Here is a 55,977-nt window from a genome sequence, read left to right as displayed (position 1 = left end):
CAGCCGCGTGGCATCGTGAAGACGGCAACGACGCGGACGAAGCGCGGGAACTGAAGATCGCTTCCGCGCTCAGGCACCTGCGCCAGACGGTTTATCCTTCATAGGCACCTTTGGTTGCACGCCAGTGCGCAACCGCGAAGGCCAGCACGATCAGCGCAAAGAACTGGTGCGTCAGGCCCAGATGCAGTGGAACGCTCATCAGAAGCGTGGCAATGCCGATGACAGCCTGTATGAGAACCAGTCCGACGAGAACGATAGTGCGGCGCGCATGGGTCGTACCCGGAACCTGCTTCCAAACCTGCAAGGAATGCAGGACCGTCAGAACCAGAACCGTATAGGCGAACATGCGGTGCACGAACTGCACCGTCTTCGGGCTTTCGAACAGGTTGCGCCACCATGGCGACTGGATGAACAGGTCGGACGGGATGACAGCGCCATCCATCAGCGGCCAGGTATTGTAGGTCAGACCGGCATGAAGCCCCGCCACGAGACCGCCCAGATAAATCTGCACTAGTACGGCGAACACGATCCATCCGGCAAAGCGCTGGATCGACCTTTCTGCCGGTCGTTCACTGTAGGTGACAAGCCCGCGCGCAATATAGAACACCGCTGTGATGATGATACAGGCTGTCGTCAGATGGATCGCCAGACGGTACTGGCTGACGCTTGTCAGCTCACTGAGACCGGAAGCGACCATCCACCAGCCGATAGCGCCTTGCAGGCCGCCGAGTGCAAGCAGGCCCAGCATGCGGTATTTGAGTCCGCCCTTGAGACGCCCTGTCACCCAGAAGAAAGCCAGCGGAACAGCAACCAGAAAACCGACAAAGCGCGCCAGCATACGGTGCGCCCACTCCCACCAGAAGATCGATTGAAAGGCTTCAAGGGACATGCCCTTGTTGATCTGCTGGTATTGCGGAATCTGGCGATACTTGTCGAACTCCTCCAGCCATTCGGCATGGTTGAGTGGCGGAATGACACCATGAATGGGCTTCCATTCGGTGATCGACAGACCTGATCCCGTCATGCGGGTAGCCCCGCCGACCATCACGATGGCAATCAGCACGACGAACACCGCATAAAGCCAATAACGCACAAGGCGACGGTCGTGGTCCTCTTTCGATGACCTGGAACCCTGCCCTACACGCTGCACCGTTGCTGCCGTCATGCCATTCACCCTTCGATATTGAGCCGAGGTGTCTGGATCAAAAAGCGTCAGGCTGTGGCGAAAATGGTGATTTTCAAGTACCGGAGCGGAGCGTACTTAAAGTACGTGAGCACCGGAACGCAGAAAATAGCCATTTGCAGACCGGCATGACGACTTTTGGAACAGACACGAAGGATACATGCCGCATAGGCGAAGCTGTTACAAGTTGCCACCACGCGACATGCCGCCGCGTTTTTGCCCTTTCGCTACCCCTTCTCACGCGCTAGTGATGTGCCGGGAAAAGGAGAACTGCACCATGCCCGTTCGGCTGAAGAAACTGATCGGCACTTTTTTGCTGGTTTCGCTGGTCATCATCTATGCGGTGTTCGCGACCATCATCGCCGTGGCGCATCTCGCTGAATCGAGCGCCTGGGTGCATCTCCTCTATTTCTTCGTGACCGGTATTCTGTGGGTTCTGCCAGCCATGGGCATCATCTGGTGGATGGCGCAACCGCCACGCAAGAAGCAACATTAATCCCATTTGAGGATGCTGCAGACGATGGCGGGTGAAGTTGCAGCGTACATTCTTACAGATTTCAGCGATATTAGCCGGCTCTGGAGCGATCCCGCGGCTATTCACGGTGCGCCACAATCGTTCGCATGGATCGATAGTTGGCGCGCAATCGTCAATGCCGACAATTTCGTCATCGGGCTCTTTGACGGCGATGGTCCAATCCTGCTCGTGCCGCTGGAAGTCGTAAGCCAGAGCGGCGCGAAAATTGCGCGCTATCCCGGCGGGAGCCACGCCAATTGCAATTTCCCGTGGCTGCGAAAGGAATATGACGGCCTCCTCGGACCCGAGATGGTCCGGCAACTGATCGAGAAAATCCGCAAAGCACGGCCCGACATCGACGCACTGTCACTGACACGCCAGCTATCGGAACTGCAAGGCGTGACCAACCCGCTGCTCACTCTTAGAAAAGCGCCCAACCCAAATCCGGTTCTCGCCGCCTCGCTTGGTGGTGGCTTCGATGCCGTGCTTGATCGCGCCAATCGCAAGCGAAAGCTGAAAAAGCATCGCCAGCACAGTCGTCGCTACGAAGAAAGCGGTGGCTGGAGAATTGCTGAGCCTCAGAACCAAGCGGAAGCAAACACGGTTCTCGATCTTTATTTTGCGATGAAGGCCCAGCGCTTCCGGAAGATGGGAATCCGTGATCCTTTCGCCGATGAGAATGTGCGCAATTTCTTCAAAGCTTTCTTCGGCGAAGGATTGGCGAAGGGGCGGAATCTGCATGAGCTGCGCTTTCTTGAAGTTGGCGGAACCCTGCGTTCGATCATCGGAAAGCTGTTTGGCGATGCAGGCCCTACCGTCGAGTTCGCCGCGATCGCAGAAGACGAACTGACTTCCGCCAGTCCGGGTGAATTTCTCTTCTTCGAGGATATCAGCCGCAGTTGCGACGAAGGCCGTTCGATCTACAGTTTCGGTATCGGTGATGAGCCGTACAAGCGCGAATGGTGCGACATCGAGCTCACGATCTATGACACGCTGGTACCGCTTTCCGCCAAAGGAAAGCTTTTCACGGCGCTGCAATCAGTCCGCAATGCCATTGCCGGAAGTCTCAAGCGCAATCCGCGTCTTTGGGGCCTTGCCAAGACACTGCGCAGCAGGTTCGCAAGAAGGTAGAGGTGCTTAGCAATCTGATTCAGAAACAAGGTCTAAGACGCTGTTCCAGAATCGTATTTGGCAATCAGACGGTTTCGTCCATCAGAATGACGACGTCTTCATAACCACCCTGATCGAGATCGAGAGCAGCCAGCGCAACGCCCTTGTCATCCGGATCGACGATACTCATCACGACGGACGCAGGTCCATCGGCAATGCGTCGAATCTGCTCCGAAGATGACGGACCGCATTCCACCACAACGAAATCATAGACCGTTTCCAGCGCATCCAGAATGAGCGGCAGGCGATCAGCAGAACGCATGGCGGTTTCAGGATCGGCCTCGCCCAGCGGAACGACATGAGCCTGCGAGAACCGGTCACTGTGGATGACCTCATTGAAGCGGCGCTCGCCGGACAGAAGCTCGGTAATGCCGGGCAGATGCGTACCGTCCAGCATGGCAAGCCCGACAGTTCCCTGCGCGGTCATATCCACAAGAATTGCACGTTTACCACGGTCGGCGAATTCACGCAGCAGACGCACCGCTCCTGCCGATGCCTTATCGCCCTCGGGAGAAACGACCACAATACGTTTCAGCTTTCCGCCGGACAGCAGATCGGCAACAGCTTCCACACCATTTGGATTGCGTGGTTTCGTCTCGCGCTGCCCGATTTCACTTTGCTTGGTCTCACCTTGCTTTATCATGGGAAACTCCTCCACGGATTTCCTTGTTTCGGAAACCGGCGGCTTCGCTGCAAACGGCATAGTCCATGAACGGCGTCGCGCCACAATTGTTTCCTCGGAAACGCCATCACGGCGTTCAGCTCTGGACGGCGGCACGGCAGCCGCTTCAGCGGCAGCAGCAATAACCGGCATTTCGATTTCCTCGACGGCCGCGACCCTTTGACCATCCGTCGTCATGAACGCACGTCCGCTGAACAATTCACGCAAGAGAACGAAAATCGACAGCAAAAGCAGGCCAGCCGCAAAGGTTGAACCGACAATCGGCAATATCATTGGATAATAGGGAACTGCCGGTGCTTCGGCGGAAGAGAAAACCCGAGCATCAACCGGCACATAATTGCGGTCGGTGCGCGACGCAGCTTCGCGATAGCGCGTCAGATAGGTTTCCAGAAGCTGGCGCTGTGCCGTCGCCTCGCGTTCCAATGCGCGCAACTCAACTTCCTGATCGCCCGCTTGCGCCGCCTGTGCCTTCACGCGGTTGAGTTCACGATTGAGTTCTTCTTCACGCAGCTTTGCCGTTGAGACTTCATTATCAAGACTCGCAACGAGCTTGCGGCCTTCAATCCTGATCTGCTGGTCGAGATCGGCAAGCTGCGAGCGTAGTGCCTTGATGCGGGGATGACCGTCCAGAAGTGTCGTCGAAAGGTCGGCGATCTGGGCGTTGAGCTGAATGCGTCTTTCCGCAAGGCGCTGCATCATGCCGGAAGCAACCACATCCGGCAGCGTATCGATGGGAGCACCGGAGGCCAGCGATTTACGAATGCTTTCCGCCTTTGCTTCTGCCGAAGCGCGGCTGGTGCGGACCCGTGTCAGTTCGGTCGAAACTTCCGAGAGCTGTTGTGTCGCAATCGTACTGTTGCTCTGCCCGGTCAAAAGCCCGCGCGAAGCACGATAATCCGCAACCTTCTTTTCCGCATCGCGGACGCGGTTGCGCAGGTCGTCAATTTCGGGTGCGAGCCAGCCGGTGGCATCGTCATTCGACTCCAGCTTCGCGGCCTGCTGAAACAGGATGTATTGATTGGCAAGCGCATTGGCGATGGTCTTCGCCGTCTCAGGACTTGCCGAATTATATTGCACCACAATGACGCGCGAGGCGGTCACGGCAAAAACCTGCATGTTCTTGCGAAGTTTCAGTAGAACGCGCTCTTCCGGAGTCAGCCGTGCGGGATCGGTCCGCATGCCGAGCATGATGAGAATGCGGGTCCACGGCTTCACTTCCGTTGTCGTGAAGGCTTCGTTGCTGGTCAGCTTGAGTTCGTCGGAAACTTTTTTTAGAAGATCGCCGGAAGAGAACACTTCAACCTGGCTCTTCACGCCTTCGGCGTCGAAGACAGGTCGCTCAGCTGCTGTTTCGCCATTGGGGCGGGTATAGATGGATTCGCGGGCCTCGATCATGATGCGCGCTTCAGCGCGGTAGTCCGGCGTCAGAAGAAGGCAGATGGCCCATGCTGCTGCTGCCATGAGAAGCGCACCAACGACAATGAACAGCCAGTGACGGCGCAAGCTGGAGAACAGCGCGCCGATATCAATATCTGCGTCCCTTGATAACGGATCGACTTCTGCCATTCCCCATTCTCCATGGACTTCGCGAGTGCGCTTGCGCGCGTGATCGCTCTCGCCCGCGTGGGGTAATGCACCCCCGAATCTGGCCGGAAGGTAAAGGAACAAGGTAACCATAGGGTTAAACAGAAGAGGCTTCCAGCTATTGTCAGACACAAAGTTTTTGCGCCAAGCCCTGTCTTCTTTACCAGCCATTAACCCTAATCAATCGATAACGCTTGCAACCGATATTCGTAATCGCGCTGTCAGTACCGCGTCGATTGCGTTCGTAAGAAATATTGCTTTTCGGAAGAACCGAGGCGGAAGATGACGGCGAAGACAATCCATAACAAGCGCAAAGGCCACGCTCTGCTCGTGGCGCTAGGCCTTGCCGCCATGACGCTTTCCGCATGCTCCAGCTATCGCCCTGCCCCGCCTGCGTTCCACGAGGCGCTGAACCAGCCTTACATGCTGGATGCTGGTGATCGCGTACGTATTACGGTGTTCGAGCAGCCGAGCCTCACGAATACCTATAGCGTCGATCAGGCTGGCTATATCGCCTTCCCGCTCGTCGGCAGCATTCCGGCACGCGGCAAGACGTCCAAGCAGCTCGAAGGCATCATCGCATCGAAGTTGCGTGGCGGTTATCTGCGCGACCCCGACGTCAGCGCGGAAATCGACCGCTATCGCCCGATATTTGTGATGGGTGAAGTCGGCGCCGCTGGCCAGTATTCCTATGTTCCGGGCATGACCGCGCAAAAGGCAATTGCCGCTGCGGGTGGTTTCAGCCCACGCGCCAATCAGGAGAATGTCGACATCACGCGCCAGTTCAACGGCAAGGTTCTGACTGGTCGCGTGCTGATTTCCGATCCAATCCTGCCGGGCGACACGATCTATGTGCGCGAACGTCTGTTTTGATGGCGATTGATGGCTGATGACACCAATGCCTCCCCACTGCGTATCATCCACTGTTTCCGCGAACCGACCGGCGGGCTCTTCCGTCATGTTCGCGATCTCGTGGGCCTGCAGGCGGAAAAAGGCCACGCGGTCGGCATCGTCTGCGATGCCACGACAGGCGGCCCGCGCGAAGACGCGCTTCTGGAAGAATTACGGCCAAAGCTCACGCTCGGCCTTCATCGCATTGCCATGCAGCGCCATGTCGGACTGGGCGACGCAGCGGCAGCGTACAAAGCATATCGCATCATCAAGAAATTGCAGCCGGACATATTGCACGGACATGGCGCCAAAGGTGGCGTCTATGCACGTTTGTTCGGCTCAGTCTTACGGGTTTTTAGGTCTCGCGTAGCCCGTATCTATTCACCGCATGGCGGTAGTCTGCATTTCGACCGGAAGACGCGCCGCGGCGGCGCTGTCTTTCTGGTTGAGAGAATGCTGGCTCCCATGACCGATGCAGTGATGTTCGTTTCCAACTTCGAAAAGCGTATCTACGAAGAAAAGGTAGGGCGGCCCTATGGCCTCCACGCCGTCGTTTATAACGGCCTGGCCGAGGACGAGTTCATCCCGGTTGCCGATGCGCCCGATGCCAGCGATTTTCTCTTTGTCGGCACGATGCGTGAACTGAAGGGACCAGACCTCCTGATCCGTGCCCTTGCGCGCCTGCGCGACCAGCATCAGCGCATTTTCACTGCAACGATGGTAGGAGATGGTGCGGAAAAGCCCGATTTCATCAACCTGACCGACGAACTGGGAGTTTCCGGACAAATTCGCTTTCTGCCTGGAATGGCTGCGCGAGAAGCTTTTGCTTTGGGGCGAATAATGGTGGTTCCATCGCGTGCCGAAGCATTTCCCTATATCGTGCTGGAAACGCTCGCCGCCGGAAAGCCTGTCATCGCCAGCAATATTGGCGGCATTCCCGAGGTGTTCGGACCTCGCTCCTCGGCGCTGGTGGAGCCCGAGGAGGAGGCACTTGCGAACAGGATGCTGGACGCTGCAGATGATCTCACAACGTTTCGAGCCGCAATGCCGGATGTGACCCGGCTGCACGAGCGCTTCAGCCAGCAATCCATGGCACACTCGATAGAGACAATTTATTACGAGGCACATCCGGATCGAGCCATCCCGGAAGACTGACGGATACTTCCCTCAGCCCACCATCGCAGCGAAGGGTTCGGACGCAGATACCGACCGCTCGAACTGTGACCGAAACCCACCACGCGCCGCAAAATAGATATAGTGGAATGCGTCGGCACGCCCGCCGATGAGCGAAATATCCTCGCGTTGCCATTCCCAGGACAGCATGTCGAGCTTGTCTTCGAATGGGTCTGATATGGTTGCCGACCAGAAAGCAGCAATGCCATTAGGCTTCAGTGCCCTTTTCACCAGCCTCAGACCGTCATCTTCATAGATTGCGCCATTGGCATCGCGGACGGTAAAATCCGGTCCATTATCCGTGTCCATCAATATGGCATCATATCGACCAGGCTCTGCGCGAAGAACATCCATCACGTCGGCGACCCGAACATCGACACGCGGATCGTTCAATGGATGGTTGGCCAGATGACCGATATGGGTCCGGTTCCACTCCACGATCTCGGGGACGAGCTCGCATACCGTGGCTCTGGCATCGGGTCCAAGCAGATCGAGTGCTGCCCGAAGTGTGAAGCCCATGCCAAGTCCGCCAATAAGCATATGCGACACTTTCCGTCCGTGCAGGCGAAGCGACCTTTCAGCCAGCACGGTCTCGGACTGGAAATTGACGTTGGACATCAATTCCAGGCCGTTATAGCGGATTTCATAGATGTGATCGCGTTTTCGCAACAAAATTTCATCGCCGGCATGATTGCCCGCTCTAGCCAGTTCGGCCCAGATAGTCATGATCAACCCTAGAGCGCCCTCCAAAACACTAGAACGGTTTAGATAAAGCGCCTTAAAACAAACAGTTAATGCGACCTTGAAAGATCGCAGCGTGAATTGCTGTCATCAGGATTTTTTGGGTCGCTGTGCGGTCAGGCGCGCAGCAACCCCATGACATCGTCTGATCTGGTGCCGATCAGGAGCGGAAACAAAGCTGGTCTGTTGGCGGCAACATGTGCCGAACAGTTTGACGGCAAAATGCCGCCCGCAGCTTTATCTTCCAACGGTTTCATATCACCGTCCTAGGCAATATAATGAGATAAGGCAAGCCTTGTACTGGCTTGGCTTGCGACAACTGGGCGTATCGGTTCCTGCGGCCAATGCTGTATCAATACGGACGGAGATCATGCTATTTTAGCCGTTACTAACAGTAACAGCTTTCAACCGAGTATTTAATTGAGTGTTTACCTAAGTCAAAAGCTTGTCACGCGACATTTATATTCTGCTTAGGATTCTCGGTCTAATTACTACGCTGTCATTTTACGATCAGGGGCAATGTTGTGCGAGATAATGATGCGCTTTCTCCTTTTGGCCGCAAAGCCATAGAAGCCAGCAGCAAGCAGGAGACCGGACAAGATTCCAAGCCGAAAGGCCCGGTGAAGCTTAGCCCACTGGCGCGCCAGATGGCTGAACAATATCAGCACGATACGTTTTCGCCGCTGATGCTGAGCGGCGTCATGCGCATGGTAGAGTTCGGGCTTGTGTTTTGCTCCGGCATTCTGAGTTTTCTGCTTTATGTCGGCATCCGCACACATCTGGTTTTCTACTATCCCCTTATCATGGTTGTGGGCGGTGCGCTTTTTGTCCTGCTGATGGAAATCAACGACGGTTACCAGATCAATATATTGCGTAGTCCTGGTCGCTATCTGCGGCGGCTTTTCATTAGTTGGGCAGCCGTGCTTGGCACCCTTGCCATTGCCGGTTTTCTGCTGAAAGCTTCGTCCGATTTCTCGCGCGGCTGGTTCCTTTATTGGGCGCTCAGCGCCTGCGTCCTGCTTTTAATTGCCCGTATCTTCGTCGCCTGGAAAATCAAGCGCTGGGCACGCAATGGCACAATGGAGCGCCGCGCTGTCATCGTCGGCGGCGGCCCCAATGCAGAAGCGCTTATCCGCTCGCTCGAACAGCAGCCTGACAACGATATCCGTATCTGCGGCATCTTCGATGACCGCGACGACAAGCGCTCTCCCCCCATCGTTGCTGGCTATCCCAAGCTCGGCAATATCAACGAACTGATCGAATTTGCCCGTATCGCCCACATCGACATGCTGATCGTATCGCTGCCGATCAGCGCCGAAGCCCGCGTGCTGGCACTACTCAAGAAGCTATGGGTTCTCCCGGTCGATATCCGGCTGTCAGCGCTCAACAACCACCTGCGCTTCCGCCCGCGCTCCTATTCCTATGTCGGCGCGGTGCCGATGCTGGATATTTTCGACAAGCCCATCAACGATTGGGATTCTGTTGCCAAGCGCATCTTCGACGTTGCCTTCAGCATTGTTGGCATCGTTCTTCTGTCGCCGATCATGATCGGCACGGCGATTGCCATTAAGCTGGACAGCAAGGGCCCTGTGATCTTCAAACAGAAGCGGCATGGCTTCAATAATGAAGTTATCAATGTCTGGAAGTTCCGGTCCATGTACACAGAGATGTGTGACCCTACCGCCAAGCAGGCAGTTACCAAAAACGACCCTCGCGTCACCCGCGTCGGACGCTTCATTCGCAAAGCCTCGATCGATGAGCTGCCGCAGTTCTTCAATGTTCTCGCCGGTTCCCTGTCGCTCGTCGGCCCGCGCCCGCATGCAGTCGCCGCCCATTCGCACAATGTGCTCTATAATGAGGTGGTCGATGGCTATTTCGCGCGTCACCGCGTGAAGCCGGGCGTTACCGGCTGGGCGCAGATCAACGGCTGGCGCGGCGAAATCGACAATGAGAACAAGATCCGCATGCGCACAGAGTTCGACCTTTACTATATCGAAAACTGGTCGCTCTGGCTCGATCTGAAAATCCTGTTCCTGACACCGATGCGACTTCTCAATACGGAAAACGCCTATTGACCAGCGTGGCGCAACGGTTTGACGGCAGTTCGCGTCCAGCCCTGATGCTGCCGGCAGATGTGGCGCGCAAACGCGCGCTCAACCGCCTCATCGCCAATATCGCAATCGGCTTCGGCGTTTTTCTGCTCGGCTTCGTGATGAGCGAGCCTGCGCCTTATGAACTCTATATGGTCGGCCTGATTGCGCTGGCACTATTGTTCGGACTGCGGTTGACCCGCACAAGCCTTGTGCTGCTCGCCCTGCTTGCTGTCTTCAATTTCGGCGGCATGATTTCGGTCATGCAGATGGCTGACGTCAAGAAAGCACCGCTTTATATCGCCGTCTCGCTGTTTCTGGCTTTCACATCGGTATTCTTCGCCGCTGTCATCGAAGGTGACCAACGGCGTCTGAAGACCATCTTCAACGCCTATCTTCTTGTCGGCGTGCTTTCTTCCGTCCTTGGCATTGCCGGTTATCTGAGCCTCTTTCCAGGCGCAGAAATCTTCACGCGCTACGGACGTGCGCAGGGCGCATTTCAGGACCCCAATGTCTACGGACCTTTCCTTATATTGCCGCTGACCTGGACGCTTTACCGCATCATGCGCGGGGGCTTTCGCGATATGGCCGTCTATCTGCCTTTCTGCTGCCTGCTGACGCTCGGCGTTCTGGTATCCTTTTCGCGCGCGGCCTGGGCGATGGTTCCCCTCTCCTTTGCCGTTCTGTTTGGCGTGCTCTTCCTGCAAAGCAACAGCAATCGTTTTCGGTTACGCCTGATAGTGATTGGTCTGCTTGCAGTTGTAACAATTACTCTCGCGATCCTGATTATCCTGCAAATCCCCGGCGTCGGCGATTTCTTCCGTGAGCGCGCGCGTCTCGAACAGAGCTATGACAGTGCAAGGCTTGGGCGTTTTGCGCGGCACTGGCTTGGAATGATCCTTGCGACACAGCATCCGCTTGGCATCGGACCGCTCGAGTTCGGGCCGATGTTCGGTGAGGATACACACAATGTCTGGCTCAAGGCCGTCCTTGACTATGGCTGGATCGGCTTCATCGCCTTTCTGACGCTGACATTCCTGACACTCGGGATCGGTTTCAAGCTTCTGTTTCGCAATCGCCCCTGGCAGCCTTATCTTCTGGTTGCTTACGCAACCTATCTCGGGCATGTCCTGATCGGCAATGTCATCGACACCGATCACTGGCGCCACTTTTATCTGCTCTTCGGGATCATCTGGGGTTGCGCAGGGCTGGAATACAAGTATCAGCTTTCGCTGAAGCTCAGAGAACGCTCAGGAGAGCAGAAACTTGCAATTCGCGATATACGCCGCAGCAGCCCTCTTTGAAATCGCCGGATGCTTCGCCTTCTGGGCATGGCTGAAGCTCGACAAGTCACCGCTTTGGCTGGCACCCGGCATGGTGTGCCTCGCATTGTTCGCCTATCTGCTCACCCTGATTGAAAGCAACGTGGCCGGTCGCGCTTATGCAGCCTATGGTGGCATCTATATCATCGCGTCGATTTTGTGGATCTGGTTTGCCGAAGGAGCGCGCCCCGATCGCTGGGATGTGGTCGGCGCATGCACGGCTTTCGCAGGCACATGCATCATCCTTTTCGCACCGCGATCCTGATGCTCAGAACCATGCGCGAATGTTATGTGCAATTTGCCAGTTTCGAGAAATTATCCCTTGCGTGCCAAGTCGTTATAATCTACGGCTTTCCCCGGCTCGGAGCGTAGCGCAGCCCGGTAGCGCACTTGACTGGGGGTCAAGGGGTCGTGGGTTCGAATCCCGCCGCTCCGACCATTTTTCTTCCCCAAACCTTTATTTTCATACGATCTTTCCTTTGCACACAACGTGCAAATCGGATTAGCTCTGCCATGATTGCATGGAGGAGAGCATGAAGAACGCCCTGATCACTGGTGGCAGTCGCGGCATTGGTCGCGCTACCGTTCTGCGCAGCGCAGCGCAAGGCTGGTCTGTGGCTCTGAACTATGCGGGGAACGAACAGGCTGCGCAGCAAACGGTGACTGAGGCAGCGAAGCTTGGTGCGAAGACGCTTGCGATCCAGGGCGACATATCCAGAGAACAAGACGTGATCGCCATGTTCGACAAGGCGGAGGCCGATCTTGGTCCGCTGAAAGGCGTCGTCCTGAATGCCGGTATCGTTGCTCAGACCATGCCGCTTGCGGATATGAGTGCTGATCGTCTGAAAATGATGTTCGACGTGAATGTTTACGGCACCTATCTATGCGCCCGCGAAGCAGCCCGGCGCTTGCAGCCAGACAGTGCCATAGTCATCGTGTCATCGATGGCATCGCGACTTGGATCGCCGTTTGAATATGTGGATTATGCCGGAGCGAAAGGTGCACTTGATACGCTGACCACTGGCCTGTCGAAAGAGCTCGCACCGAAAGGCATTCGCGTCAATGCCGTGCGTCCAGGCCTGATCGATACCGACATCCATGCCAGTGGCGGCAATCCGGATCGCGCGGCGAGGTTGGGCGCCGGTACACCTGTCGGACGCGCCGGCAAGGCAGAGGAAGTCGCGGAAGCCATTTTCTGGCTGCTCAACGACGCCCCCGCCTATGTAACCGGAACATTCATCGACGTTGCCGGTGGGCGTTAGTACTAAACTGCCTCGATCTATTTCTCACGCAGCTGATAGGTTTCCGCAACGTAGCGATAGCCCTCACCTTCCCGCTTGAGATAGGCCAGTGCCGGAAACGGCATATGATAACCGATGAAAGGGAGCCTGTCGGTGGCGATCATGTCAAACATGCGTTTGCGGGTCTGGACGGCAGCATCCTTATCGATATCGAAGGAAACGTGCCATTCGGGCCGCTGCAACGTAATGACGAAATGGTTCGCCGTATCCGAGACCAACATCAACGATTTGCCGCCCGTTTCGACCCTGAAAGCCAGATGACCCGGCGTGTGGCCATAAGCTGCCACCGAATGAATACCGGAAATGACTTCGCTATCATCGCCCAGGAACGTCATCTTCTCGGCCAGTGGCTTGACATTTTTGGCCACCATTTCGGCAACTGTCTTGGCGGGGCTGTCGAGCCGCGCGGGATTGGTCCAGAAGTCGAATTCCTTCTGTCCGGTGGCGTAGCGCGCATTGGCGAAGGCTGGCTTGCCGTCTTCCATCAGTCCACCAATATGATCAGGGTGGAAATGGCTCAATACGACCAGAGACACATCGTCCGTCTTGTAGCCCGAAGCTTCAAGCGCACTGGCCAGCTTGCCCAATCCCGCTCCGCGGGCACCTGCTCCCATGCCGGTGTCAAACAGAACAAGCTCCTTGCCTGTATTGATGAGCACTGGCGTGAAGCTGTTGACGAAGCGGTCGGCGGGCAGAAGATTTTCCTCAAGAAGTGCGGCAACCACTTTCGGGTCCTGATCGACCGCATATGTCTTTTCGGGCGCTTCGCCGGCTCGGCGCCCATCGGAAAGCGTGGTGATCTCAAAATCACCAAACTGAAAGCGATGGAAGCCCGGATTTTCTACCTGTGAAGGGGTTAGCACTTTAGGACTGCCTGTTTCGGCTGCCGCCTTGTTGAGCTCCAAAGGCGTTAAAGCCAATCCGGCCCCGGCAGCAGATGCTGTAACAATGAAATTACGTCTTGAGATGGTCATCAATCGATCTCCCGGCATAATCTATGGATAAGAACGACAGGATACCCGAAAAAGCTCCCTGATCCATGGGATACGCGATCAAGTTTCTGTTGGCGCGATATGGACGACGCCCTCTTGCCTCTCCGTTCAAGAATCACTATTTACAGGGCCGCGCGGGACGACCCGCGCCAGTGTTCGCATCGGGGACGGCCCCATAGGAGGGTGTCCTATGGCAGGGCCGATCGAACAATTCGCAATCAAGCCCATCGTTGAACTTGGCGAAATCGGCGGTCAGCCGGTTGCTTTCACCAATTCGGCACTCTTCATGGTGCTGACGGTGCTGGGCGCGGCTGCGTTCATGTTTCTGTCGTCCCGCAGGGGTACCGTTGTGCCAGGGCGCTGGCAGTCCTCTGCCGAGATCCTCTACGAATTCGTGTCGAAGACATTGCGCGAGAACGCCGGGGAAAAGGGTATGGCTTTCTTCCCCCTCGTCTTCTCGTTGTTTCTGTTCATCCTGTTTGCCAATCTGATCGGCATGTTCCCCTATGCCTTCACCGTGACAAGCCACATCATCGTAACGTTCGCGCTTGCGATGCTGGTCTTCCTGACGGTCACGATCTACGGTCTCGTTCGACACGGGTTCAGGTTCTTCCGACTGTTCATGCCTGCGGGCGTACCGGCTGTGCTGGCGCCGATCATCGTGCCGATCGAGATCATGTCCTATATCTCGCGTCCGGTCAGTCACTCGGTTCGTCTGTTCGCCGTCATGCTTGCAGGGCACATCACGCTGAAAGTCTTTGCGGGGTTTGTTATCGGGCTTGGCAGTCTCGGAACGCTCGGCATGTTAACCGCTGTGCTGCCGCTTGCAATGACCGTCGCGCTGACCGCACTCGAATTGCTGATGGCAGTTATTCAGGCTTACGTATTTACTATGCTGACCTGCATGTATCTCAATGATGCACTGCATCCATCACACTGATTAGAGCGCCGTGCGCAGTGACTTCGCGGGAAGGACGGCCTTCCCGCTTCTTCAACGAACGGGACGGCCCGTTCAGAACCCTTGTGAGGGAGCATTAGAATGGCATGGATTTATCTGGGACTGGCCGGAATTCTTGAGGTCATCTGGGCCTATTTCATGAAAAAGTCGGAAGGCTTTTCCCTTCTGACACCGAGCGCCATCACCATCGTGACGATGATCGGCAGTTTCATTCTGCTTTCCATCGCCATGCGCAGCCTGCCGCTTGGAACAGCCTATGCGATCTGGACCGGCATCGGTGCGGTGGGTGCGTTTCTGGTGGGCATTTTCATTCTCGGCGAAGCTGCAACCTTCTTCCGCGTTGCAAGCGTGACACTGATCCTCGCCGGCATCATCGGATTGAAACTCTCGTCCAGCTGATTCAATCCGCGTACAAAAGCAAAGGGAGGCGAAAGCCTCCCTTTTTCATGCGGTCCGAAATCGATCAGCGCACCTGATCGAGAAGACGCTTGCATTCGAGAAGATCGAACAAAGCCTCCTGCAGAAGCGAGCGGTTGTCCTTTGAAGGCCGCTTTCCATCAGCTCCGATGGGGCCATCCTCCTCGCCCTTCAAGAGACCGAAGAGTTTGCGCGCCGGTTGCGGTGCCTTGATGCCGCTCGGCAGAGCCATTTCATTGTCAGCCGCCTCTTCGGCAGCGCGCTTATCAGCGGCAGCCTGCTTCTGGCGCGTAATCGCCTCAATCGCCTGAACGTCGCCATTGCCGAGTGCAATGATGAACTGCGCATTGTTTTCGCGAAGCAGACGCTGCACGCCCTTGATCGTATAGCCCTGATCATAGAGCAGATGGCGAATGCCCTTGAGCAATTCGACATCGAGCGGCCGGTAATATCGACGACCGCCGCCCCGCTTCATAGGCTTGATCTGGGTAAAGCGCGTTTCCCAGAAACGCAGCACATGCTGCGGAAGATCAAGATCATCCGCGACTTCACTGATCGTCCTGAATGCATCAGGGCTCTTGTCCATCCACTTGCCCTTTCCAGTGGTTCAGGTTTCGCCGTTGCGGCACAACCTCGCCGATCCAGATAGTTCAACTCGCTGCCAACGCGAACGCGTCTGTAACACGAAAGGCGCTTGTTACCATCGGATTTTAGAAGACGGGAGTTAACAAACTCCAGCGTGCGGAAAGACACGGCGCAAACGTCATTCAAAACCGGACAGTGTGCAACACGAACTCTCTCTGAAAAGCCAGCCGCCTTCCAGATTTCAATATCAGCGAAGCGATTCGCTCCACTGAATCCATTATATAATATCAGAGCTTTATAAGCATCCCTTCATGCGAAGCCGAAAGCAGCATGGCCAGTTCGTGGCAAAGGACTATTATGACGGTTGCAACCAACACAAAAAACAGCCTTCCTGCACGCGACCATAAATCAGGCGCAAAAGCGATGCCAGTTTTACAAGGATGGTGCCAAAACAAAATGCTGCCCGATGGGCAGCATGCTAGTGGTCTGATTCCGACATTTGCATCCCTCGGATATGAGCGCCGAGCAAATGTCGAGATCAAGAAGACCACTGGTAACTTTATGAATCTAGTATATTTTTCGAGTTTGACGTTTGAAACGTGATTTATATCGGACGGGTATCAAACGTCAAACTCAATCCACTAGCAATTACTTCTGGCTTTTGGTTTCACGCTTCTGATGTTCCTGCAGAATACGCTGCTTGAGAACGTTGGAAGCTTTGAAAGTCATCACACGACGGGGAAGAATTGGAACCTCCTCGCCTGTTTTCGGATTACGGCCAATGCGCTCGTTCTTGTCGCGAACCTGAAATGTCGCAAAAGACGACAACTTCACGGTTTCACCGTTGACGATAGCGTCACAGACTTCATCGAGAATCATCTCGACAAGAGCCGCCGACTCCGTTCTGGAAAGGCCTACCTTCCGGTAAACAGCCTCTGCCAGATCAGCTCGCGTGACCGTCTTACCTCCCATGACCGAACCTGCCTGGTTAGCGTTTGAACAGATAATATCCTTACGTGACAGGACGTTACACAAATAAAAGCGCAACGGTCAAGCCGCGAGTTTCCTCACGGCAGATCAAATTTGTCGCTTACCAGCGCAACAGAACCGCGCCCCACGTGAATCCGCCACCCATTGCCTCCAGAAGAACGAGGTCGCCCTTCTTGATGCGGCCGTCCGCAACGGCGGTCGCGAGCGCCAGTGGAACCGACGCCGCAGACGTGTTGCCGTGGCGATCCACTGTGATGACAACCTTGCCTTCAGCGATATTCAGCTTCTTGGCGGAAGCATCGATAATGCGCTTGTTGGCCTGATGCGGGACGAACCAGTCGATATCCTCGGCTGTAAGGCCGGTTTCCTCGAAAGAGGCCTCGATAACGTCCGTAATCATGCCGACTGCATGTTTGAAGACTTCGCGGCCTTCCATGCGGAGGTGACCAACAGTCTGGGTCGTTGACGGGCCGCCATCCACAAAAAGTTTTTCCTTGTGGTTGCCGTCCGAACGCAGATTGGCGGCGAGAACGCCACGATCCGAGGTCAACCCGTTACCTTCGGCAGCTTCGAGAACCAATGCGCCGGCACCATCGCCAAACAGAACGCAGGTCGTGCGGTCATTCCAGTCGAGGATGCGCGAGAAGGTTTCCGCGCCGATGACCAGAACGCGCTTCGCCATGCCGCCGCGAATATAGAGATCAGCCGTCGTGATGGCATAGATGAAGCCGCTGCACACGGCCTGCATATCGAAAGCAAAACCCTTGGTGATTCCCAGTTCGCGCTGGATTTCCACGGCACTTGCCGGAAAGGTATGGTTAGGCGTCGAGGTTGCCAGCAGAACAAGATCGATATCAGTCGGCTGCAAGCCGGCATTCTCGATTGCTGCGCGGGCCGCAGCCGTGCCAAGCGAAACCGTGGTTTCGTCATCGCCTGCAATGTGGCGCTCACGGATACCCGTGCGCTGCACGATCCACTCGTCGGAGGTTTCGATAATACCTTCGAAATCGGTATTCTTCATGACCCGCTTCGGCAAAGCCGAACCGATACCCCGCACGACAGATCTTATCATCTCTTATTTCCTGTCCTTACATGCGACCGGCGCGACGAACATTCACGCGCGCAGTCGAAAATTCTGGCCCTACACATATTCGGTAAAAGTTACTTCACCGCTTCGGCGCCTAAAAATAATCGGCAACCGCAAATCTTATTCAATTCCGTCTTCCGGATGGCTTTGCCGGAATTATGCCTTTGCGGCCTCGCCACCATCATTCGATACATGCGGATGACTGTGGTGGAAATGCGCCAGATCAGCCTCGATCTTTTCCAGAAGACGATTTCTCACCATGTCATAGCCGACTTCCACTGCCGAGCAGAAGCCTTCTGCATTGGCGCTGCCATGGCTTTTGATGACGATTCCACTGAGACCGAGGAAGACGCCACCATTGACCTTGTTCGGATCCATCTTTTCGCGCAGGCGATCAAACGCACCCTTGGCGAAAACATAACCGATTTTGGCAAGCAGCGTCCGGCGCATGGCCTGACGCAGCAGTTCACCCATCTGGCGGGCCGTACCTTCCGCAGCCTTGAGCGCGATATTGCCGGTAAAGCCTTCGGTCACGACCACGTCCACCGTGCCCTTGCCGATATCATTGCCTTCAACAAAACCGGAATAGGCAAGTCCGTCGAGCGGTGTGTCGCGCAGAATCTGACCTGCTTCCTTGATCTCGTCGAGACCCTTTACCTCTTCCGTGCCGACATTCAGGAGCCCGACGGTCGGCTTGCGCACCTCGAACAGGGCCCGCGCCATACCAGCCCCCATAACTGCGTAATCGACGAGCTGGCGCGCATCGGCGCCAATAGTGGCTCCAACGTCAAGCACGATGCTTTCACCGCGCAGTGTTGGCCAGATGCCGGCAATCGCCGGGCGCTCGACATCCGACATCATACGCAGGCAAAATTTGGACATGGCCATCAATGCACCGGTATTACCGGCGGAAATACACGCCTGGGCGTCGCCGGTCTTCACTGCCTCGATGGCCTGCCACATGGACGATTTACCGCGACCGGCCCGCAGCGCCTGGCTTGGCTTGTCGTCCATGCTGATGGCAACCTGGCTCGCGCGGAACTCGGATGCGGCTTTCAGCTTCGGATAACGTGCCAGCACGGGCTCCACCTGTGCGGGGAGACCGAAGAATATGAAGCGGATGTCAGGATGGCGCTCAAGCGCCTTCGCTGCGCCGGGGATGACCACTTCAGGGCCAAAATCACCGCCCATCGCGTCAATCGAAATTTTGATCACTCTTGATTGTTCCTGTGCGATCCCTGCCCCTGCTCTGCTTTTTGCAGCAGACAGGTTTTCGGCGAAAATAGTGTTTTTGCGTTTCCGCACAACCAAATTCTGTCAAACCACTCTGAATTACGGCTTCTTTTGCCATTCTGAAAGCTTCGCAAACGGCGAAACGGGCTTCTCTTCACCGTCGTCGTCCCCGAAAACCTTAGGCTCACTCTCGTCCGGCAAACCCGGCTTGCGAGGATAAGGATCGATGGCGAGATCGAAGAATTCCTCGGCAATTGCGCCGACATCAATCCTGTCGCCGACAAAAACTTCCGGAATGTCCGCGCCTTCGGCATCGAGCAGCATTTCGCCGCTTTCATCAAGCTCAATCCGTGCAAGCCTCGAATTTTCCGGCACGAAAATCGTGTCGACGTCTTCGGCGATGCTGTTGGTCAGCGGCTCGAGCGTCACGATGCAGGACTGAACGATTTCCGCATCGATACGACCCCGCACCCGGATGCCATCCTTTTTCCAGGGCGTAATCAGAAATTCCGCAGCAAAGGCATTTACACCCTCAAGCCCATGGGCTGCCGCGAGTGCTGCACGCTCTTTCTCATCCGTGCCTATTTTCACCGTCACGCCCTTTTGGGGCAGGTGAAGAACCGGAACAGGATAGGTGAGCGCCGGTTTGTCAGTCATTCTCATTGGCCTTTTCAGCATTGTTTTCTGGCGCAAAGTCCATTTGATCCGCATCCATATAGGAAATGTCGCCTGCCGCCAAAGCATCGTCCGCAATTTTTTGCAGCCGGTTACGGCATCCCAGAACATATTCACTTAAATGGTGGGCATGCGGCCAGAATTCGAGGTCCGGGCGGATATTTCGCGTGAGTGCGGCAGCCAGCGCGTCCGCATCATTTGCATCCAACGCCTCCCCATAAGCCGCGACCCGACCGTAGAACATGCGTGCAAGCTTTTTCATGCGCTTCGGGACGCCCTGGTCGCCGATACCGAGTTCGCGCAGCGAATGATCGACATCCTTGAAAAACTCGTCGGCGATTTCCTGTGCCAGATCGGCAAGCGCCTTGTTTTCTCCCCTCATCCGATGCAGGGCGAGGAAAATATGCAGCGAAAGCATTTCATAGCGGCCAAGCGGCGTATCAGGCACCTGAAATTGTGCATAAAACCGTTTTTGCCGCGCCGCCGCCACGATCACCTCGTAAACGCGAAGCATAATTGCCTCGTTTGCTTTCGATTTGCGGCGGAATAGTTGGAGAATCATGTCCGTACGACCGTTCCAGTTGCATAAATAAGCAAGGTGGTTTACCGAAGTTCTCCCGACGGCGAAAGTGCCGCGCTGATTTAGAATGTATGGAGAGGTCTTTGTTGCAGCGAATTTTTCCAAGTGCATCCTCTGGCGTACGCAAGCAGGGTGCCCTTCTCGCAGGCACGGCAATTCTCGTCGCAGTAGCTCTTGCCGGATGTAACACTGCATCCACGCTCAATCCGTCCGAAACGCTGACAGAGGGTTACGTACTCGATCAGGGTGCGCTTGATTCGGTTCCTGTCGGCTCCAGCCGCGAGCAGGTGCTTCTGGCGCTCGGTACGCCGTCCACCACCGCGACCTTCGACAATGAAGTGTTCTACTACATTTCGCAGAAGCGTTATCGCGCCGCGCAGTTCATGAAGCCGAAGATCATCGAGCGGCAGATCCTCGCCATCTATTTCAACAAGGACGGCAAGGTCGAGCATATCGCCAATTACGGCCTGAAGGACGGCAAGCTGTTCGACTTCGTGTCGCGCACCACGCCGACAGGCGGCAAGGACCAGACCTTCCTCGGTCAGATCATTCAGGGCGTTTCCAAGGCCCCAACCTCGTTGCCGGGAGCCGCAGGCGGTGCCAGCAACTGATCCGGTCATATCCTGACAAAAAGAAAACCCGCCTTTACGGCGGGTTTTCTTTTTTCACAATGCATGTCCGTCAGGACATATGTGCCAACACAGCCAACAGAAGAAGGGCCACGATGTTGGTGATCTTGATCGCCGGATTGACAGCCGGACCGGCTGTATCCTTATAGGGATCACCAACCGTATCGCCGGTCACTGATGCTTTATGCGCTTCCGACCCTTTCAGGTGCTTCACGCCGTCGGCATCGGTAAATCCGTCCTCGAAGCTCTTCTTGGCATTGTCCCATGCGCCACCTCCGGACGTCATGGAAATCGCGACGAAGAGGCCGTTGACAATAACGCCCAGAAGCGATGCGCCGAGCGCTGCAAAGGCTGCAGCCTTCGAGCCTGAGATAAACAGCACGCCGAAATAGACCACAATCGGCGCCAGCACAGGCAGGAGCGACGGGATGATCATCTCGCGAATGGCCGCCCTGGTCAGAAGATCGACCGCACGGGCATAGTCCGGGCGCTCCTTGCCAGTTATGATGCCTGGCTTTTCGCGGAACTGGCGGCGCACTTCCTGCACGACCGCGCCTCCGGCCCGGCCCACGGCGGTCATCGCCATGCCACCGAACAGATAAGGGATCAGGCCGCCAAAGATCAGCCCCGCAACCACATAAGGGTTGGAGAGATCGAAGGAAACCGGCCCCATATCGGCGAAATAAGGATAGGTCTGTCCGTTGGCGGCAAAGTAGGCCAGATCGTTGGAATAGGCCGCGAACAGCACCAGTGCGCCAAGCCCTGCCGAACCGATAGCATAGCCCTTCGTGACGGCCTTGGTAGTGTTGCCAACGGCATCAAGCGCATCGGTGGCCTTGCGGACTTCCGGGTCGAGACCGGCCATTTCCGCAATGCCACCCGCATTATCCGTGACCGGACCGAAGGCATCGAGCGCAACGATCATCCCGGCAATACCAAGCATGGCAGTGACGGCGATTGCCGTACCGAACAGGCCAGCCAGCTGGTAGGTCGAAATAATACCGCCGACAATCACGATTGCTGGCAGAGCCGTGGATTCAAGCGAAACCGCCAGCCCCTGAATGACATTCGTGCCGTGCCCTGTTACCGAGGCCTGCGCGATGGAATTGACCGGACGTTTGTTGGTGCCGGTATAGTACTCCGTGATCACGACGATCAGACCGGTAACGATCAGACCGATCAGGCCGCAAATGAAGAGATTGGTGCCGGTAATGCTTTTCCCGGCCACAGTTCCGATTTCACCCCAGCCAACGGTCAGCGTATTGGCAATAGCAAGACCAACGATGGAAAGCAGGCCCGTCGCTATCAGCCCCTTATAGAGGGCACCCATGATGGAGCCATTGACGCCGAGCTTGACGAAAAATGTGCCCACGATTGACGTGATGACACAGGCGCCGCAGATCATCAGCGGATAGAGCATGACGCTCGAAAGAATGTCCGATCCGTTGAAGAAGATTGCGCCTAGAACCATGGTTGCGACGACTGTCACCGCGTAGGTTTCGAAAAGGTCGGCAGCCATGCCTGCGCAGTCGCCGACATTGTCGCCGACATTATCCGCAATGGTCGCTGGGTTGCGCGGATCATCCTCTGGAATACCGGCCTCGACCTTGCCGACAAGATCGCCGCCGACGTCAGCGCCCTTGGTGAAGATACCACCGCCAAGACGCGCGAAGATCGAGATCAGCGAAGCACCGAAACCGAGCGACACCAGCGCATCGATAACCGTGCGGTCGGACGGCGAGTAACCAAGCCAGACAGTGAGAATGAAATAATAGACGGACACGCCGAGCAGCGCGAGCCCTGCTACCAGAAGGCCAGTGATGGCCCCGGACTTGAAGGCCAGTTCTAACCCTCCGGCGAGGCTGAGCGAAGCTGCCTGCGCAGTGCGCACATTGGCGCGAACCGAAACGTGCATTCCGATAAAGCCGGTGACGCCCGACAGAACCGCGCCAATCAGGAAACCGATTGCGGCACTGATCGACAACAAATACCAAGCTGCCAGAAAGACCACGACGCCGACAATGGCAATCGTCGAATATTGTCTTGTGAGATAGGCTGAGGCACCCTCGCGGATGGCTTCAGCAATTTCCTGCATGCGCTGCGTCCCCTGATCGGCTGCAAGAACCGAACGGATCGCCCATATGGCGAAAAGAACGGAAACCACGCCGCAGGCAATGACGAGAACTAAGACTGCCACTCCCATTTGCATAAAGGCCAACTCCCATTGAGCTCGCGCTGGCTACCGTCAGACCGCGAGCCGCGATTGTCGGCAGGCACATGCGCAGGTTAGGCCCGAAAACCCCTCCCCGGACCCGATTGAGCGGCATGGAAGTGCCTGAAGCCAATGCAAGATACCGGGCTTCTTCGGTATATTCACGTCTGGAACTTACGCCTAAAGCGGATCGCGATCTTTCAGATTCGCTCTCAGCGCTTTATGTCTCTGATTTCAGGCCTGTCGTTCTCGCAAAACTGCTACGCGGTTTTGCGCGACATGCCTGAGAAATCAACCTGTTGGCGCGATTCCTTGCATTTCAGCATTCTCAATGCCGCGTACCCAACATGCGAAACGGTTTAACAAACGTCAAGTCGTTCTTTGCCAGCGTACAATGAAAGAAGGGCTGCGATTTCTCACAGCCCTTCTTTCATGATTATTGTCAGGGAAGCCGGATCAGCGCGGTTTCACACCGCGGCTCTCACCACGAATGACAAATGCGAGGCGATCAAGCACGGCATTGACCAGTTTCGGCTCGTCTTCCGTGTAGAAAGCCTTGGCGATATCAACATATTCCGACACGATGACAGCCGTCGGTACGTCTTTGCGTGTCTGCAATTCCCAGGCGCCAGCACGGAGAATGGCGCGCAGGGTCGAATCGAGACGCGACAGCGGCCAGTCTTCCGTCAGCGCCTGATGGATCATCGGATCGAGCTTCAGCTGTTCATCGACGACACCGGCCACGATTGCACGGAACCATTGCGGATCGGCATCAAGATACTGCGTGCCATCCACTTCCTTGCCGAGACGGAAAGCTTCGTACTCAGCCACCACTTCCAGAACACCTGTTCCGGCAACATCCATCTGATAAAGCGCCTGGACTGCAGCAAGACGGGCAACACCGCGCTTGTTCGCCGTGCGTGGGAGATTGGGGGTTGGGCGGCCTTCGGTAGAAGAATTCATAATGATCAGACTCCGAACTTCTTGCGCAGGTCGATCATGGTCAGCGCAGCGCGGGCGGCAAAACCGCCCTTGTCCTTGTCTTCACGGCGGGCGCGTACCCATGCCTGCTCTTCGTTTTCGACCGTCAGAATGCCATTGCCGATGGCGATGCTTTCCTCGACCGAAAGATCGGTGAGTGCGCGGCAGGATTCATTGGACACGATATCAAAATGATAGGTTTCGCCACGGATAACCGTGCCAAGCGCAACAAAGCCATCATATTCCTTGCCGCCATTGTCTTCACCATCGAGTGCGAAAGAAATGACCGCCGGAACTTCCAGCGCGCCAGGTACCGTCACCACGTCGTAGGTTGCCCCTGCCTCATCCAAGGCTGCCTTTGCGCCATCCAGAAGCGCGTCGGCCAGATCATCGTAGAAACGCGCTTCAACAATAAGCAAATGCGGCGCATGCGCCTCGTGCTTGGACATGAGAGACTCCATGACAAATTTTGCGGACCGCAACGATTGCGGTCAACGCTTAAAATCGGGATATGCTTTTACAGCCTGGGAATTTAGGCTGTAAGCCTATTTCTGATATTGCGCAAGCCTTGCTGCGTAACGTGCCAGCTGGTCGATCTCGATATTCACCTTGTCGCCTGCTTTCCGCTCGCCCCAGGTCGTGACTTCAAGCGAGTGGCGGATCAGAAGCACATCAAACTCGTTGCCATTGACGCCATTAACCGTCAGCGAGGTTCCATCGAGAGCGACCGAACCCTTCTGGGCGATAAACGGGGCCAGTTCTTCCGGCGCACGCAGGGTGAAGCGCACTGCATCGCCTTCTTCCTTGCGCTCGACGATTTCAGCCTGCCCATCGACATGGCCGGAAACGAGGTGGCCGCCCATTTCGTCGCCAAGTTTCAGAGAACGCTCCAGATTGATGTTCCGTCCGCTCTGCCATTTGGAGATTGTGGTCAGGCGCAGCGCCTCTTCCCACGCCTCAACCTCGAACCAGCGGGCATTCGTGCCCTTTTCGGGCAGCGCCACCACCGTGAGGCAGACGCCTGAACAGGCAATCGATGCACCAAGCTCAATCGTCTCGGGATCATAGGCAGTTTCAATACGCAGAAGAACGCCTTCATTCAGCGGCTTGATCCGGTCAACCTTGCCGATATCGGTGATAATGCCTGTAAACATCAAGTCTTCCTTACATATTCCGTATAGGCATCGTCGCCATAGCGAGCCTGCCTTAAGATTTTGAACTTGTCTGCGATATGGGTTTCAAGCCCGTCCACGGCAACCCCAAGTTCTGAGCCGATTTCAACCGGCGAACGGAAGATGGCAAGCCGGTCCACCAGCCCCTCGTCCAGAAAGCTCTTCGCAACACCTGCTCCGCCTTCAACGAGAACCGAGGAAATGCCTTGCGCAGCGAGATCGTCCATCAGTTCGGGCAGAGCGATGCGGCAATCATAAGCTTCGGTCGCGAGAATCCGGCAACCGGCCGCCTGCAACTCGTAGCGCCGCTCCGGCAACGCTTCTTCACCACAGGCGATCCACAACGGCTGGGCATCAGCGGTCTGTACAAGTTTCGAGGAAAGCGGCAAACGCAATCCGCTATCGAGCACCACCCGAACAGGCGAACGCTGTTCCAGCCCCGGCAGGCGGCAGTTCAACACCGGATCGTCGGCCAGGGCGGTTTCGATACCAATCAGGATAATATCGGTCTGGGCCCGCAGGATATGCGACTGGGCGCGCGCAACCGGCCCCGTTATTGCAAGCTGTCCCTCGCCCCGACGGCCGATCATGCCATCGGCGGAAAGTGCAAGTTTCAGAATCACTTCCGGGCGCTTCTTCGCAGATCGATTCAGATAGCCCGCAAGATCATCGGCAGCCCCTTCGGCAAGAATGCCTGGTACGACCTCAATCCCTGCCTCGTGCAGGATGGCAAAGCCTCTTCCGCTGACCCGTTCGTCCGGATCGGTCGCGGCAACCACGACACGCGCCACCCCTGCCCGCACCAGCGCTTCCGCACAAGGCGGCGTGCGTCCGTGATGCGCGCATGGCTCCAGCGTCACATAAGCCGTCGCGCCACGCGCCGCTTCTCCCGCGTCTGCAAGCGCCTGCGGCTCGGCATGGGGCCTGCCGCCAATTGCAGTCACGCCACGTCCGACGATGACACCATCCTTGACGATGATCGTGCCAACGGACGGATTGGTTCCCGTCAGCCCCTTGTGACGCCGTGCATAACGGATCGTCGCTTCCATGAAGCGGACGTCATCCGCAGTTGCATTCGAAGGCGGAATCTTGCTGCCACTCATGCCTAAGCGTCCAGATCGTCCTCAGTTTCAGCAACTGTCAGTTCATCAATGACATTGTGGAAATCGACGGCCTTGCTGAAATTGCGATAGACCGAAGCAAAGCGGATATAGGCGATATCATCGATGCCTTTCAGCGCATCCATGGCCAGCCGCCCGATTTCGTCGGACGTCACCTCCGCCTCACCCGAACTTTCAAGCTGGCGGACAATGCCGGAAATGGCGCGTTCCACCCGGTCATTATCGACGTCGCGCTTGCGCAACGCCACTTCGATAGACCGCGTAAGCTTGTCGCGATCAAAAGGAACTCGGCGCCCGCTTTTCTTCACGACCATCAGGTCACGCAACTGTACGCGCTCAAAGGTCGTGAAACGGCCTCCACACACCGAACAGACACGACGCCTGCGAATGACCGCACCGTCTTCCGCCGGACGGGAATCCTTCACTTGCGTATCTTCAGACTGGCAATAGGGACAACGCATGGAACACTTTCGATTTCAATATCGGCAATTTCAATATCGGCAGCTTTAGCACTGGCGACGAACAGCTCATATGTGGGGGCACCCCCGCCAAAAACTCAAGAGCTTTGCCATCGTCAACCGATTCCCGGCGATCATAGCCCATAAGCGGTAAGCTACCTACCAGATGCGACAATGAAAAAGCCCCGCTCAACAGAGTTGAACGGGGCTTCATCTCAATCATGGAAGCGGGCTTAGCCCTGATAGCCATACATCGGGAAACGGCCGGTCAAGGCCATGACCTTTTCCTTCACGGCCTGTTCGACAGCGGCATTGCCTTCGTCAGAATTGGCAACCTTCAGACCGTCCAGCACTTCGGCTATCAGCGAACCGATCTCCTTGAATTCCGTAACGCCGAAACCGCGCGTGGTGCCAGCGGGCGTGCCAAGGCGAACGCCGGAGGTGACGAACGGCTTTTCAGGGTCGAACGGAATGCCGTTCTTGTTGCAGGTGATGTTGGCGCGGCCAAGAGCGGCCTCTGCACGCTTGCCGGTTGCGTTCTTCGGACGCAGATCAACTAGCATCAGATGGTTATCGGTGCCGCCCGAAACAATGTCCAGGCCATTCGACTTCAGTTCTTCGGCCAGCGCGCGTGCATTGTCGACGACGTTCTTGGCATAAAGCTTGAACTCCGGCTTCAACGCTTCGGCGAAGGCAACGGCCTTACCGGCGATGACGTGCATCAGCGGGCCACCCTGAAGACCGGGAAACACAGCCGAGTTGATCTTCTTGGCAATGTCGGCGTCGTTGGTGAGGATCATGCCACCGCGTGGACCGCGAAGAGACTTGTGCGTCGTCGTGGTGCAGACATGCGCGTGCGGAACCGGCGAAGGATGAACGCCACCGGCAACGAGACCGGCAATATGCGCCATATCGACCATGAGATAGGCACCGACTTCATCGGCGATCTCGCGGAAACGCTTCCAGTCCCAGACGCGCGAGTAAGCAGTACCGCCTGCGAGGATGAGCTTCGGCTTGTTCTCGCGTGCGAGGCGGGCAACTTCATCCATATCGAGCAGATGGTCGTCCTTGCGAACGCCATAGGACACGACATTGAACCACTTGCCGGACATGTTGACCGGCGAGCCGTGGGTCAGGTGACCACCCGAATTGAGGTCGAGGCCCATGAACGTGTCGCCCGGCTGAAGAAGCGCAAGGAACACGGCCTGGTTCATCTGGCTGCCGGAGTTCGGCTGAACGTTGGCAAATTCGCAGCCAAAGAGCTTCTTAGCGCGTTCGATGGCCAGTTCTTCCACGACGTCGACATACTGGCAGCCGCCATAATAGCGCTTGCCCGGATAGCCTTCGGCATATTTGTTGGTGAGGATGGAACCCTGCGCTTCGAGAACAGCGCGCGAAACGATGTTTTCCGAGGCAATCAGCTCGATTTCATGGCGCTGACGACCGAGTTCGTTGCGGATTGCTCCGAAAATCTCGGAATCGATGTCCTCGAGGCTTGCATTGAAGAAAACGTCGGACGACGCGTTCTTGGCGGCGGCGTTGGCTTGAGACATGTTTCACACCCTCCGGGTTAGCCGGTAAAAGCTATATGGATGAGGCGCATTATCACACTTGAATGCACAAGGCCAATGGTCGCAAAGCGAAAAGCTTATTCCAAAATGCGGCAAACCGATTTGATAAATGCCTTGCAACTAAAAAGCCGCCCGGAACGGGTCCGGACGGCCTTGGAAAATCAAACTCAAGATGAGAATCAGGTGTCGGTGCCAAGAGCGAGTTCGGTTGCGCCATCCATCTTGTAGATGTCGTCGCGGAACTGCACCACGCCGTCGCCGGTAGACCACGCAGTAATGTAAACAAAATGCAGCGGAACCGGATCGGCGAGCTGGATCGGCGTGTTCGTGCCCGACTTGATCGTGCTTTCGATGTTCTGACGATCCCAGCCTGCGGTGTTCTTCAGCAGCCACACATCGAGGTCGCGCACGTTCTGGACGCGGACGCAGCCCGACGAGTCGAAACGCATGAGCTTGTTGAAATAGCTCTTCTGCGGCGTGTCGTGCATGTAAACGGCGTACTGGTTGTGGAAGTTGATCTTGGTCGAGGACATGGCGTTGATCTTGCCCGGGTCCTGACGGAACATCAGCTTCACAGCATCGTCCGTATTCCAGTCGATGCTTTCCGGCGCCACTTCCTGACCGGACTGGTCGTAGAGGCGGATCTTGTTCTTCGCCAGATATTGCGGATCTTTCCGCATCAGCGGAATAATGTCCTTCTGGATGATCGACTTCGGCGCGGTCCAGTAAGGATTGAGAATGACTTCGTGAATCTTCGAATTGAGGATCGGCGTCTGACGATCGATCTTGCCGACAACTGCCGTATGGCGCTGCATGACGCTGCCGCCTTCAACGGCCTCGATACGCGCAGCCGGGATGTTGACCATCACGAAACGCTGTTCCTGCAGGCCCTGATTGGCGAGAGGCGAGAGACGCTGCAGATTGGTCTGGAGCTGGCCGAGGCGCGTATTCGCGTCCACATTCATGGCCGCATAGGTGAACTGTCCCATGACGCCGTCGGCCGGCAGACCATGACGGGACTGGAAGCGCTTCACGGCAGCATCGACATAGGTGTCGAAAGAACTGGAAAGCCCGGCTTCCTGTGGCAGATCGCCAGAAATCATGAGGCGCTTGCGCAGTGCCTGAACGGACGGATCCGTGACGCCGATCTGGAGTTTTGTATTACCCGGAACGCTCGGCCAGCCACCGCGACCGGCAATGTCGGTATATTGAGCGATAGCGGTCTGGAGATTGCCAACCGTCTGCGGGCTCAAAACCGGCTGGTTGGTTGCGACCCGCTGGCCACCCGTCGCGCGGGCATCGAACTGGTCAGCCCAGTTGCCGCGACGCGACGATGAGATAACATCGGTCAGAGCTTGTTGAGCGTAAGCCGAGGAAACCATGGCGGAGGCTGCCACGGAAAGGCCGGCGGTTGCCGCGCCGCGCAGGAAACTGCGGCGGTCTACTCTTAAAGTATCGGCTGGTCTGTCGGTCTTGGTCATTTTGCTTAGTCCCAAAAGGCTAACCGCTCGCGCGGGATCTTCCCAGAGAATATCAGCAATAGGTCAACAAGGCGATATCCGGACTGCAGGCGATGCAAAGCTGCTCGCTCATCCGAAATTCGATTTCGAGCCCATTCCTGACTGAAGGTGGCACAATATTGCCCGTGCCGCTCTAAAACGCTTATGTCGTTTTTTATGGCTTAATCATGTCGCATGGCCCGAATTTCAAGCCATGCGCCTTACGATTGGGAGCTTCACAGCGCCTTATTCTTCTCAATGGCAGCCTGTTGTGACAGTTCTGCAACAAAGCAGTCAGTCAGATAACACCGACCCGCTTTCTTTAGAGCCGGTAAGCGATGCTGTCGTTCCAGAAACGGTCGAGACGCTGCAGCGACTTGTTCATCGCCGTGAATTCTTCGACCTGAATACCGCCAACCTGTTCGATCGAGGAGATATGGCGTTCGTAGAGCGAAGCCACCTGATCGGCAATAGCATTGCCCTTGTCCGTCAAGCTGACGCGCACCGAACGACGGTCAACGCGCGAGCGCTGATGATGAATGAAGCCCATTTCGACCAGCTTCTTCAGGTTGTACGAAACGTTCGAGCCGAGATAGTAACCGCGCGAGCGCAGTTCACCGGCGGTCAGTTCCGAATTGCCGATGTTAAAAAGCAGAAGCGCCTGCGTCGCATTGATGTCGCTCTGGCCATTGCGGTCGAACTCGTCCTTGACGACGTCGAGCAGGCGGCGATGCAGGCGCTCGACCAGCTGGAGCGCTTCCAGATAAAGCGAACGAAGTGCGGTTTCCGGTGTCGTGAACGGAGCGGATATGTCCGTCTTGCGCTGTGCGTTGATCATTTCTTTTGCCTCTCTGTTGGAGCCGCATTCCATGAAACCATGATGCAGCTCTCTGTCTTGTTTTATGCGGTGTATTGTTTCTCACCGTGTCTTGAGAGGAATTTAGGGGAGATGCATAAAATTCGACTTAAAAGTCAGCCTTAACAGTAACTTACCGGACAGATTGACCATTCAGGCTTAATGTTTGCTTACTCTGCGCCATTTGCGGGACCGCGCCCGGATACATTGCTACAGCGCAAGAATGCCGGTTTTCCGGGCCTTAGAAAGGCCAGCTACATTAAACTTTCGTCATTTGAGAAGTGTCTGGATAGTGGCTAAATACGAGCCATCAACAATCCATTGGAGGGACCATGGCGCTTCGTCTTGCACATTATTTCGTGGTCGGCGGGCTGTTAAGCTTTACCGGCTTTGTGAGTTTCGCTCATGCTGAACCGGTTACCGCAGCTCCGCAAATGACCATGTATAAAGATCCCTATTGCGGCTGCTGCGAGGGCTGGGCTGAACATATGAAAGCTGCTGGCTTCAATGTGACGGTTAAAGTCGAGGAAGCGATGGACACCGTAAAAGCAAAGTATGGCGTTGGTGCCAATCTCGCCTCATGCCACACGGCAGTCGTCGATGGATATGTCATCGAGGGACATGTTCCCGCCGGTGCAGTCAAGCGGCTGCTGGCAGAACGCCCGCAGGCAACGGGACTGACTGCACCCGGCATGCCGATGGGATCGCCGGGCATGGAAATGCCGGGCAGCAAAGCCGATACCTATGATGTTCTGCTTTTCAAAGGCCAGATGACGAAGCCCTTTGCCCGCTATGAGGGTACGCAAGCGCTCTAGAAGCTAGATCGGCAGGCTCGCACGGGCCTGCCGTCTCTTTTCGAAGAAGAGCAGAATACGAAAAGCGATAAAAATGACGATGCAGGCCGCGTTGAACCCAACTGTCAGCGGCTTGTATTCGAAATGCCGGGAAAAAACGGAATAGATGGCGATTTCGCCGAGCGCTGCTACGAACCAGAGCACCGGCCCCCACGGTGCGCGCATCCACAGACCTGTCGCAGCAACGGGCATCAGAACGGCCAGAGCCACAACCGCAGTCTGCCAGGGCCACGGCATCAGATCGAAACGCCATAGAAGTCCCGGTTGAATACCGATCAGCCTGATCCAGTAGAAAACACCACTTGCCAGCGCCACAAGGGCGAGTATCCGAACGAACCAAGTGAAGGCCCATTCGGTTCCGCTCGGCTGGGTATGCTGGCGCAGCTCGTTCATATGCATCAGCCGATCCTCACCACAAGGTCAGTTCCTTGTCACCCAGATTTGCAAAATAGACATTGACCTGTTCGGGCTTCACTTCGTCGAGCGTTGCGGGTTTCCAGTTCGGCGCACCGTCCTTGTCTATGAGCAATGCGCGAACGCCTTCATAGAAATCGTGCGCTTCCAGCATCCGGTTGGCAATGCGGTATTCCATGCGCATGCAATCATCGAGATCGAGCGGACGACCATCGGCAATCTGGCGGAAAGTAACCGCGACACTGGTTGGTGAACGCGTGGCGATCACCTTCACGATGTCCATTGCGGCCTTGCTGCCCGCTTCGGCTTCCTTTTCCAGCGAAGCCATGCAGTCGGCAAGCGTTGCGCCGGAAAAGCATTCCGCAATGATCTGGCGTGTTTCAACAGCGGTTTCAAAATCGGGATACTGGCTGCGCGTCAGAGCCGCATCAATGTCGGCGGTTGCAATGATGTCGTCCCGCAAATCATGCAGATCGCTTGCAGCGACGGCGTGTGTTGCAATTCCGCTTTGCAGGCAGTCGCCCCAGCGAATACGGTTGCCGGTCAGCGCAAGATAATATCCGAAATTGTCGTGCAGATGCGGCAGAAAAGCGCTGCCACCCACATCCGGGAAGAAGCCGATGCCGGTTTCCGGCATGGCGAACATGGTGTTTTCCGTCACGATGCGGTGCGAACCGTGAACGGAAATGCCCGCACCACCGCCCATGACGATCCCGTTGATCAGCGAGATATAGGGTTTTGGAAAACGGCCAATGCGCGCATTGAGCCGATATTCGTCGCGGAAGAATTCGTAAGCAGGTGTTCCGGCCTGACCGGCCTTGTAGGCGGCAACCACATCACCGCCCGCGCAGAATGCGCGCCCTTCGCCTTCGAGAATCACACAGGCCACTTCAGGATCGTCTTCCCAGGCCTGCAATGCGCGATCCAGCGCCAGAATCATTTTATGCGTGAGCGCATTGAGGGCCTCGGTCCGTGTAAGCTTCACAAGCCCCGCTTTTCCCTTGCGTTCAAAGCTGATTTCGCTGCCGCCGCCGAAGTCAATCTGCATATCGTGTCTCCCGTTCCATCAAATGGGTAGAAAGTGAGACGCCCCGCGTCAATCCTGCACAGGTCAATGTTCTTGGTTTCATCACTTTTCCCATGATAAACGGTGCGCATCCGATATCAGCCTCCAAAATTTGGGAATTAAGGCTTCACTTCTCGGGATTATTCAAATGACCGACCGCCAATCCAAATATCTGCCCACCAATATCAGCCAGCATGTCGATGACGTTACCGGCAGCAGACGTCTGCGCCGTATGCGCAAGGCCGACTGGTCGCGCAGGCTGGTGCAGGAAACCCGGCTGACGGTCGATGATCTCATCCTGCCGTTCTTCCTGACCTATGGAACCGGTGTGGCAGAACCTGTGGAAGCAATGCCCGGTGTCGAACGCTATTCGGTCGACATGGCTGTTCGCATGGCGGAAAAAGCCGCCAGGCTCGGCATTCCCGCCATTGCCCCCTTCCCGCGCGAAAAGCTGGAAGTGAAGACTGAGGACGGCGCTTTCGTCGCAAGCCCGGACAATCTGATCAATCGCGCCGTGCGCGCAATCAAGAAGGAAGTGCCTGAAATCGGCATCATCACCGACGCGGCGCTCGATCCCTTCACCACGCACGGCCATGACGGCATTTTGCGGAACGGCGAGATCGTCAACGACGAATCGGTCGCGATGGTGGTTCGCGGTGCGCTTTCGCAAGCTGAAGCCGGTGCGGATATCATTGCCCCGTCCGATATGATGGACGGTCGCGTCGGCGCCGTGCGTCAGGCGCTGGACGAACATGGGTTCTGCCATCTGCCGATCATGTCTTATGCTACCAAATTCGCTTCCGCCTTTTATGGTCCTTATCGCGACGCCATCGGCACGCAGGGACTGCTGAAAGGCGACAAGAAGACCTATTATCTCGACCCGGCCAATCCGGAAGAAGCCGTGCGCGAAGCCGAGCAGGATATTGCCGAAGGCGCAGATATGCTGATGGTCAAGCCGGGCTTGCCCTATCTCGACATCATCCATCGCCTGAAAAGCGAATTCCGCCTTCCCACCTATGCCTATCAGGTGTCGGGCGAATACGCGATGATCAAGGCCGCCGGGATCAATGGCTGGATCGACGAAGAAAAGGTGATGATGGAGAGCCTTATGGCGTTCAAGCGCGCCGGTTGTGACGGAATTCTTACTTACTTCGCAATCGAAGTGGCTGAAAAGCTTAAGCAACAGGGTTAAACGGTAAGTCCTTTCGGCAGGAAATCTTCAAATTTCCTTGAAACCGCCGGTTTTGGTTACCATGTTGATGACTGTTCCGCTGAGGTAGCGGGACAGCGCCGGTTGTCACACTCCCCCGGACGCTTCCTTGGAAACGACTGGAAGGAAAAATGTCCGACCATATTCTGCACGGCGAAGTCATGGGCCCGCGTTATGAAAGCCGCGCATTCTTTGAAGGCGTGCGCACGCGCCGTATTATGGCTTTTCTTATCGATTACCTGATTGTCTTTCTGCTCTGCATCCCGGCAGCAATCGTCATTGCAATCCTCGGCATCATTACGCTCAGCCTTGGCTGGATGCTCTATGGCATCATGTTTCCAATGGTGGCGTTGTTTTACATTGCACGCACTCTGGGTGGACCGCAGCAAGCCACCAAAGGCATGCAGATGATGAACATCAAGCTCGTCCGGCTCGAAGGCGGTACGGTCGATCCGATGCTCGCAATCGTGCACACGGTTCTGTTCTGGGGTCTCAACGTGGTGCTGACACCGCTGATCCTGCTCGCTTCGCTGGTTCTCGACCGCAAGCGCACGGTGCACGATCTTCTGCTTGGCACGGCTGTGATCCGTTCAGATCGATAAACGCATAGAGTTGAATCAACGCATCGACCCCAAAGTCTATTCGGATTTTCGGGTCGATGTTTCAGATCAAAAAAATTCAGAGCCGGCTGCGCAAAATGCCTATTGACGTTTTGTGCCGTCGGCTCAATCTTTAGAGATAGTATCGTGATGGTTTTGCCAGAGCATTTCCAGCAAAAGTGCGAAGCGGTTTTGTGTAGGAAAATGCGTCAAAGCGAATAAGTTAAGCCATTTCGTGGATATTGAATGACCCATCAACCGCAACAGTCTCCGCAGTTCTTTCTGACAGCTCCGTCGCCTTGTCCCTATCTTGAGGGTCAGATGGAGCGAAAAGTCTTTACGCATCTGGTCGGCGACAAAGCGAACGAGATCAACGATCTTCTGACCCAAGGCGGTTTTCGCCGTTCCCAGAACATTGCCTATCGTCCGGCTTGTGAACTGTGCAGGGCCTGCATATCCGTTCGCATCCTTGCCGGAGAGTTCAAGATGACGCGCAACATGCGCCGCGTCTGGACGCAGAATAATGACCTGATCGGGCGCGTGCACAAAGCCCAGCCCAGCACCGAACAATATGCACTTTTTCGCGATTATCTCGACGCGCGCCATCGTTCCGGCGGCATGTCGGACATGACTGTCCTCGACTATGCGATGATGATCGAGGATACGCATGTGAACACGCAGATCATCGAATATCGCAAGCGCGGCCCGGAAAGCTTCATCAGCGCCAAAGGCGACGGCGAGCTGATCGCCGTAGCGCTCACCGACGTGATGGCCGACGGCCTGTCGATGGTTTATTCGTTCTTCTCACCGCATATGCATGACCGGTCGCTTGGAACCTACATGATCCTCGATCATATCCAGCGCGCACACGCCGCCGGTCTGCCGCATGTCTATCTCGGCTATTGGGTCGAGGGATCACGCAAGATGCAATATAAGATCCGCTTTACCCCGCAGGAGCATCTGGGCCCCCGCGGCTGGCAACGGTTTGAGGGTTAGACATAAAAAGCGGCGAAAGCCGCTTTTTTATTGAGCCGTTTGCGCAGTGTCTGAATCAAAAAACGGCAGGCCGTGGTGAAAATGGTGATTTCGAGAAACGGAGCGCAGCGTACATAAAGGTACGTGAGCACCGGAAGCACAGAAATTGCCATTTTAGACCGGCATGGCGACTTTTAGATCAGACACTTAGAACTTGCCTGAACGCGGAAAGCCCTTCGGCACCAGACGGCCCGCAGAGGCGCGCGCGCCGATCCACTCGACAAGCTCTTCCTTGTTGCGGTTGAAGGTGCGCTCTGCCGAATCCTGCCAAGAAAGCCCCTCGGCAAGTGCAAAGGTGCGGACGTCGGAAACACCGCCATCCTTGTATTTTTGCAGGCGCACGCCCTTGCCGCGTGTCATTTCCGGAATGTCGGAAAGCGGGAAGACCACCATCTTGCGGTTCTCGCCAACGACAGCGATATGATCGCCGGAAACGCGCTGGCAAAGCTTCGCCTCGTCCGGCGCTTTGACGTTCATCACCTGCTTGCCCTTGCGGGTGTTGGCGACTGCTTCGTTTTCCGGGACGATGAAACCGTTACCTTCATGGCTGACGAGCAGCAGTTTCGCGGATGGATCATGCACGAAGGCCGTCAAGATATCCTGATCGTTTTCCATATCGACAAGGATGCGGATCGGCTCGCCATGGCCGCGACCGCCCGGTAGCGTGTTTGCGCCGATAGTGAAGAACTTGCCGCCCGTCGTGAAGAACAGAAGCTTGTCCGTCGTCTCGGCATGGAAAGCGAGCTTGAGCTTGTCGCCTTCCTTGAAGGCGAGCGTCGAGAAATCGGCCATATGCCCCTTCATCGCGCGCAGCCAGCCCTTTTCCGACACAACAATCGTGACCGGCTCACGCTCGATCATCGCCTGATGAATATCTTCCAGATCATGAGTGGGCGCATTGGCAAAGGTCGTGCGACGTGCGCCGAGCTTGGTCTTCGGACCAAACTTTTCGCGCACCGACTTGATTTCGGCACTGATCTTCTTCCATTGGCGCGTACCGGAAGCGAGCAACCCTTCGAGATCGGTCTTCTCGACGGTGAGATCGTCGAACTCCTTGCGGATTTCGAATTCCTCAAGCTTGCGCAACGAACGCAGGCGCATATTGAGGATCGACTCGGCCTGAACGTCGGTCAACTCGAAGGTCCGCATCAGGTCCTGCTTCGGCTCATCCTCCTCGCGGATGATGCGGATCACTTCATCCAGATTAAGATAGGCGATCAGGAAGCCGCCAAGGATTTCCAGGCGTCTTTCGATTTCCGCCAGACGGAATTGCGAACGGCGGACAAGCACTTCCTTGCGATGGTCGAGCCACTCGCGCAGAACGCTGCCCAACGACAGAACATTCGGCACCTTGCCATGCGACAGCACGTTCATGTTCAGTGAAACGCGGCTTTCCAGCTCGGTCAGCTTGAACAGCGATTCCATCAGCAGTTCAGGATCAACAGTCCTGTTCTTCGGCTCCAGAACGATACGGATGTCTTCCGCCGACTCGTCACGAATGTCGTCGAGCAATGGCAGCTTCTTTGCCAGCAGCAGCTCGGCAATCTTTTCGATCAGGCGCGATTTCTGCACCTGATAGGGAATTTCGGTGACGACGATCACCCAGGTGCCGCGATTGCCCTCTTCCTTCTCCCAGCGGGCACGAACGCGAAATGCGCCGCGGCCCGTGCGATAGGCTTCCAGGATATTGCCATGTTCTTCGACAAGGATGCCGCCGGTCGGGAAATCCGGGCCACGCACCTTGCACTTCAACAGAGCAGCCGGGTCGGTCTCGGCTTCGCGCTTCAGTTCTTCCCATTGCTCCGGCGAGGTAACGAGTTCCTCAACCGGCGCGTCAGGATGATTGATGATATAGAGCGCCGACGAGCAAAGCTCCGCCACATTATGCGGCGGAATATTGGTCGCCATGCCGACCGCAATGCCTGCCGAACCGTTTGCAAGCAGGTTCGGGAAAGCGCCCGGCAGAACGATCGGCTCTTCGTCCTCTTCATTATAGGTCGGGCGGAAATCGATGGCGTTTTCGTTGATGCCTTCCAGCAGCAACGTCGCCACTTCCGTCATACGCGCTTCGGTGTAACGCATGGCAGCCGCGTTATCGCCGTCGATATTGCCGAAGTTGCCCTGCCCGTCCACGAGCGGATAACGCACCGCGAAATCCTGCGCCAGACGCACCAGCGCATCGTAGATCGACGCATCGCCATGCGGATGGAACTTACCCATCACATCACCGACGATACGGGCGCATTTTGCATAGGCCTGATCGGGATTGAGACGCAGCAGACGCATGGCGTGCATGATGCGACGATGCACCGGCTTCAAGCCGTCGCGCACGTCCGGCAGCGCACGATGCATGATCGTCGACAGCGCATAAGCGAGGTAACGTTCCTCGAGAGCCGATTTGAGATCGACCCGTTCGATGTGTTCTTCGCCGTCATCCGGCGGAATCAGACTTTTTCCCATGTCTCTCAGTACCAACTGCGCGATTCGCCAGCAAGACTTCAGGAGAACCAATCCAGTACATTAGTGTGTAATAGTCGCAATCCTGCCGCCATTTGTGTCCTATAGAGCTATTGGGGGCAAGTTTCCCCGGCTGCAATCGCAGGATGAGGAAATCATGTTGTTATTGCGAGTGATTTCCGCCTATGAATGCCGCGCTATATTAGAGATTAGGCAGGAGCTTCGAATGCAGGTTTTCGTCAATATCAAGCCAGCGGCACGTGTTTTGGCTGCAGGTACAGCGCTTTCGCTGATTTTCGGCAGCGCGGCCATGGCAGCTGACGCCAATGCAGTCGCCGAGCGTATCAAGGCACTTTATGCGAAACAGGGCGGCGAACTGAGCTTCGCCAATGTTCAGGCGAACGGCTCCGACATCGTGCTCCAGGGCACCAAGATCAAGCTGCCGACAGTGGGCGAAAAAGAAACCGCCCTCGGCGACGTGACGCTCCAGAACGTTCAGGATGCGCCGGACGGCGGCTACAGCATCGAACAGGTCACCGTGCCCGATCTTGCCTTTGCTGGCGAGGAAGACAAGAACGACAAGGCCGAGATCAAGGGCCTTGCCATGCAGAACGTGCATATTCCGTCGGAAACCGCCAAGGGTCCGCTCGACAGCATGGTCATGTATGACAAGCTGAAGATTGACGAAATCCAGTTCGGCACCCCCGGCACGGATGGCGCCACCGTAAAGGGTTTCGACCTGTCGCTCGACACCTCCAACAAGGCCGAGAAGATCGGCTATGTCTGGACCATCGCCAATATCGACGCGACCTTTGAGAAGGGCGGCAAGAACCCGCTTGCACCGCTCGACATGAACACCTTCAACGGCTCGCTGAACTCCAAGGGCAGCTGGTCGCCGACTTCGGGCGACACATCACTGGACCAGCTGGAACTTCAGGCCGAGGAACTTGGCAAGATCAACATCACTGGCAGCCTCGGTGGCTATGATCTGGCCTTCCTCGAAGCCGTCCAGAAGACACAGGAAAACATGAGCAAGGCCGACGCAGACAAGGATGCTGCCGGACTTGCAATTCTGGGTCTGGCAGAACAGCTGAACCTGAAGAACCTGTCGATCCGCTTCGACAACGAAACCCTGACCCAGAAGCTTCTCGACTATTACGGCAAGCAGCAGGGCGCGGATGGCAAGCAGCTTGGCGAGCAGATGAAGATGATGGTTCCGCTGATGGCGACACAGCTGAAGAACCCGGATTTTGCCCAGCAGCTCAAGGCCGCATCCGACAAGTTCTTCGACGATCCGAAGTCGCTGACCATCAGCGCATCGCCGGACCAGCCGGTGACCTTCGCTTCCATAGTTGCCACCGCATCGCTGGACCCGACGAAGATCATCCAGCTTCTCAAAGTCAGCGTCGACGCCAATAATTAAAACGAACAAGCCCGGTGAGGAAATTCACCGGGCTTTTCTTCAACTAACAAAAACCCGGCTCAAGGCCGGGTTTTTTCTTTTCATCGAGGTCGTTTAGCTCTTCTGTACCGGAGCCAGACGGATATGCAGGTCGCGCAGCTGCGCGGGCGACACATCCGAAGGCGCGTTCATCAGAAGATCGAGCGCCTGCTGGTTCATCGGGAACAGCGAGATTTCGCGCAGGTTCTTTGCACCGACCAGAAGCATGATGACGCGGTCGATACCGGCAGCCATGCCGCCATGCGGAGGTGCACCGTACTGGAACGCACGATAAAGACCGCCGAAACGCTCTTCCACATCCTGCTGGCTCAAGCCAACCTTTTCAAATGCCTTGACCATGACGTCCGGCAGCTGGTTACGGATCGAACCCGAGGCAATTTCGAAGCCGTTGCAGACGAGATCGTACTGGTAAGCCTTGATCGCAAGCGGGTCCTGGTTTTCCAGAGCGTCCATACCGCCCTGCGGCATGGAGAACGGATTGTGTGCGAAGTCGAGCTTCTTGTTGTCTTCGTCCCATTCGTAGAACGGGAAGTCGATGATCCATGCCAGTTCGAAACGATCACGATCGACGAGGTTCAGTTCTTCACCAGCGCGCGTGCGGGCATCGCCAGCGAACTTGTAGAACTTGGACGGCAGACCGGCAACGAAGAAGCAGGCATCGCCGTCTTCGAGACCCATCTGCGTGCGGATCGCTTCCGTGCGCTCTTCACCGATGTTCTTGGCAATCGGACCAGCGCCTTCAAGCTTGTCGCCTTCCTTGCGCCAGAAGATATAGCCGAGACCCGGCTGGCCTTCGCTTTGCGCCCAGGAATTCATGCGGTCACAGAATGCGCGTGAACCGCCTGTCTTGGCCGGAATTGCCCAGACTTCGACCTTCGGATCATTGGCGATCATGTTTGCGAAGACCTTGAAGCCCGAACCGGCAAAATGCTCGGTCACAGCCTGCATTTCAATCGGGTTACGCAAATCCGGCTTGTCCGAACCATAGGTGCGGATCGCATCGTCATAGGCAATGCGACGGAACTGCTGCGTCACCGGCTTGCCTTCGGCAAACTCTTCGAAGATGCCGCGCATGACTGGTTCCATCGTTTCCCATACTTCTTCCTGGGTTACGAAGCTCATTTCGAGGTCGAGCTGGTAGAACTCGCCCGGCAGACGGTCTGCCCGCGGGTCTTCGTCGCGGAAGCACGGCGCGATCTGGAAGTAGCGGTCGAAACCGGCAACCATCAGAAGCTGTTTGTACTGCTGCGGCGCCTGCGGCAGCGCGTAGAACTTGCCTTCATGAATACGGCTCGGCACGAGGAAGTCGCGCGCGCCTTCCGGCGAGGAAGCCGTCAGGATCGGCGTGGTGAACTCATTGAAGCCGATTTCGGTCATGCGGCGACGCATCGCGGCAATGATCTTGGTGCGGCTCATGATGTTCTTGTGCAACGTTTCACGGCGAAGGTCGAGGAAACGGTACTTCAGGCGGATATCTTCCGGGTAGTCCGGCTCGCCGAATACAGGCAGCGGCAGTTCCTTGGCAGCCGCCAGCACTTCGATTTCGGTTGCGAAGATTTCGACTTCGCCGGTCGGCAGATTGGTATTGACCGCATCGCCTGCGCGGGCCTTCACTTCACCATCGACACGGATAACCCATTCGCCGCGAACGGTTTCGGCAACCTTGAAGGCGGGCGAATCGGGATCGGCCACGATCTGGGTAATGCCATAATGATCGCGAAGATCGATGAAGAGAATGCCGCCATGGTCACGGACGCGGTGAACCCATCCGGAAAGGCGAACGTTCGAACCAACGTCCGTCTTGCGAAGGGCTGCGCAGGTATGGCTGCGGTAACGGTGCATGATTTCTGCCTTTGGAATAATAAGTCAGTCCTTGCTGACGGAAACGCTTTAAATTCTCGCGGAAAAGCGCATTTTGACCGGGTTTTGTCAAGTCTGCATTCCCTGCGGGTTTTGGTGTTAAACCACCTTGACGTAACGTGTCGACAAAAAACACTATGTGCGTATTAAGTGGAGCGCCAGTTCCTGATTATTTCGCGACAAGCGGCAAAGCTCTGTCTCTTTGTTTTGTCGCATTATCCGACGCAAAACCGCTTCGCACTTTTGCTGGAAATGCTCTAAAAGGTAGACATGCATCTGATTACGACAACACAGGCTCTCGAAGAGGCCGTATCCGCCCTCGCCAAATCCGATTTTGTTACAGTCGACACGGAGTTCATCCGTGAAACGACGTTCTGGCCGGAATTGTGCCTTATCCAGATGGCCTCGCCTGACCATACGGCGCTTGTGGATGCGCTTGCGCCGGGGCTCGACCTCGCGCCGTTCTTCCGCCTGATGGCCGACGAGACGATCGTCAAGGTTTTCCACGCAGCACGGCAGGACATCGAAATCGTCTTCCATCTCGGCGATCTCATCCCTTCACCTGTCTTCGACAGTCAGGTAGCGGCAATGGTTTGCGGGTTTGGCGATGCCATTTCCTATGACCAGCTTGTGCAGAAGGTCACCGGCAAGCAGATCGACAAGTCGTCCCGGTTTACCGACTGGCGCCGTCGCCCGCTTTCAGACAAGCAGCTCGATTATGCACTGGCCGACGTTACCTATCTGCGCGATATCTATCTCTATCTGAAGGAAGAACTGGAGAAAGAAGGTCGCAGCGAGTGGGTGAACGAGGAAATGGCGGTGCTGACTTCCCGCGAAACCTATGACATGCACCCTGACGATGCGTGGCGCCGGGTCAAGGCACGCGTCCGCAAACCGCTGGAACTTGCGATTGTGCAGGCTGTCGCCGCCTGGCGCGAACGCGAAGCGCGCGAGCGCAATGTGCCGCGTGGGCGTATCATCAAGGACGACACCATAGCCGAAATCGCACAGCAGCAGCCGCGTGACGCGGAAGCACTGGGCCGTCTCCGCTCGATCCCGAAGGGTTGGGAGCGTTCGGCACAGGCTGCAGGGCTTGTCGCAGCGATCCAGTCCGCGCTTGAAATCCCGAAGGAAGATTTACCAAAATTGCCGAAGCCGTCGCATTCGCCGGAAGGCAGCGCCGCCGCCGCAGATATCCTCAAGGTTCTGCTCAAGCTTGTGACGGAAGAGCACGGCGTCGCGGCAAAGATCGTGGCGAATTCCGACGACATCGACAAGATCGCCTCGGAAGGCGACAAGGCCAATGTGCCTGCCCTGCATGGCTGGCGTCGCGAGGTTTTCGGTCAGAAAGCCCTCGATCTTATCGACGGCAAGATCGTCATCAAGTTCGAGAACCGGCGGATCAGGGCAGTTGAGTTAGGGGAGTAAGGCAATAGGGCAGTAAGGCAGTATGTTTAACGCGAGCATTAACATATTGCCTTACTGCCCTACTCACTTACTGCCTTATTCCCGCGTCCCCTCGATGGCTGCATCACCAACCGCGAAATAGATGTTCTTTCCGGTCAGCTTGGAAAGCTGCTGCAAGCGGCCTTCGGGACGATCCGAAATCAGATCGGCCAGGTCTCCCGGTACGACAAGCGCAATGCCGTTTTCTTCCTCACGCCAGACAAGGCGTGGGATGACGCCCGGCATCGAAGCCGACAGAAGGTAGACCACCCGCAGCAAGGCTCCAAGCAGCTTTGCCCGTTCACGCAGGCGCGGCGTGGCGAGCTGCATGATCTCCGGCGCAATCTCGTCTTCGATCAGCCCTTCATGGCGATAATAATTGGCAAGCGCCATGAAGGAACGTCCGGCGTGGTCGATACCGCCGAACGAGCCATGAGCGATGATGTTCAGCGCCTGCGACCCGCGATAGTCGGGATGCGCACGCCAGCTTATGTCGGCCACGAGGCAGGCAGCCTGTCGGTAGCGCGCTTCGTCCTCGGTTTCGTCAAACCCGAGGACCGGCAAGGACAATGTTGTCCAGGTTGCCAGTTCGCGGGCATGACGCGGAGAGCGCGAGCGCAGAATGGACAGTTCGTCTGCCGAGGCCAGCAGCGGATCGAGCCGCTGCTCGTTCTTCGGCAGAAGCGAATAAAGATAGCCTTCACGCACGCCGAGCGCCGAGAAAACGATCTTGGAGGGCTTCATCAGACGGATCGTCTCGAGCAGCACCGTGGCGCCATAAGACAAAAGCTGACGGCGGTTTTTCGAAACCGCTTCAATGCCGCGCATCGTGTCGAGATTGCCCTTGGCAACGCGCTTGAGGAAGCTCTGCGCGTCCACCGGATTCATCTCGTAGCCGTGCATGACGTGCAGCGGATAGTTCTTCGCCGTCATATGCAGCTTGGCAAGGTTACGCCAGGTGCCGCCGACCGCATAAAAAACCTGGCCCTGATGGGCTTGCAGAAGCGTCGCCTTTGCGAGTTCCGTGCGCGCAATCTTGGTTGCCTCTGGCAGCCGTCCATCGGACATATCCTGCAAGCGCAGACCACCGAGCGGCAAGGTGATCCCCTCGCCTACCTCGTGGTCGTCCACCGCGATCAGCTCAAGGCTGCCGCCGCCGAGATCGCCCGTGACACCCTTCGGCTGGAAGAAACCGGAAATAATGCCGAGCGCCGAGTAATAGGCTTCTTCCTTGCCGGACAGCACTTCGATGTGCCGGCCGAGAATGGCTTCCGCCTGTGCGATGAAATCCGGACCGTTTTTCGCTTCGCGTGCAGCCGCAGTCGCCAGCGCGTGAATAGAAACCGCGCCGGCCTGCTCGGCCAGAGCGCGAAAACGCTTCAGCGCACGAAGCGCCGCTTCAACGGATTTCTCGTTGAGCTTGCCGGTTTTCGCGAGGCCCTTTCCGAGGCCGCAAAGTATCTTTTCATTGAAAAGCACCGTCGGCGAACGGACGATGCCTTCATAGATGACGACACGGATCGAGTTCGAGCCAATGTCGATGACCGCGACGGGCTTGAGTCCCTTGAGGCGGCCTTGTGCTACAGCTGGACTCATGCAGTCGTTTTTCTTTCCGCCTGCGCGCGCTTGCGATGCGCGATAAGGCGGGGGGCCGAAGACTTCAGCGACTTTCCGCGACCCGACAGGCTAGGATTGGTCATGAAATATTCCTGCGCGTTGAAAGCTTCCTCTCCTGCTTCTTTTTCTATCCGGCGAGAGGTGCCGTCCGCAAGTAGCTGATAGCTCTGTTGGTTATCAATTATGTTGGCAAACATGATTTGCGACAGGATTTGCTGATGCACTGTTGCATTTGTGATCGGAACAAGCGTCTCCACGCGGCGATCAAGATTGCGCGGCATCATGTCGGCGGAACCGATATAGACGATTGCCTTGTCGGAAGGCAGATCATTGCCATTTCCGAAGCAGAAAATGCGGCTGTGCTCGAGAAAACGTCCGACAATCGACTTGGCGCGAATATTGTCGGAAAGCCCCGGAACGCCCGGACGCAGGCAGCAGATGCCACGCACGACCAGATCAATCTGCACGCCCGCCTGGCTCGCCACGTAGAGCGCGTCAATAATCTGTGGATCAACCAGCGAATTCATCTTCATCCAGATCGCAGCCGGACGCCCCGCCTTCACATGCGCAACCTCGTCCTCGATGTGCTTGAGGATTCGCGCGCGGAGCGTGAAAGGTGAAATCGCTATCTTCATCTCTTCGGCAGGCTGTGCATAGCCAGTAATGAAATTGAAGATATGCGCCACGTCGCGAGCAATATCCGCGTCCGACGTAAAGAACGACAGGTCGGTATAGATACGCGCCGTGATCGGATGATAGTTGCCCGTGCCCAGATGCACATAGGAGCGCAGCTTCTGATCTTCACGGCGTACCACGAGCGACATTTTCGCGTGGGTTTTCAATTCGATGAAGCCGAACACAACCTGAACGCCCGCGCGCTCCAGATCGCGTGCCCAACGAATATTCGCTTCCTCATCGAAGCGTGCCTTCAGCTCGACCAGCGCCGTTACCGACTTGCCCGCTTCTGCAGCATCGACCAATGCGCGCACGATCGGGCTGTCATTGGAAGTGCGATAGAGCGTCTGCTTGATCGCCAGCACATCCGGGTCGGCTGCAGCCTGCCGGAGGAACTGCACCACCACGTCGAACGATTCATAGGGGTGATGGACCACAATGTCCTTTTCACGAATCGCTGCAAAGCAATCGCCGCCATGCTCGCGAATACGCTCCGGAAAACGCGGATTGTAGGATACGAATTTGAGGTCATCCCGCGGGATCGAAACGATCTCCGAAATCATGTTGAGCGCCAGAAGACCTTCATGCACGCTGATGCGGTTTTCCGAAACGCCAAGTTCCGTCGCCACGAAGACGCGCAGGGCTTCTGGCATTTCGCCATCAAACTCGATGCGGATCACCTGACCGCGACGGCGACGTTTCAGTGCTGTCTCGAAGAGACGAACGAGATCTTCCGCCTCTTCTTCCACTTCGATATCGCTGTCGCGGATGATGCGGAACGTACCGGCGCCGCGCACTTCGTAACCGGGGAACAGTCGCCCGATGAATAGGCTCACCGCGTCCTCGATGGTGATGAAGCGGTAGGTGTTTTGCTGGTCTGTCGGCAGCTGAATGAAGCGCTTGAGCGCGACCGGAATACGCAGAAGGGCCGTCATCGGATGATTATCGGCGCGGCGCGCAAGCTGCAGGGCGATGGAAAAGCCGAGGTTCGGAATGAACGGGAACGGATGCGCCGGATCAATGGAGAGTGGCGTCAGGACAGGGAAAATCGTTTCGAGGAAGTGGTTTTCAAGCCATTCCTTTTCGGGCTTTGAAAGCGCCGACGGGCGAACAATCTCGATGCTGTCCTGTTCCAGTTCCTCGCGCAGCATACGCAGGCGTTCCTGCTGTTCTTCCTGCAAGCGCCCTACTTCGTCCAGAACGAAGTCGAGCTGTTCCTGCGGTGTACGTCCGTCGGCGCTGCGCATCGCCACACCGGCGCGCACCTGAGCGGCGAGACCGGCAATGCGGACCATGAAAAATTCATCGAGATTGGCGGCGGAGATAGACAGGAAGCGCAGGCGTTCAAGCAGAGGCTGCCGCATATTCGCGGCTTCTTCGAGAACACGCCGGTTGAATTGCAGCCAGGAAAACTCGCGATTCACAAAGCGGTCGGAACTTCGCATCAATTCGCCGTTCAAAGCTTTGTGAACGTCAGGGGCTACGTCCGCATCGGGAACGACGGTTGGGTTGGGGGCTAGTCCGGCTGTCATTTCGTGTGTCCCGCCTTCAATCGCGTTGGGGGTTTCGCTCGCCATAACGCTGTTTTCGCTCATTTTTCCTGTCCCGACTTCCACCGGAACATTCCGGCTCTGCCTTAAGCCTATGGCTGTCATATGACAGTTTGATAGCAATTAGCTTGAAATGTCCTCAGAATTGATGAAAACGCTTCCGGAAACAAGACTTTCGCGGTACACGCATGCCAATGTCTATGCATGATCCTGTCCGGGACCCGGTTCAGGATCATGCTCATACCGCCCATCGACCAGAACCGGAGCATATTATGTCCGATCACATTATTCCTCACTTTCAGAACGACGCCGGCCATGCGGCCATCGAAATCGGCGTGAAGGAATTCATGTGCGTCGGTGCAAACCCACCTTTCGATCATCCGCACGTGTTTCTCGACATGGGTGATGAAAGTGAAGTCGTTTGCCCGTATTGCTCGACCCTCTATCGCTACAACGCCAAGCTCCATGCCGACGAAACCGTTCCGGCTGGCTGCGTTTACGAAGCACCCGCCGACAAAGCTGCCTGATCTGGGCAGCCTCACGGGGCTGAATGCCGGATGATCTCATCGACATGAGCAAAGGGCGCATATTGATTGCCGGGGCCGGAGTTGCCGGTCTGTCGGCAGCATTGGAGCTGGCAGCGCGCGGCTGGAATGTCCGGCTTGTCGAAAAGGCCGAGACCCTTTCGGAAGTCGGTGCTGGCCTGCAACTTGCACCCAATGCGATGCGTCATCTGGAACGGCTCGGCGTTGCCGGCCGTCTTTCTGCACAAGCCATAACGCCGGAAGCGCTCTACCTCATGGATGGGCGCAAAGCGCGTCCGCTGATGGAAATGAAGCTTGGCGACAAGGCTTCTCAGCGCTGGCACCATCCCTATGTCGTTTGCCATCGCGCCGATCTGCAATCCGCTTTGCTCGACGCCTGCCGTGAAGAGCCCGGCATCGACATCAGCCTCGGCGCTGAAATCACAAATCATCGCGTCGAAAACGGCGCTGTTGCAGCCACTATCCGCCGGGGCAATTCCGAAGAATCTGTCGACGCTGCATATCTGATCGCCTGCGATGGCGTCTGGTCGGCGGAGCGCTCGAAGGCAGGTTTCAGCAAGGCAAGGTTCAGCGGCCATATTGCCTGGCGCACTACGCTCGCGGCGGATGCCCTCCCCGCATCGTTTTCGTCTGCTGTTGTAACAAGCAACGCAGTTTCAGCATGGCTCGGCAGGCAAGCGCATTTCATCGCCTATCCGGTCAAGGGCGGCAGTTTCTTCAATTTCGTCGCCATCACGACGGGCGAAAACCCCGGCGAAGTCTGGTCCAGAACCGGCGATCCGGCGCGCTTGCGCTCCATCTACGCGGAGTGGAGCGCTCCCGTTCGCGATGTGCTGGCGGCTGCCGATGAGTGGACCTATTGGCCGCTTTTCGAAATGGCAGATGCTCAATTCGTCGGGCCTGACCGGACGATTTTTCTCGGCGACGCTTCGCACGCGGTCACACCTTTTGCTGCGCAAGGTGCCGCCATGGCGATCGAGGATGCAGCGGCCCTTGCCGAGGCGCTGGACAGTGGCGAACATGAAGCAGGACTGAAGCGCTTCGATACCGTCCGCAAGGAGCGGATCGCTGCGGTTGCCAAGCGCGGCCAGTTGAACAGGTTCGCCTATCACGCCACCGGCATTTTCGCGCTTGGCCGCAACACGCTCTTCGCCATGCGCAGTCCGGATAGTTTCCTGAAGGATCTGGACTGGCTCTATGGCTATGATGCCATTGCGGCCGTGCGGAATTAAGCTGCGTCGCGCGCAGCTTCGAGCGTCGCAACGTCGAGCTTGACCATCTTCATCACGGCATCGGCCACGCGCTGGCGCTGTTCGGCTGTGCCGTTCTGCAGGACATCCAGCAACATCTGCGGCACGACCTGCCACGAGAAGCCATACTTGTCCGTCAGCCAGCCGCATTCCATCGGCGCGCCGCCCTCCATCAGTTTCTCCCAGAACATATCCAGTTCCACCTGATCCTTGCATTGGACGAAAAGCGAAACTGCCGGGGAAAACTTGAAGGTCGGCCCGCCGTTGAGGCCGGATATCGCCTGCCCGTCGAGCGTGAAGTTCGCCACAACCACATCCGTGCCTTCGGGCTGGTGTGCATGCTCAAATCGAATGAAGCCATCGACAGAAGCCGATCTTCCGCAAGCGCGGAAGATCGAGACATAGTGGTTCGCCGCTTCTTCGGCCTGCTTGTCGAACCAGAGACAGATTGTCAGACCTGACATTGTTTCCTCCTCAGCCCATAACCTTCTTGGCTTCTTCCATATCCATCCACATTATCTCCCAGATATGGCCGTCAAGATCTTCAAAGCTGCGTCCATACATGAATCCATAGTCCTGTTTCGGACCCGGATCCGCCTTACCGCCAGCGTTTACCGCTTTCTCAACGGTGGTATCGACTTCAGCCTTGTTTTCCGCGGACAAACAGACCAGCACTTCGCTGACCGTGTTGGCATCTGCGATCTTTTTCGGCGTAAACTGGCTGAACTTTTCGTGGTCAAGGATCATCACGTGGATCGTATCCGAAAAGACCATGCCGGAAGCCGTTTCGTCCGAGAACATTGGATTCTTGGTAGCCCCGATGGCTTCGTAGAAGCTGGTCGACTGCGCAACATTCTTCACTGGCAGGTTCACGAATATCATTTTCGGCATAAGATTTCCTCCGTTGGAAGGCCAAGTGGCCTGATTTTATTTTACGATTATCTATCGCCTGCCCGGCTCCCCCGGCGATAAGATCGAGCCATGAGTCTGAGGCCCGACATGCAATCGATGCTTGAGCCTTCCGGGCGTAAAACAATTCACGCAATTGGCATCGGAAGAACTCAAAGTTCGCTTGTACATAATGGCATATAAGTTATAATTAGCAACCATGAAGTTAGAAAAAATAACCAAACCGGAAAAACCAACCGCCAAACGCAGTTATGACGATGCTTGCGCTGCGGCCCATGCCCTTGATTTGATTGGGGAACGCTGGTCGCTTCTGGTTATGCGCGAATTGATGTTCGGTCCCAAACGCTTCAGCGATCTACGGGCTGATCTGCCGGGTGTGAGTGCAAATGTCCTCAGCCAGAGGCTTGAAGGGCTGGAAGAAGCAGGCATTCTTCGCAAGACAAAACTTCCACCTCCCGCATCGGTGCAGGTCTACGAACTGACTGAATGGGGCTATGAGAGCGAACCCATCCTTCAGACGTTGGGTCGTTGGGCCGCGCGTTCACCAAAGCATGATCCCAACCTGCCGATTTCGACAGCTTCATTCCTGCTGTCGCTCAGAACCATGATGGATCATGACAGGGCTCTCGGTATGCGCGCCGTGATCGGTCTCCGTCTGGACGGAGAAGATTTTACCGCACAGCTGAACGATGAAGGGATTCGGATAGAGCGCGGCACAGCGCAGAAATACGATCTCCATTTCGAAAGTTCACCGCGTATGCTGGCTGCCGCCATCTATGGCGGGCAGCCTCTTTCAGTGCTGGAAAGCGCCAATATTCTCAAGGTTATAGGCGACCGCACCCTTGCAGAAAAATTCGTGACGTTGTTCCCGCTTCCCGACAAGGCGACCGCGCCCGAATAAAATATGCAACTTTTTAGTTGCGTATTTCGTTAAGTACCCTATATTGGCAACCATTAAGTTGCCAATTACGGAGGATGCATATCATGACCATTGCAAACAATACTGACCGCATCGCGAAAACCGTCGATATTCATGCAGGGATCGACCGCGTATGGCGCGCCCTCACCGATCATGAAGAGTTTGGGAGCTGGTTTCAGGTCAAGATCGACGGGCCGTTCATCGTCGGCACCCGTTCGACCGGCCACATCACCTATCCCGGTTTCGAGCACGAGCCTTGGGAATCACTCATCAAGGAAATGAAGGCACCAAGCTACTTTGCCTTCACTTGGCATCCCTATGCGGTGGACCGCAGTATCGACTATTCCAAGGAGCCGCCGACGCTGGTGGAATTCAAACTGGAACCGATCGAGACCGGAACGCGGCTGACGGTGGTCGAAAGTGGTTTCGATGCCTTGCCTGCCGAACGTCGGCCGCTGGCGTTACGGATGAACGAGGGCGGCTGGGAGGAACAGGTCGGCAACATCAAAAGACACGTCGAAAATGTATGATAGGCCAGAGATGACCGGTATGGACATGTCCATGGTTTTCGCAGCGCTCGCCGATCCGACCCGGCTGGCGCTCATCGAAACCCTGAGTGATGGCGAAAGCCGTTCGATTGTGGTGCTGTCGCAAAACGGCAGCATCACCCGGCAGGCTGTCACCAAGCATCTGTCCGTGCTGGAACAGGCAAATCTGGTCGAGCGGGAAAAGGTCGGACGGGAGAGCAGGTTTCGCCTGCATCCTGCACCATTGATTGACGCCCGCGCCTATCTCGCAACCGTTTCCAACCAGTGGGACGACGCACTCCAGCGCCTGCGCCGGTTTGTCGAGGATTAGAGCATTTCCAGCAAAAGTGCGAAGCGGTTTTGCGTGAGGCAAATGCGACGAAACAAATACTCAGAACACCGACCTGATTCAGTCAGATCGGTGTTCTAACGCTGGTTGAAAAGTAACGAGGATGTGCCCTTCACGAAGCCAAGCTTCTCGTAGAAGGGCACAAGCCGTTCCGGGCAGTAGAGCTCAAAACTTTTCACACGCTTCAACTTTTCTTGGTTGAGAATGCGTTCAACAAGGGCTTGTCCGAGCCCTCGTCCACGATGCTTCTCCGACACGATCACATCGAAGACCATCGCCTTGAAGGTGAAGTCCGTGAGAACGCGGGCGAAACCTGCGATCCGGCTTTCTGCGTCGAGGCAGAACAGAAGCAAATCACAATGGGCCAGCATGTGCGTGACGTCATCAAGCGTCCGCTCGCTCGTCCACCATTCTTTACTGTAAAACTCATGAAATTCGCTGTATTGCTCAGGCGCGAGTTTCTCCACCCATTGAAAATCAGTCACTGCTTCCCTCTCCCGTGTCACGGAATAATCAGTCGCAAAGGCGTTTCAGAATGGCAATCCAGTTTGAGCAAACCTGTCCGATCTTTCGCATTTTCGACATAGAGAAAGCTCGTGAATTTTATCTCGGCTTTCTCGGCTTCAATCTGGATTGGGAGCATCGATTTGCCGAAGGAATGCCGCTTTATATGCAGGTTTCCCGCGGTGCGCTTGTCCTGCATCTCAGCGAGCATCACGGCGACGGAAGTCCGGGCGCCAATATTTTCGTGCGCATGCAAGGTGTTGAGGAATTGCACAAAGAGGTCAACGCACGCGGTTACCGCTTCATGCGACCGGGAATCGAAAATGAGCCGTGGGGCCGCGTAATGGCGGTCATCGACCCTTTCGGCAATCGCATCCAGTTCTGCGAAGGCCCACACGACGAATAAACAAAAACACCCGCCGGCGAACCGGCGGGTGTTTCGATTTCAGGCCACTAATCTGATTAGTGCAGAATCTGGCTCAGGAACAGCTTGGTGCGTTCGTGCTGCGGATTGTCGAAGAACTGGTCCGGCGAGTTCTGCTCGACGATCTGGCCCTGATCCATGAAGATCACGCGGTTGGCAACCTGACGGGCAAAGCCCATTTCGTGCGTCACGCAGATCATGGTCATGCCTTCGGCAGCGAGGCTTACCATCGTGTCCAGAACTTCCTTCACCATTTCCGGATCGAGAGCCGATGTCGGTTCGTCGAACAGCATGACTTTCGGGTTCATGCACAGTGCACGAGCAATCGCCACACGCTGCTGCTGACCACCGGAAAGCTGGCCCGGATATTTGTTGGCCTGTTCCGGAATCTTCACGCGGGCCAGATAGTGCATGGCGATTTCTTCCGCCTGCTTCTTCGGCATCTTGCGCACCCAGATCGGCGCAAGCGTGCAGTTTTCCAGAATGGTCAGATGCGGGAAGAGGTTGAAGTGCTGGAACACCATGCCGACTTCGCGGCGCACTTCATCGATCTTCTTGAGATCGTTGGTCAGCTCGATATTGTCGACGACGATCTTGCCCTTCTGGTGTTCTTCCAGACGGTTGATACAGCGGATCATGGTCGATTTGCCCGAGCCCGACGGTCCGGCAACAACGATGCGCTCCCCGCGCATGACCTTCAGATTGATGTCGCGCAGGACGTGAAACTCACCATACCACTTATGCATATTGGTGATTTCGATGGCGACATCGGTTGTGGAAACCTGCATCTTCGAACGGTCAACATCCATTCCCAGCTCGGATTGCGGGAGGGCGTTTTGTGCACTCATTTCCATTATTCCCTTTATTCTTATCGTTTATGACCCGTGTCGAGCCGTCGTTCCATGAATATAGAGTATCGCGACATTGCGAAACAGAAAATCCAGAAAACGAAGCCCGCAAAGATGAGACCGGTGGCAGGCGTCTGTGGAGAAGCCCAATTGGCATCGGAAAAATTCTGACGGACGATGCCCAACAGATCGAACATGCCGATGATGTAGACAAGGCTCGTATCCTTGAACAGACCGATGAAGGTGTTGACGATACCCGGAATGACAAGCTTCAGCGCCTGCGGCAGAACGATCAGTCCCGTTTTCTGCCAGTAGCTGAGACCCAGCGCATCCGCACCTTCATACTGCCCGCGCGGGATAGCCTGAAGACCACCGCGCACCACTTCCGCCATATAGGCCGAAGCGAACAGCGCCACGCCGATGAGCGCACGCAGGAGCTTGTCGAAAGTCACGCCCGGCGGCAGGAACAAAGGCAGCATGACGCTGGCCATGAACAGCACCGTCACCAGCGGAACGCCGCGCACCATTTCGATGAAGATGATCGAGAAGGTCTTGATGACCGGCAGCTTTGAACGGCGTCCGAGCGCGAGCACGATACCAAGCGGCAGCGATACGGCGATACCGACAAAGGACAGCACAAGCGTGACCAGAAGCCCACCCCAAAGCGGCGTTTCCACATAAGGAAGGCCGAACCAGCCGCCGACCAGCAGGAAGAAGGCGACGATCGGGAACACGAAGAAGAACAGGATCGCATTGAGAGCCTTCTTCGGGGCCTTCGGAATCAGCAGCGGCACCAGCAGGACGACGAAGATCAGCGCCGTCAGATTGACGCGCCAGCGTTCCGAAATCGGATAACGGCCATAGATGAACTGCTCGTATTTCGCGTTCACGAATGCCCAGCAGGCGCCCGACCAGCCTTCCGGTTGTGTGCCGCCCTGCGCGACAGTCAGGCAGGCCGTGCGATCCGCACCCGTCCAAACGGCCTTGAAGAACAGCCACTCGATGATTGGCGGGAGGAACCACGCCACGGCCAGCAGGCCGAGAATGGTCAGCGCCGCATCGACAGGCGTTGCGAACAGATTGACGCGCAACCAGTGCGAAATGCCCTGCACGGAGCGTGGCGGCGCTTCGCCATCCACCATCTGCGAGCGGACATATTGGAGATCTGCGTTTTCCATTGTCACCTCTCCACCAGCGCCATCTTGGCATTGAACCAGTTCATCAGGCCGGACACAATCAGGCTGATGCCCAGGTAGATCACCATCCAGATCGCCACGACTTCGACCGATTGACCGGTCTGGTTGAGGATCGTGCCACCTACGGCGACAAGATCGGGATAGCCGATGGCAATGGCGAGCGACGAGTTCTTGATAAGATTGAGATACTGGCTCGAGAGCGGTGGAATGATGATGCGCAGCGCCTGCGGCACGATGATGAGACGCATCGTCTGGCCGGGACGAAGCCCGACTGCATAAGCAGCTTCGGTCTGCCCCTTGTTGACGCCCAGAACGCCGGCGCGAACCGTTTCAGCGATAAAGGACGCCGTATAGAAGGAAAGCGCCAGAAACAGAGCCAGAAACTCCGGCTTGATCTGTGCGCCGCCGGTCAGATTGAACGTTCCGAGCTTCGGCGAGTCGAACGAAACCGGAAAACCGGTCGCGATCAGCGCCAGTATCGGCAGGCCGATAATCAGGGCGGCGGACACGCGTATCGTGTGAAAGGACTGGCCGGTTGCCATCTGGCGGCGTTTTGCCCAACGCGCGACGATGATCGAAGCGACGATGCCGATGAGAAGCGCCACCGGCAGAAGCCACGCCCCCTCACCCCATATGGGAGATGGCATGAAGAAGCCGCGATTGTTCAGGTAAGTGCCCAGCGGGAGCGAGAAGCTGTCGCGGGCCTGCGGCAGGACCGACAGAACGCCGAAATACCAGAAGAAGATGACGAGCAGCGGCGGAATATTGCGGAATATCTCCACATAGACCGTGCAGATCTTGCGGATCAGCCAGTTGCGCGAAAGACGGCCGATACCAACCAGAAACCCGATGATCGATGCCGTAATGACACCCAGCGCGGCAACGTAAAGCGTATTCACGAGGCCAACCAGAAAGGCCCGGCCATAGTTCGAATCGCTGTTGTACTGAATAAGCGTCTGGCTGATATCAAACCCGGCACGCCCATTGAGGAAGGCGAAACCGGACGCAATGTTTGCGCGCTGCAGATTGGTGATCGTGTTGCCGACAATCCAGTAGATCGCGCCAATGACCGCACCAAAGACAATGACCTGATAGAAGATGCCGCGATTCCGCGGATCGTACAGGAGCGAAGTTCCGCCGCTGTCCTGGCGACGTTCAGTTGCAGAATAGGAAGCCATATGTTTCCTGTGCCTCTCGGCTGGCTGCATCGACCTCAAACAGGAAAGGCTGACCGCATCTGCGGAGCAATTCCTGAAATCGAGACATCGAATGCCGAACCGTTCGGTCTTGCCATCCCCAATTCAGGCTCATCTCGAGCTTGCGGGCCTGCAAGACGCGGTTGAATTCCAAAAAGCAGCTTATCAGCGTTCAAATGCCCTCACGACGCGAGGCCAATAGCAAACGGACAAACTGCAGAGCCGACAAATCCGGCGGGCGCTGCTGCACCCGCCGATGATCAGTCTGGAAAGAAGGGCCCGTTAGCGCACAGGGACGCCGTATTGCAGGCCGCCCTTGTTCCACTGGGCGTTGATGCCACGTGCAATCTTGAGCGGGCTGCTGGCGCCGATATTGCGCTCGAAGATTTCACCGTAAT

Annotated in this window: 58 protein-coding genes and 1 tRNA gene (2 of these 59 running past the window's edge); 26 read left to right on the top strand and 33 right to left on the bottom strand. The window is 56.4% G+C overall.

Annotated features, from left to right (window positions below):
• Positions 1-104, top strand: partial view of an aminoglycoside phosphotransferase family protein gene (locus OHI65_RS13895; RefSeq protein ID WP_264359050.1) — the 3' portion only. The gene continues 742 nt to the left of window position 1, outside the view; only the last 104 of its 846 coding nucleotides appear in the window; its start codon lies beyond the left edge, outside the window; its stop codon occupies positions 102-104.
• On the opposite strand, the gene OHI65_RS13890 is transcribed toward OHI65_RS13895, so the two are convergent.
• Complete coding sequence (locus tag OHI65_RS13890) at positions 92-1,165, bottom strand: COX15/CtaA family protein (RefSeq protein ID WP_264359049.1); 1,074 nt, start codon at positions 1,163-1,165, stop codon at positions 92-94. The two genes, OHI65_RS13895 and OHI65_RS13890, sit on opposite strands and share 13 nt — an antisense overlap.
• A 295-nt stretch (positions 1,166-1,460) precedes the next feature.
• On the opposite strand from OHI65_RS13890, the gene OHI65_RS13880 reads away from it, so the two are divergent.
• Together OHI65_RS13880 and OHI65_RS13875 are read left to right on the top strand one after the other, a co-directional pair.
• A complete protein-coding gene (locus OHI65_RS13880) occupies positions 1,461-1,679 on the top strand; it encodes a DUF2842 domain-containing protein (protein ID WP_010661115.1) in 219 nt (72 codons plus the stop codon).
• A 24-nt stretch (positions 1,680-1,703) separates the two neighbouring features.
• Positions 1,704-2,828, top strand: a complete 1,125-nt coding sequence (locus tag OHI65_RS13875) for a GNAT family N-acetyltransferase (protein ID WP_264359048.1) — start codon at positions 1,704-1,706, stop codon at positions 2,826-2,828.
• A gap of 64 nt (positions 2,829-2,892) precedes the next feature.
• Here OHI65_RS13875 and OHI65_RS13870 read toward each other — a convergent pair whose 3' ends face one another.
• Positions 2,893-5,115 (bottom strand): GumC family protein, encoded by a 2,223-nt coding sequence (locus tag OHI65_RS13870; protein WP_264359047.1) that lies wholly within the window; start codon positions 5,113-5,115, stop codon positions 2,893-2,895.
• 300 nt (positions 5,116-5,415) lie between these two features.
• Between OHI65_RS13870 and OHI65_RS13865 the strand changes: the two genes are divergently transcribed.
• Positions 5,416-6,006 (top strand): polysaccharide biosynthesis/export family protein, encoded by a 591-nt coding sequence (locus OHI65_RS13865; RefSeq protein ID WP_012092328.1) that lies wholly within the window; start codon positions 5,416-5,418, stop codon positions 6,004-6,006.
• Between the two features lie 9 nt (positions 6,007-6,015).
• The gene (locus OHI65_RS13860) at positions 6,016-7,179 is read left to right on the top strand and encodes a glycosyltransferase family 4 protein (protein WP_264359046.1); all 1,164 of its coding nucleotides are present in this window, start codon (positions 6,016-6,018) and stop codon (positions 7,177-7,179) included.
• A gap of 12 nt (positions 7,180-7,191) precedes the next feature.
• Here OHI65_RS13860 and OHI65_RS13855 read toward each other — a convergent pair whose 3' ends face one another.
• Positions 7,192-7,923, bottom strand: coding sequence for a spermidine synthase (locus tag OHI65_RS13855; RefSeq protein WP_012092330.1), 732 nt, complete (start codon positions 7,921-7,923; stop codon positions 7,192-7,194).
• Positions 7,924-8,054: 131 nt separating this feature from the next.
• Entirely contained in the window at positions 8,055-8,195 is a 141-nt protein-coding gene (locus tag OHI65_RS13850; protein WP_155243290.1) for a hypothetical protein, read from the bottom strand.
• Positions 8,196-8,462: 267 nt separating this feature from the next.
• Here OHI65_RS13850 and OHI65_RS13845 point away from each other — a divergent pair, with 267 nt between their 5' ends.
• From OHI65_RS13845 to OHI65_RS13825, 5 genes are all read left to right on the top strand, one after another.
• The gene (locus tag OHI65_RS13845; RefSeq protein WP_010661109.1) at positions 8,463-10,013 is read left to right on the top strand and encodes an undecaprenyl-phosphate glucose phosphotransferase; all 1,551 of its coding nucleotides are present in this window, start codon (positions 8,463-8,465) and stop codon (positions 10,011-10,013) included.
• Positions 10,010-11,332, top strand: coding sequence for an O-antigen ligase family protein (locus OHI65_RS13840; protein WP_264359045.1), 1,323 nt, complete (start codon positions 10,010-10,012; stop codon positions 11,330-11,332). Before OHI65_RS13845 ends, OHI65_RS13840 begins: the two co-directional genes overlap by 4 nt.
• Positions 11,295-11,615, top strand: a complete 321-nt coding sequence (locus OHI65_RS13835) for a YnfA family protein (RefSeq protein WP_006466505.1) — start codon at positions 11,295-11,297, stop codon at positions 11,613-11,615. Before OHI65_RS13840 ends, OHI65_RS13835 begins: the two co-directional genes overlap by 38 nt.
• A gap of 97 nt (positions 11,616-11,712) precedes the next feature.
• Positions 11,713-11,789: transfer RNA gene (locus OHI65_RS13830), tRNA-Pro, on the top strand.
• A gap of 94 nt (positions 11,790-11,883) precedes the next feature.
• A complete protein-coding gene (locus OHI65_RS13825; RefSeq protein WP_264359044.1) occupies positions 11,884-12,612 on the top strand; it encodes an SDR family oxidoreductase in 729 nt (242 codons plus the stop codon).
• 17 nt (positions 12,613-12,629) lie between these two features.
• Here the strand turns inward: OHI65_RS13825 and OHI65_RS13820 are convergent, their stop codons facing one another.
• Positions 12,630-13,625 (bottom strand): MBL fold metallo-hydrolase, encoded by a 996-nt coding sequence (locus OHI65_RS13820; RefSeq protein WP_151689724.1) that lies wholly within the window; start codon positions 13,623-13,625, stop codon positions 12,630-12,632.
• A gap of 208 nt (positions 13,626-13,833) precedes the next feature.
• Between OHI65_RS13820 and OHI65_RS13815 the strand changes: the two genes are divergently transcribed.
• Positions 13,834-14,583 carry a F0F1 ATP synthase subunit A gene (locus OHI65_RS13815; RefSeq protein WP_029925121.1) on the top strand — a complete coding sequence of 250 codons (750 nt, stop codon included), beginning with the start codon at positions 13,834-13,836 and terminating at the stop codon, positions 14,581-14,583.
• A 99-nt stretch (positions 14,584-14,682) separates the two neighbouring features.
• Positions 14,683-15,000: a quaternary ammonium compound efflux SMR transporter SugE gene (sugE, locus tag OHI65_RS13810; protein ID WP_010661104.1), complete on the top strand. Its 318-nt coding sequence runs from the start codon at positions 14,683-14,685 to the stop codon at positions 14,998-15,000.
• A 64-nt stretch (positions 15,001-15,064) separates the two neighbouring features.
• Here sugE and OHI65_RS13805 read toward each other — a convergent pair whose 3' ends face one another.
• On the bottom strand, positions 15,065-15,604 hold the full coding sequence (locus tag OHI65_RS13805; RefSeq protein ID WP_010661103.1) for a MerR family transcriptional regulator: 540 nt from the start codon (positions 15,602-15,604) through the stop codon (positions 15,065-15,067).
• A 356-nt stretch (positions 15,605-15,960) separates the two neighbouring features.
• Between OHI65_RS13805 and OHI65_RS13800 the strand changes: the two genes are divergently transcribed.
• Entirely contained in the window at positions 15,961-16,206 is a 246-nt protein-coding gene (locus tag OHI65_RS13800; RefSeq protein ID WP_264359043.1) for a hypothetical protein, read from the top strand.
• A gap of 45 nt (positions 16,207-16,251) precedes the next feature.
• Here the strand turns inward: OHI65_RS13800 and OHI65_RS13795 are convergent, their stop codons facing one another.
• The 5 genes from OHI65_RS13795 to OHI65_RS13775 form a co-directional block, all read right to left on the bottom strand.
• Positions 16,252-16,575, bottom strand: a complete 324-nt coding sequence (locus tag OHI65_RS13795) for an integration host factor subunit alpha (protein ID WP_010661102.1) — start codon at positions 16,573-16,575, stop codon at positions 16,252-16,254.
• Between the two features lie 118 nt (positions 16,576-16,693).
• Positions 16,694-17,665: a beta-ketoacyl-ACP synthase III gene (locus tag OHI65_RS13790; protein ID WP_010661101.1), complete on the bottom strand. Its 972-nt coding sequence runs from the start codon at positions 17,663-17,665 to the stop codon at positions 16,694-16,696.
• Positions 17,666-17,836: 171 nt separating this feature from the next.
• Complete coding sequence (gene plsX, locus OHI65_RS13785; protein ID WP_010661100.1) at positions 17,837-18,895, bottom strand: phosphate acyltransferase PlsX; 1,059 nt, start codon at positions 18,893-18,895, stop codon at positions 17,837-17,839.
• A 117-nt stretch (positions 18,896-19,012) separates the two neighbouring features.
• Positions 19,013-19,570, bottom strand: coding sequence for a YceD family protein (locus tag OHI65_RS13780; protein WP_125334963.1), 558 nt, complete (start codon positions 19,568-19,570; stop codon positions 19,013-19,015).
• Positions 19,563-20,150 (bottom strand): ubiquinol-cytochrome C chaperone family protein, encoded by a 588-nt coding sequence (locus tag OHI65_RS13775; protein WP_125335213.1) that lies wholly within the window; start codon positions 20,148-20,150, stop codon positions 19,563-19,565. Before OHI65_RS13775 ends, OHI65_RS13780 begins: the two co-directional genes overlap by 8 nt.
• Before the next feature lie 101 nt (positions 20,151-20,251).
• Here OHI65_RS13775 and OHI65_RS13770 point away from each other — a divergent pair, with 101 nt between their 5' ends.
• On the top strand, positions 20,252-20,779 hold the full coding sequence (locus tag OHI65_RS13770; RefSeq protein ID WP_029376233.1) for an outer membrane protein assembly factor BamE: 528 nt from the start codon (positions 20,252-20,254) through the stop codon (positions 20,777-20,779).
• A 70-nt stretch (positions 20,780-20,849) separates the two neighbouring features.
• On the opposite strand, the gene OHI65_RS13765 is transcribed toward OHI65_RS13770, so the two are convergent.
• The 9 genes from OHI65_RS13765 to ldtR all read right to left on the bottom strand — a co-directional run bounded on the left by OHI65_RS13765 (position 20,850) and on the right by ldtR (position 30,649).
• The gene (locus OHI65_RS13765) at positions 20,850-23,006 is read right to left on the bottom strand and encodes a sodium-translocating pyrophosphatase (RefSeq protein WP_264359042.1); all 2,157 of its coding nucleotides are present in this window, start codon (positions 23,004-23,006) and stop codon (positions 20,850-20,852) included.
• Between the two features lie 459 nt (positions 23,007-23,465).
• Positions 23,466-23,972 carry a transcription antitermination factor NusB gene (nusB, locus tag OHI65_RS13760; RefSeq protein ID WP_010661094.1) on the bottom strand — a complete coding sequence of 169 codons (507 nt, stop codon included), beginning with the start codon at positions 23,970-23,972 and terminating at the stop codon, positions 23,466-23,468.
• 5 nt (positions 23,973-23,977) lie between these two features.
• The gene (locus OHI65_RS13755; RefSeq protein WP_010661093.1) at positions 23,978-24,439 is read right to left on the bottom strand and encodes a 6,7-dimethyl-8-ribityllumazine synthase; all 462 of its coding nucleotides are present in this window, start codon (positions 24,437-24,439) and stop codon (positions 23,978-23,980) included.
• Between the two features lie 96 nt (positions 24,440-24,535).
• Positions 24,536-25,144, bottom strand: coding sequence for a riboflavin synthase (locus OHI65_RS13750; RefSeq protein WP_010661092.1), 609 nt, complete (start codon positions 25,142-25,144; stop codon positions 24,536-24,538).
• Positions 25,144-26,265: a bifunctional diaminohydroxyphosphoribosylaminopyrimidine deaminase/5-amino-6-(5-phosphoribosylamino)uracil reductase RibD gene (gene ribD / locus OHI65_RS13745; RefSeq protein WP_264359041.1), complete on the bottom strand. Its 1,122-nt coding sequence runs from the start codon at positions 26,263-26,265 to the stop codon at positions 25,144-25,146. Before ribD ends, OHI65_RS13750 begins: the two co-directional genes overlap by 1 nt.
• Positions 26,266-26,267: 2 nt before the next feature.
• A complete protein-coding gene (gene nrdR / locus OHI65_RS13740) occupies positions 26,268-26,744 on the bottom strand; it encodes a transcriptional regulator NrdR (RefSeq protein WP_012092340.1) in 477 nt (158 codons plus the stop codon).
• 230 nt (positions 26,745-26,974) lie between these two features.
• A complete protein-coding gene (gene glyA, locus OHI65_RS13735; protein WP_264359040.1) occupies positions 26,975-28,294 on the bottom strand; it encodes a serine hydroxymethyltransferase in 1,320 nt (439 codons plus the stop codon).
• 197 nt (positions 28,295-28,491) lie between these two features.
• Positions 28,492-29,793 (bottom strand): L,D-transpeptidase family protein, encoded by a 1,302-nt coding sequence (locus OHI65_RS13730; protein ID WP_010661088.1) that lies wholly within the window; start codon positions 29,791-29,793, stop codon positions 28,492-28,494.
• A gap of 340 nt (positions 29,794-30,133) precedes the next feature.
• Positions 30,134-30,649, bottom strand: coding sequence for a transcriptional regulator LdtR (gene ldtR / locus OHI65_RS13725; RefSeq protein ID WP_264359039.1), 516 nt, complete (start codon positions 30,647-30,649; stop codon positions 30,134-30,136).
• A gap of 350 nt (positions 30,650-30,999) precedes the next feature.
• Here ldtR and OHI65_RS13720 point away from each other — a divergent pair, with 350 nt between their 5' ends.
• On the top strand, positions 31,000-31,482 hold the full coding sequence (locus OHI65_RS13720) for a DUF411 domain-containing protein (RefSeq protein ID WP_012092342.1): 483 nt from the start codon (positions 31,000-31,002) through the stop codon (positions 31,480-31,482).
• A gap of 3 nt (positions 31,483-31,485) precedes the next feature.
• Here the strand turns inward: OHI65_RS13720 and OHI65_RS13715 are convergent, their stop codons facing one another.
• Both OHI65_RS13715 and OHI65_RS13710 read right to left on the bottom strand, forming a co-directional pair.
• Positions 31,486-31,920 (bottom strand): DUF6163 family protein, encoded by a 435-nt coding sequence (locus tag OHI65_RS13715; protein ID WP_012092343.1) that lies wholly within the window; start codon positions 31,918-31,920, stop codon positions 31,486-31,488.
• Between the two features lie 10 nt (positions 31,921-31,930).
• A complete protein-coding gene (locus OHI65_RS13710) occupies positions 31,931-32,983 on the bottom strand; it encodes an enoyl-CoA hydratase/isomerase family protein (RefSeq protein ID WP_012092344.1) in 1,053 nt (350 codons plus the stop codon).
• A 166-nt stretch (positions 32,984-33,149) separates the two neighbouring features.
• Here OHI65_RS13710 and hemB point away from each other — a divergent pair, with 166 nt between their 5' ends.
• The 3 genes from hemB to OHI65_RS13695 all read left to right on the top strand — a co-directional run bounded on the left by hemB (position 33,150) and on the right by OHI65_RS13695 (position 35,806).
• Positions 33,150-34,193, top strand: coding sequence for a porphobilinogen synthase (gene hemB / locus OHI65_RS13705; protein WP_012092345.1), 1,044 nt, complete (start codon positions 33,150-33,152; stop codon positions 34,191-34,193).
• A 149-nt stretch (positions 34,194-34,342) separates the two neighbouring features.
• Entirely contained in the window at positions 34,343-34,813 is a 471-nt protein-coding gene (locus OHI65_RS13700; protein WP_010661082.1) for an RDD family protein, read from the top strand.
• Between the two features lie 243 nt (positions 34,814-35,056).
• Positions 35,057-35,806: an arginyltransferase gene (locus OHI65_RS13695; RefSeq protein WP_012092346.1), complete on the top strand. Its 750-nt coding sequence runs from the start codon at positions 35,057-35,059 to the stop codon at positions 35,804-35,806.
• A gap of 186 nt (positions 35,807-35,992) precedes the next feature.
• On the opposite strand, the gene OHI65_RS13690 is transcribed toward OHI65_RS13695, so the two are convergent.
• The gene (locus tag OHI65_RS13690) at positions 35,993-38,305 is read right to left on the bottom strand and encodes a DNA topoisomerase IV subunit A (protein ID WP_264359038.1); all 2,313 of its coding nucleotides are present in this window, start codon (positions 38,303-38,305) and stop codon (positions 35,993-35,995) included.
• A 223-nt stretch (positions 38,306-38,528) separates the two neighbouring features.
• Here OHI65_RS13690 and OHI65_RS13685 point away from each other — a divergent pair, with 223 nt between their 5' ends.
• Positions 38,529-39,725, top strand: a complete 1,197-nt coding sequence (locus tag OHI65_RS13685; protein ID WP_010661079.1) for a hypothetical protein — start codon at positions 38,529-38,531, stop codon at positions 39,723-39,725.
• A gap of 93 nt (positions 39,726-39,818) precedes the next feature.
• On the opposite strand, the gene aspS is transcribed toward OHI65_RS13685, so the two are convergent.
• Positions 39,819-41,606: an aspartate--tRNA ligase gene (gene aspS / locus OHI65_RS13680; protein WP_010661078.1), complete on the bottom strand. Its 1,788-nt coding sequence runs from the start codon at positions 41,604-41,606 to the stop codon at positions 39,819-39,821.
• 288 nt (positions 41,607-41,894) lie between these two features.
• Here aspS and rnd point away from each other — a divergent pair, with 288 nt between their 5' ends.
• The gene (gene rnd / locus OHI65_RS13675) at positions 41,895-43,052 is read left to right on the top strand and encodes a ribonuclease D (RefSeq protein WP_010661077.1); all 1,158 of its coding nucleotides are present in this window, start codon (positions 41,895-41,897) and stop codon (positions 43,050-43,052) included.
• A 75-nt stretch (positions 43,053-43,127) separates the two neighbouring features.
• On the opposite strand, the gene ppx is transcribed toward rnd, so the two are convergent.
• Positions 43,128-44,666, bottom strand: a complete 1,539-nt coding sequence (gene ppx, locus OHI65_RS13670) for an exopolyphosphatase (protein WP_010661076.1) — start codon at positions 44,664-44,666, stop codon at positions 43,128-43,130.
• A complete protein-coding gene (locus OHI65_RS13665) occupies positions 44,663-46,894 on the bottom strand; it encodes an RNA degradosome polyphosphate kinase (protein ID WP_264359167.1) in 2,232 nt (743 codons plus the stop codon). Before OHI65_RS13665 ends, ppx begins: the two co-directional genes overlap by 4 nt.
• Before the next feature lie 290 nt (positions 46,895-47,184).
• On the opposite strand from OHI65_RS13665, the gene OHI65_RS13660 reads away from it, so the two are divergent.
• Entirely contained in the window at positions 47,185-47,439 is a 255-nt protein-coding gene (locus tag OHI65_RS13660) for a zinc-finger domain-containing protein (protein ID WP_010661074.1), read from the top strand.
• Between the two features lie 44 nt (positions 47,440-47,483).
• The gene (locus OHI65_RS13655) at positions 47,484-48,689 is read left to right on the top strand and encodes an FAD-binding protein (RefSeq protein ID WP_264359166.1); all 1,206 of its coding nucleotides are present in this window, start codon (positions 47,484-47,486) and stop codon (positions 48,687-48,689) included.
• Here OHI65_RS13655 and OHI65_RS13650 read toward each other — a convergent pair.
• Positions 48,686-49,171 carry a VOC family protein gene (locus OHI65_RS13650; protein ID WP_010661072.1) on the bottom strand — a complete coding sequence of 162 codons (486 nt, stop codon included), beginning with the start codon at positions 49,169-49,171 and terminating at the stop codon, positions 48,686-48,688. The genes OHI65_RS13655 and OHI65_RS13650 overlap by 4 nt on opposite strands.
• A gap of 10 nt (positions 49,172-49,181) precedes the next feature.
• Positions 49,182-49,598 carry a VOC family protein gene (locus OHI65_RS13645; protein ID WP_010661071.1) on the bottom strand — a complete coding sequence of 139 codons (417 nt, stop codon included), beginning with the start codon at positions 49,596-49,598 and terminating at the stop codon, positions 49,182-49,184.
• Between the two features lie 217 nt (positions 49,599-49,815).
• Here OHI65_RS13645 and OHI65_RS13640 point away from each other — a divergent pair, with 217 nt between their 5' ends.
• The 3 genes from OHI65_RS13640 (at position 49,816) to OHI65_RS13630 (ending at position 51,393) form a co-directional block, all read left to right on the top strand.
• Positions 49,816-50,517, top strand: coding sequence for a winged helix-turn-helix transcriptional regulator (locus OHI65_RS13640; RefSeq protein ID WP_264359037.1), 702 nt, complete (start codon positions 49,816-49,818; stop codon positions 50,515-50,517).
• 83 nt (positions 50,518-50,600) lie between these two features.
• Complete coding sequence (locus tag OHI65_RS13635) at positions 50,601-51,065, top strand: SRPBCC family protein (protein ID WP_012092353.1); 465 nt, start codon at positions 50,601-50,603, stop codon at positions 51,063-51,065.
• A 10-nt stretch (positions 51,066-51,075) separates the two neighbouring features.
• Positions 51,076-51,393, top strand: coding sequence for an ArsR/SmtB family transcription factor (locus tag OHI65_RS13630; protein ID WP_029376230.1), 318 nt, complete (start codon positions 51,076-51,078; stop codon positions 51,391-51,393).
• Positions 51,394-51,488: 95 nt separating this feature from the next.
• Here the strand turns inward: OHI65_RS13630 and OHI65_RS13625 are convergent, their stop codons facing one another.
• A complete protein-coding gene (locus OHI65_RS13625) occupies positions 51,489-51,896 on the bottom strand; it encodes a GNAT family N-acetyltransferase (RefSeq protein WP_264359036.1) in 408 nt (135 codons plus the stop codon).
• A 50-nt stretch (positions 51,897-51,946) separates the two neighbouring features.
• On the opposite strand from OHI65_RS13625, the gene OHI65_RS13620 reads away from it, so the two are divergent.
• Complete coding sequence (locus OHI65_RS13620) at positions 51,947-52,321, top strand: glyoxalase superfamily protein (RefSeq protein WP_029925143.1); 375 nt, start codon at positions 51,947-51,949, stop codon at positions 52,319-52,321.
• Between the two features lie 56 nt (positions 52,322-52,377).
• On the opposite strand, the gene OHI65_RS13615 is transcribed toward OHI65_RS13620, so the two are convergent.
• From OHI65_RS13615 to OHI65_RS13600, 4 genes are all read right to left on the bottom strand, one after another.
• Entirely contained in the window at positions 52,378-53,187 is an 810-nt protein-coding gene (locus OHI65_RS13615) for an amino acid ABC transporter ATP-binding protein (RefSeq protein WP_012092357.1), read from the bottom strand.
• Between the two features lie 20 nt (positions 53,188-53,207).
• Entirely contained in the window at positions 53,208-54,365 is a 1,158-nt protein-coding gene (locus OHI65_RS13610; RefSeq protein WP_012092358.1) for an amino acid ABC transporter permease, read from the bottom strand.
• A 2-nt stretch (positions 54,366-54,367) separates the two neighbouring features.
• Positions 54,368-55,561, bottom strand: coding sequence for an amino acid ABC transporter permease (locus tag OHI65_RS13605; RefSeq protein WP_264359035.1), 1,194 nt, complete (start codon positions 55,559-55,561; stop codon positions 54,368-54,370).
• Positions 55,562-55,861: 300 nt separating this feature from the next.
• On the bottom strand, positions 55,862-55,977 hold the final stretch of the coding sequence (locus tag OHI65_RS13600; RefSeq protein ID WP_264359034.1) for an amino acid ABC transporter substrate-binding protein. The gene runs 916 nt beyond the window's last position; only the last 116 of its 1,032 coding nucleotides appear in the window; its start codon lies beyond the right edge, outside the window; the stop codon is at positions 55,862-55,864.

It is taken from the genome of Brucella sp. MAB-22 (assembly GCF_025908475.1).
GTDB classification, from domain to species: domain Bacteria; phylum Pseudomonadota; class Alphaproteobacteria; order Rhizobiales; family Rhizobiaceae; genus Brucella; species Brucella anthropi.
This window is presented reverse-complemented; position numbering and strand designations above follow the sequence as displayed.

Excerpts from the sequence above, each read along its gene's own strand:
- OHI65_RS13630 (WP_029376230.1), top strand. The coding sequence starts at position 51,076 with ATGACCGGTATGGACATGTCCATGGTTTTCGCAGCGCTCGCCGATCCG.
- OHI65_RS13850 (WP_155243290.1), bottom strand. The coding sequence starts at position 8,195 with ATGAAACCGTTGGAAGATAAAGCTGCGGGCGGCATTTTGCCGTCAAAC.
- glyA (WP_264359040.1), bottom strand. The coding sequence starts at position 28,294 with ATGTCTCAAGCCAACGCCGCCGCCAAGAACGCGTCGTCCGACGTTTTC.
- ldtR (WP_264359039.1), bottom strand. The coding sequence starts at position 30,649 with ATGATCAACGCACAGCGCAAGACGGACATATCCGCTCCGTTCACGACA.
- OHI65_RS13780 (WP_125334963.1), bottom strand. The coding sequence starts at position 19,570 with ATGACTGACAAACCGGCGCTCACCTATCCTGTTCCGGTTCTTCACCTG.
- hemB (WP_012092345.1), top strand. The coding sequence starts at position 33,150 with ATGACCGACCGCCAATCCAAATATCTGCCCACCAATATCAGCCAGCAT.
- OHI65_RS13645 (WP_010661071.1), bottom strand. The coding sequence starts at position 49,598 with ATGCCGAAAATGATATTCGTGAACCTGCCAGTGAAGAATGTTGCGCAG.
- OHI65_RS13640 (WP_264359037.1), top strand. The coding sequence starts at position 49,816 with ATGAAGTTAGAAAAAATAACCAAACCGGAAAAACCAACCGCCAAACGC.
- OHI65_RS13775 (WP_125335213.1), bottom strand. The coding sequence starts at position 20,150 with ATGATTCTCCAACTATTCCGCCGCAAATCGAAAGCAAACGAGGCAATT.
- OHI65_RS13800 (WP_264359043.1), top strand. The coding sequence starts at position 15,961 with ATGACGGTTGCAACCAACACAAAAAACAGCCTTCCTGCACGCGACCAT.
- OHI65_RS13750 (WP_010661092.1), bottom strand. The coding sequence starts at position 25,144 with ATGTTTACAGGCATTATCACCGATATCGGCAAGGTTGACCGGATCAAG.
- OHI65_RS13795 (WP_010661102.1), bottom strand. The coding sequence starts at position 16,575 with ATGGGAGGTAAGACGGTCACGCGAGCTGATCTGGCAGAGGCTGTTTAC.
- OHI65_RS13655 (WP_264359166.1), top strand. The coding sequence starts at position 47,484 with ATGAGCAAAGGGCGCATATTGATTGCCGGGGCCGGAGTTGCCGGTCTG.
- OHI65_RS13605 (WP_264359035.1), bottom strand. The coding sequence starts at position 55,561 with ATGGCTTCCTATTCTGCAACTGAACGTCGCCAGGACAGCGGCGGAACT.
- rnd (WP_010661077.1), top strand. The coding sequence starts at position 41,895 with ATGCATCTGATTACGACAACACAGGCTCTCGAAGAGGCCGTATCCGCC.
- OHI65_RS13660 (WP_010661074.1), top strand. The coding sequence starts at position 47,185 with ATGTCCGATCACATTATTCCTCACTTTCAGAACGACGCCGGCCATGCG.
- OHI65_RS13870 (WP_264359047.1), bottom strand. The coding sequence starts at position 5,115 with ATGGCAGAAGTCGATCCGTTATCAAGGGACGCAGATATTGATATCGGC.
- OHI65_RS13805 (WP_010661103.1), bottom strand. The coding sequence starts at position 15,604 with ATGGACAAGAGCCCTGATGCATTCAGGACGATCAGTGAAGTCGCGGAT.
- OHI65_RS13815 (WP_029925121.1), top strand. The coding sequence starts at position 13,834 with ATGGCAGGGCCGATCGAACAATTCGCAATCAAGCCCATCGTTGAACTT.
- OHI65_RS13860 (WP_264359046.1), top strand. The coding sequence starts at position 6,016 with ATGGCTGATGACACCAATGCCTCCCCACTGCGTATCATCCACTGTTTC.
- OHI65_RS13890 (WP_264359049.1), bottom strand. The coding sequence starts at position 1,165 with ATGACGGCAGCAACGGTGCAGCGTGTAGGGCAGGGTTCCAGGTCATCG.
- sugE (WP_010661104.1), top strand. The coding sequence starts at position 14,683 with ATGGCATGGATTTATCTGGGACTGGCCGGAATTCTTGAGGTCATCTGG.
- nusB (WP_010661094.1), bottom strand. The coding sequence starts at position 23,972 with ATGAATTCTTCTACCGAAGGCCGCCCAACCCCCAATCTCCCACGCACG.
- nrdR (WP_012092340.1), bottom strand. The coding sequence starts at position 26,744 with ATGCGTTGTCCCTATTGCCAGTCTGAAGATACGCAAGTGAAGGATTCC.
- OHI65_RS13880 (WP_010661115.1), top strand. The coding sequence starts at position 1,461 with ATGCCCGTTCGGCTGAAGAAACTGATCGGCACTTTTTTGCTGGTTTCG.
- aspS (WP_010661078.1), bottom strand. The coding sequence starts at position 41,606 with ATGCACCGTTACCGCAGCCATACCTGCGCAGCCCTTCGCAAGACGGAC.
- OHI65_RS13715 (WP_012092343.1), bottom strand. The coding sequence starts at position 31,920 with ATGCATATGAACGAGCTGCGCCAGCATACCCAGCCGAGCGGAACCGAA.
- OHI65_RS13755 (WP_010661093.1), bottom strand. The coding sequence starts at position 24,439 with ATGTCCAAGCACGAGGCGCATGCGCCGCATTTGCTTATTGTTGAAGCG.
- OHI65_RS13620 (WP_029925143.1), top strand. The coding sequence starts at position 51,947 with ATGGCAATCCAGTTTGAGCAAACCTGTCCGATCTTTCGCATTTTCGAC.
- OHI65_RS13820 (WP_151689724.1), bottom strand. The coding sequence starts at position 13,625 with ATGACCATCTCAAGACGTAATTTCATTGTTACAGCATCTGCTGCCGGG.
- OHI65_RS13710 (WP_012092344.1), bottom strand. The coding sequence starts at position 32,983 with ATGCAGATTGACTTCGGCGGCGGCAGCGAAATCAGCTTTGAACGCAAG.
- OHI65_RS13685 (WP_010661079.1), top strand. The coding sequence starts at position 38,529 with ATGCAGGTTTTCGTCAATATCAAGCCAGCGGCACGTGTTTTGGCTGCA.
- OHI65_RS13650 (WP_010661072.1), bottom strand. The coding sequence starts at position 49,171 with ATGTCAGGTCTGACAATCTGTCTCTGGTTCGACAAGCAGGCCGAAGAA.
- OHI65_RS13615 (WP_012092357.1), bottom strand. The coding sequence starts at position 53,187 with ATGAGTGCACAAAACGCCCTCCCGCAATCCGAGCTGGGAATGGATGTT.
- OHI65_RS13700 (WP_010661082.1), top strand. The coding sequence starts at position 34,343 with ATGTCCGACCATATTCTGCACGGCGAAGTCATGGGCCCGCGTTATGAA.
- OHI65_RS13635 (WP_012092353.1), top strand. The coding sequence starts at position 50,601 with ATGACCATTGCAAACAATACTGACCGCATCGCGAAAACCGTCGATATT.
- OHI65_RS13665 (WP_264359167.1), bottom strand. The coding sequence starts at position 46,894 with ATGACAGCCGGACTAGCCCCCAACCCAACCGTCGTTCCCGATGCGGAC.
- OHI65_RS13790 (WP_010661101.1), bottom strand. The coding sequence starts at position 17,665 with ATGATAAGATCTGTCGTGCGGGGTATCGGTTCGGCTTTGCCGAAGCGG.
- OHI65_RS13730 (WP_010661088.1), bottom strand. The coding sequence starts at position 29,793 with ATGACCAAGACCGACAGACCAGCCGATACTTTAAGAGTAGACCGCCGC.
- ppx (WP_010661076.1), bottom strand. The coding sequence starts at position 44,666 with ATGAGTCCAGCTGTAGCACAAGGCCGCCTCAAGGGACTCAAGCCCGTC.
- OHI65_RS13695 (WP_012092346.1), top strand. The coding sequence starts at position 35,057 with ATGACCCATCAACCGCAACAGTCTCCGCAGTTCTTTCTGACAGCTCCG.
- ribD (WP_264359041.1), bottom strand. The coding sequence starts at position 26,265 with ATGAGTGGCAGCAAGATTCCGCCTTCGAATGCAACTGCGGATGACGTC.
- OHI65_RS13765 (WP_264359042.1), bottom strand. The coding sequence starts at position 23,006 with ATGCAAATGGGAGTGGCAGTCTTAGTTCTCGTCATTGCCTGCGGCGTG.
- OHI65_RS13825 (WP_264359044.1), top strand. The coding sequence starts at position 11,884 with ATGAAGAACGCCCTGATCACTGGTGGCAGTCGCGGCATTGGTCGCGCT.
- OHI65_RS13875 (WP_264359048.1), top strand. The coding sequence starts at position 1,704 with ATGGCGGGTGAAGTTGCAGCGTACATTCTTACAGATTTCAGCGATATT.
- OHI65_RS13690 (WP_264359038.1), bottom strand. The coding sequence starts at position 38,305 with ATGGGAAAAAGTCTGATTCCGCCGGATGACGGCGAAGAACACATCGAA.
- OHI65_RS13720 (WP_012092342.1), top strand. The coding sequence starts at position 31,000 with ATGGCGCTTCGTCTTGCACATTATTTCGTGGTCGGCGGGCTGTTAAGC.
- OHI65_RS13855 (WP_012092330.1), bottom strand. The coding sequence starts at position 7,923 with ATGACTATCTGGGCCGAACTGGCTAGAGCGGGCAATCATGCCGGCGAT.
- OHI65_RS13865 (WP_012092328.1), top strand. The coding sequence starts at position 5,416 with ATGACGGCGAAGACAATCCATAACAAGCGCAAAGGCCACGCTCTGCTC.
- OHI65_RS13610 (WP_012092358.1), bottom strand. The coding sequence starts at position 54,365 with ATGGAAAACGCAGATCTCCAATATGTCCGCTCGCAGATGGTGGATGGC.